We start from the raw sequence: 55,000 nt of genomic DNA, 5'->3' as shown, positions 1-55,000 counted from the left end.
ACTGAGCCTGGGCTCGGGGCTCAATTCCATTTAGCAAATCCACCGCAGCGCGTAGGACCGTTTCCCCAATGGGGAGACGGTCCTTCTCTTTGAGCAGGCTATGATGTACGTACCTCAAAAAGTGATTTACGTACCTCAGAACGTGCGCTAAGACTTCGGTCGGAGGAGACATGAAGCCGACAGTCCACGATATTGCCGCAGCCGCAGGCGTCAGCCTCGCCACCGTCGACCGGGTGCTCAACCGCCGGGCCGGTGTGAGCGCGCGCACCCGCGACAAGGTGGAGGGCGCCGTGGCCGCGCTCGGCTTCGTGCGCGACGTGGCGGCGGCCAATCTGGCCAAGGGCCGCGTCTATCCGCTGACCTTCGTCCTGCCGGCCAACGACAATTCCTTCATGCGCGAGCTGGAGGCGGCGATGCGCGATGCCGCGACACGTTCGCCTTCGGAGCGCACCGACATCCGCATCCTCAAGGTGCCGCCCTTCGATGCGGCGGCGCTTGTCGAAATGCTCGAGGCGCTCGTGGCCGACCGGCCGGCCGGCGTGGCGCTGGTCGCCGTCGATGCGCCGGAGGTGGCCGGTGCTGTCGACCGACTGGTCGATGCGGGCATCCCGGTCGTGACCCTGGTCTCCGATCTGCCGGCGTCGCCAAGGGTCCATTATGCCGGCATCGACAACCTGGCGGCCGGCCGCACCGCCGCGAGCCTGCTCGGCCGCTTCGTCGGCGACCGGCGCGGTTCGATCGCCGTCCTGGCCGGCTCCATGCTGGTGCGCGACCACCGCGAGCGTCTGGAGGGCTTTCGCTCGATCATGGCGAATGATTATCCGCATCTGGCCCTGCTCGACGAGATCGAGGGGCGGGACGATCCGGCGCTGGTCGAGCGCTTGCTTTCGGATTTGTTTCGCCAACGCGACGACATTCTCGGCATCTACAGCCTGGGCGCCGGCAATCGTGGTCTGGTCGCAGCGCTTCGCAAGGCCGAGCTCCGCCGCCGGCCTACCAACGACAATATCGTGGTCGAGTCGCTCGACAGCGACAACTGATCCTCTTTCCTCCGACCATTGGAACAAGCGACATGACGACTTTTTTTCCCCGCGAGATCGTATCCGAACTCGACCGCTTCATCATCGGACAGCATGAGGCGAAGCGTGCCGTGGCGATCGCGCTGCGCAACCGCTGGCGCCGCCAGCAGCTCGACGAAGACCTGCGCGACGAGGTGATGCCGAAGAACATCCTGATGATCGGCCCGACCGGCGTCGGCAAGACCGAGATCTCGCGCCGTCTTGCCAAGCTTGCCGGCGCCCCCTTCATCAAGGTCGAGGCGACGAAGTTCACCGAGGTCGGCTATGTCGGCCGCGACGTGGAACAGATCATCCGCGATCTCGTCGAGGTCGGCATCGGCCTGGTGCGCGAAAAGAAGCGCGCCGAGGTCCAGGCCAAGGCCCATGCCGGCGCCGAGGAACGCGTGCTCGATGCGCTGGTCGGATCGACGGCTTCCCCGGCCACCCGCGACAGCTTCCGCAGGAAGCTGAGGGCCGGCGAGATGGACGACAAGGAGATCGACATCGAGATCGCCGACAGCGGCAGCGGCATGCCCGGCTTCGAGGTTCCCGGAATGCCGGGCGCCAATGTCGGCATCCTCAACCTGTCGGAAATGTTCGGCAAGGCGATGGGAAACCGCACCAAGAAAGTGCGCACCACGGTCAAGGCCTCCTATGCGGATCTCATCCGCGACGAGTCCGACAAGCTGATCGACAATGAGGTAATCCAGCGCGAGGCGGTCCGCTCGGCCGAGAATGACGGCATCGTCTTCCTCGACGAGATCGACAAGATCGCCGCGCGGGAAGGTGGCATGGGGGCAGGCGTATCGCGCGAAGGCGTGCAGCGCGACCTGCTGCCGCTGGTCGAAGGCACCACCGTCTCGACCAAGTACGGGCCGGTGAAGACGGACCATATCCTCTTCATCGCCTCCGGCGCCTTCCATGTGTCGAAGCCTTCGGACCTGCTGCCGGAACTTCAGGGCCGCCTGCCGATCCGCGTCGAATTGAAGCCGCTTACCAAGGAGGACTTCCGCCGCATCCTGACCGAGACCGAAGCGAGCCTCATCCGCCAGTACAAGGCGCTGATGGCGACCGAGGAACTCGATCTCGACTTCACCGAGGACGCCATCGATGCGCTGGCCGATGTCGCGGTCAAGCTCAACACCTCGGTCGAAAACATCGGCGCGCGGCGACTGCAGACCGTGATGGAACGCGTCCTCGACGACATCTCGTTCAACGCGCCCGATCGGGGCGGTTCGAAGGTGATGATCGATCAGGCCTATGTCGCCGAGCATGTCGGCGAGATCGCCGCCGATGCGGATCTGTCGCGCTATATTCTTTAGCGCAGGCAAAATTAAGCGGCTCCGTCGAAGGAATGCCGTAAATGTGACGCAGGGCAAGGTCGACAAACACGGCCTTGCTTCTGTATGGGTGGCGCCGGAAAGCAATCTGCATTTTGAAAACTTGGGGTGAAGGTATCGTGGGTCGATTTACTCGGGCATTCTTCCTGGCGCTGCTTGTTCTTGCGCCGGCAGGTGTGAACGCAGGATCGCTCCGTGTCGTGCCCGAGGGCAACCGCCATGCCGAGCAGCCGCCGATCCCCGGGGCTTCGGTTCGGCGCACCCAGGCCGGCAAGACCACCTTCGACCTGAAATACGAGAAGGTGCGCGACCTCCTGGCGTCCGACGACCGGCTGCGCTCGAAGATCAGGAAGACCGCGGCGGCCTACGACATCGATCCGATCCACATGGTCGGCGCCATCGTCGGTGAGCATACCTTCAACGTCGATGCCTATGACAGCCTGCAGAGTTATTACGTCAAGGCGGCGGCCTATGCCGGCAACAGGGCGTCGACAAGGCCGCCGACCATGACAACAGCGAAGGCGCGGGCGACCAGGGCATCATGTTCGGCTATGCCTGCCGCGAAACGCCGGACCTCATGCCGGCGCCGATCTACTACGCCCACCGCATTCTCCAACTGCTCGCCGCCGCGCGCAAGAAGGGCGAGGGCGAGGCTGCCAAGCTCGGGCCCGACGCCAAGAGCCAGGTGACCGTGCGCTATGTCGACGGCAAGCCCTTCGAAGCGGTGTCGATCGTCCTGTCCACCCAGCATCTCGATGACAGCTGGGATTCGAACAAGGTCCGCTCGGTCGTCGAACCCTATATTCGCGAAGCGCTCGGCGACCTGAAGATCGCCGATGACTGCAAGTGGTACGTCAACCCGACCGGCAAGTTCGTCATCGGCGGCCCGGACGGCGACGCCGGCCTGACCGGCCGCAAGATCATCGTCGACACCTATGGGGGTGCTGCCCCCCATGGCGGCGGCGCCTTCTCCGGCAAGGACACCACCAAGGTCGACCGTTCGGCGGCCTACGCGGCGCGTTACCTCGCCAAGAACGTCGTGGCCGCCGGCCTCGCCGACCGCTGCACCATCCAGATCTCCTACGCGATCGGCATCGCCCAGCCGCTGTCGATCTATGTCGACCTGCATGGAACCGGCAAGGTCACCGAGGACGAGGTCGAGGCCGCGATCCGCAAGGTCATGGATCTCTCCCCGTCGGGCATCCGTCGCAATCTTGACCTGAACAAGCCGATCTATGCTAAGACGTCGGCTTACGGTCATTTCGGCCGCAAGGCAGGCCGTGACGGCTCCTTCTCCTGGGAGAAGCTCGATCTGGTCAAGCCGCTCAAGGATGCTCTCAAGGCTTGAACGAATGACGGAAGCGGAACGCAGGACACGGTCGACCGAAGCCTTCTTCGGTCGGCGAAAGGGAAAGCCGTTGCGCGACCAGCAGGTCGAGCGAATGGAAACCCTCCTGCCGGCGTTGAAGATCGACCTGGCTTCTCCGGCCCCGGTCGACATCAAGTCGCTCTTTCCGCTTGCCGTGGATAAGGTCCGCCTCGAAATCGGCTTTGGCGGCGGCGAGCATCTCGTTCATCGCGCCCGCACCAATCCCGAGACCGGATTCATCGGCGTCGAGCCCTTCGTCAACTCCATGGCCAAGCTTCTGGCCGTGGTCGAGGCCGAGGGATTGAAGAATATCCGCGTTCATGACGATGACGCCACGCAGCTGCTGGACTGGCTGCCGGACGGCTCGATCGACCAGATCGACCTGCTCTATCCCGACCCCTGGCCCAAGAAGAAGCATTGGAAACGGCGCTTCGTCTCGCAGGTCAATCTCGAGCGTTTCCATCGCGTGTTGAAGCCTGGCGGCCTGTTCTGCTTCGCCTCGGACATCGATACCTATCTGAACTGGACGCTGCAGCATTGCAGCCGACATGGCGGCTTCCAATGGACCGCGCGCAATGCGGCGGACTGGCGGACCCCGTTCTCCGGGTGGCCGGGCACGCGCTACGAAGCCAAGGCGAAGCGCGAAGGCCGCGCCTCTGCCTATCTCACATTCGTTAGGTCGTGACGTCGAAGGTCAGTGCAGGCTGACCGTCTTCAATTCGTCCTCGGCTGCCTTGTAGAAGGTGCTGGAGCGATTGTCGGTCAGGAGGATCGGCGTACCGTCGGCGCCGAACAGGGCCCAGAGATCGAGGCTGGGATCGATATCCGGCGCTTCCGGAAAGCAGCGGGACACCTCCTCGGAACGCATCTTGCGGATGTATCCCACTTCGCCGGCACCGAGATGGGCCAGTTCCGACTGGGTAAGACGCGCGTTTACTTCTCTCATCAACATTCCGGTCCTCCGCCACTTAAGGGAGCTACGGCACGATCATGCCGTTAACCCTACTGTGCAGCGGAAATGTTAATTTTTCGCACCACTTTCGCCTCAGCGCGGGCGTTGCAGAGCAGCACGCCGTAGAGCAGGCCCCATTTGATATTGGGCAGCGTCACGTACCAGAAGGTCTGCCAGCCGCTGGCGCCGAGCGACAGCGCCGCCTCCTCGTCGCCGGTGCCCTGTTCCTGCATCAGCGGGATCAGTTCGCGGGCGACGAAGGGGAAGGTGACGAAGACGGTGGCGAGCACGATACCGGGCACGGCAAAGAGGATCTCGATGCCGTAGCTCTTGAGGAAGGGCCCGAGCAGGCTCTGCGAGCCGAACAGCAGCACATAGACCAGGCCGGAAATGACCGGCGAGATGGAGAACGGCAGGTCGATCAGGGTGATCAGGAAGGTCTTGCCCTTGAACTCGAACTTGGCGATCGCCCAGGCGGCGGCCACGCCGAAGACCAGGTTGAGCGGTACGGCGATCGCCGCGACCGTCAGGGTCAACTGGATTGCCGAGAGCGTATCCGGATCGCCGAGCGCCTCGAAAAAGGCGGGAACGCCCTCGCGGAAGGCCTCGATGAAGACCAGGACGAGCGGCAGCAGCAGAACGAAGGCCATGAAGGCGAGTGCCACGGCCATCAGCGAGAAGCGGGCCAGCGGGCTTTCGGTCGAGGCGTCGCGGAAACGCGGCTTGGCCATGGAGGCGGACTCAGCGGACATTGGCATATCTCCTGCGGCTCCACATCTGCAGAAGGTTGATGAACAGCAGCATGGCAAAAGAGATCACCAGCATGATGCAGGCAATCGCGGTGGCGCCGGCATAGTTGAACTCCTCCAATCGGATGACGATCAGAAGCGGCGCGATCTCCGAGACGTAAGGGATGTTGCCGGCGATGAAGATGACCGAGCCGTATTCGCCGACGCCGCGGGCGAAGGCGAGCGCAAATCCGGTGAGGATCGCCGGCGTCAGCGCCGGAAGGACGACCATGCGCAGCGTCTGGAACCGGGTGGCGCCGAGCGTGGCCGAGGCCTCCTCGACCTCGCGGTCGAGCTCCTCCATCACCGGCTGGACGGTGCGCACGACAAAGGGCAGGCCGACGAAGACGAGCGCCACGACAATGCCGACCGGGGTAAAGGCGATCTTGATGCCGAGCGGCGCAAGCAGCGAGCCGACCCAACCGTTCGGCGCATAGAGGGCGGCGAGCGAGATGCCGGCGACGGCGGTCGGCAGGGCGAAGGGCAGGTCGACCACCGCATCGAGCAGGCGGCGGCCGGGGAAATCATAGCGCACCAGCACCCAGGCGACGATGACACCGAACACGGCATTGATGGCGCCGGCTGCCAGCGCCGAGCCGAAGCTTACCTTCAGCGCGAGCACGGTGCGCTCATCGGTGGCGATGGCGAAGAACTCCTCCCAGCCGAGCGAGGCGGAGCGCCAGACCAGGCCCACCAGCGGGATCAGGATGATCACCGTGAGATAGAAGATCGTGTAGCCGAGCGTAAGACCGAAGCCCGGCAGGATGCTCGGTTGGCGCCAGTTCTTCATGGTTCGTCCTGTCGTCATTCCCGTGTCCCGTTGTCCATAATGCCGCGAATTGCGCCTGCGACAAGCCCCGGCCTCATCGCGAGGTCGGGGCTTGTCCGGCGGATGGACGGTCGGCTATCGGGCCGGCTTGTAGATCTGGTCGAAGATGCCGCCATCAGCGAAGTGGGCGGGCTGCACCTTGGCCCAGCCGCCGAAGATCGGATCGTCGATCGTCACGAGATCGATCTTGGCGAATTTGGCGAGGTCTTCCGCAGCCACCAGTTCCGGCTTGGAGGGGCGGTAGAAGTGCTTCACCGCGATCCTCTGGCCCTCTTCCGAATAGAGGTACTGAAGATAGGCTTCTGCGACCTTGCGCGTGCCCTTGGCATCGACATTGCCGTCGACGACGGCGACCGGCGGTTCGGCGAGGATCGACTGCGGCGGCGCAACGATTTCGAAGGTGTCGGCGCCGAATTCGGCACCGGCCAGATAGGCCTCGTTTTCCCAGGCGAGCAGCACGTCGCCGATCTGGCGCTGGGCAAAGGTGGTACGACCTCCAGCAACTCGTCGGGGTCAAAGGCCGGATCTTCCGGCGCTTGCCACTGGACGCTTGTCGGCCTCTGACGATTGAGATTTGCGATGGCGCGGCGGGCAAGTGCCAGCGCATGGGCATCGTCCTCCGCCAGATAATCGGCCACACCTGAGAGCCGGGTGTGGACATCGCCGCCGCCCAGATCCTCGGCACTCACCACTTCGCCGGTCGCCGCCTTGACCAGTGGCGGGCCAGCCAGAAAGATGGTGCCCTGGTCCCGCACGATGATCGACACGTCCGACATGGCCGGCACGTAAGCACCGCCCGCCGTGCACGACCCCATGACGACGGCGACCTGGGCGATGCCCTTGGCGCTCATCTGCGCCTGGTTGAAGAAAATGCGGCCGAAATGGTCGCGGTCCGGGAAGACCTCGTCCTGGTTCGGCAGGTTGGCGCCGCCGCTATCGACCAGGTAGACACAGGGGAGGTGAGAAGCTTCGGCGATCTCCTGCGCGCGCAGATGCTTCTTCACCGTCATCGGATAATAGGTGCCACCCTTTACCGTCGCATCATTGGCGACGATCATGACTTCCTGACCCTCGACCCGGCCCACGCCGGCGATCAGACCCGCAGCCGGTGCCGCACCGTGATACATGCCGTGGGCAGCCGTCGCGCCGATTTCCAGGAAGGGCGAGCCGGCATCGAGAAGATTGGCGAGGCGCTCGCGGGGCAGCATCTTGCCACGCGCTGCGTGGCGTTTGCGCGCTTCCTCGCCGCCCCCCTCTGCGGCAAGTGCAGCAGCCGCGCGGATCTCCTCCAGAAGGCCAAGATGCGCGGCGCGGTTCTTCTTCGCGCTTTCGGATCCCGGAATATGGTCGGATTTCAGTTTCATCGGCCCTCCTGCCGTGAACGTGCCCTGCAGACAATGCAGAATCAGGCCATGGATGCCATCAGTTCGCGACCGATCAGCATGCGGCGGATTTCGGATGTGCCGGCACCGATTTCCATCAGCTTGGCATCGCGGAACAGCCGGCTTACCACGCTGTCTTGCAAGAAGCCGGCTCCCCCCAGCGCCTGCACGGCCTGATGGGCCTGCACCATGGCCTGCTCGCTGGCGTAAAGCACGGCACCCGCCGCATCCTGCCGCGTCACCTCGCCGCGATCACAGGCCTTGGCCACTTCATAGACATAGGCGCGAGCGGTATTGAGAGCGACATACATGTCGGCGATCTTGCCCTGCATCAGCTGGAAATTGCCGATGGGCTGGCCGAACTGCTCGCGCGTCGCCACATAGGGCATCACCTCGTCGAGACAGGCGGCCATGATGCCAAGTCCGATGCCGGCGAGCACCACACGCTCGAAATCCAGGCCCGACATCAGGACGCGCACGCCCCGGCCCTCTTCGCCAAGCACATTGTCGAAGGGCACTTCGACGTCATCGAAAATGAGCTCGGCGGTATTGGAACCACGCATGCCGAGCTTGTCGAAATGCGGGCTGGTGGAGAACCCCTTCATGCTCTTTTCAACGATGAAGGCTGTGATGCCCTTCGAGCCGGCGTCAGGATCGGTCTTGGCATAGACCACCAGAACATCGGCATCCGGCCCGTTGGTGATCCAGTACTTGTTGCCCTTCAGCACATAGGCGCTGTTGCGCTTTTCGGCCCTCAGCTTCATCGAAACGACGTCGGAACCGGCGCCGGGCTCGGACATGGCAAGCGCGCCCACATGCGCGCCGGAGACCAGGCCTGGCAGATAATTCCGCTTCTGCGCATCGCTGCCGTTCAGCTTGATCTGGTTGATGCACAGGTTGGAATGGGCGCCATAAGACAGGCTGATCGAAGCCGAGGCGCGGGCGATTTCTTCCACCGCCACGGTGTGAGCCAGATAGCCCATACCTGCGCCGCCATAATCCTCGCTCACCGTAATGCCATGCAGGCCGAGCTCCCCCATCTCCTTCCAGAGCGCATTGGGGAAACTGTTGGCTCGATCCACGTCGGCGGCGATAGGCTTCAGCCTGTCCTGCGCCCAGGCGTGCACGGTGTCGCGAAGGGCGCTGACGTCCTCTCCAAGATCGAAGCGCATAGTCTATACATAATGCCCCGATCAGGAAATTTCTATGGCCGCCCGCATCGACTCTCCCACCTCTCTCGGCCAGGCCGTGCGCCGCGCGCGCAAACAGCTGCAGCTCACCCAGCCCCAGCTCGCCCTGACGGCCGGGGTTGGCGTGCGCTTCATCGTCGAGCTGGAAGCCGGCAAACCCACCGTGCGCTTCGAAAGCGTGCTGCGCGTGCTGCACGCCCTGGGTGGCGAGCTGCAGGTCGATGGCCTGCCCACCCCGAGCGAGGGGGTCTGACATGGTCCGTCAACTCGATGTCTGGCTGACAGGCGCTCACCCGGGCACCCTCATCGGCACCCTCACCCAGGCCGAAGGGCGTCTCGCGTTCCGCTACCGGTCCGAATGGCTGGCCAGCGACCACGCCACGCCCCTGTCCCAATCGCTGCCGCTGCAGGCGGACGAATTCGACGACCGCGCCACGCGCCCTTTCTTCGCGGGCCTGCTGCCCGAGGGCGACAAGCGCCGGCTCGTGGCGCAGGCGCTGGGCGTCTCCCGTCAGAATGACTTTGCCCTGCTCGACGGCATCGGCGGTGAATGCGCGGGCGCTGTCACCCTGCTGGAGCCCGGGCAGGCGCCCGTCGACGCCACGGTTCCCAACGCTGTGCGTTGGCTGGACGATGCCGACCTGCTCAAGCTGCTGGGCGACATGCCGCGCAGGCCCATGCTGGCGGGCGACGGCGACCTGCGCCTGTCGCTGGCGGGTGCGCAAGACAAGCTGCCCGTGGTGGTGCAGGGCGACCGCATCGGTCTGCCCTTGTTCGGTTCTCCCAGCACCCACATCCTCAAGCCGACCATTCAGGGCATCGAGGGCAGCGTCTACAACGAGGGCTTTTGCATGGCGCTCGCGCGGGCCATCGGGCTCGATGCCGCGCCCACCGAGATCCGCCGCGTGCAGGACCAGCCATTTCTGCTCGTTCAACGCTACGACCGTCTGGCCGTCCAGCCGTCCAACGCCCAGCAAACGCCAGCAGCCACACAACGCCTGCACCAGGAAGACTTTTGCCAGGCCCTGGGCGTACCGCCCGAGCTGAAATACCAGAACGAGGGTGGCCCCGACTTGACCCAGGCCTTCGCCCTGGTGCGCAGCGCCACCCGCCCCAGCGCGCCCCAGCTCATCAAGCTGCTGGACTTCGTGCTGTTCAACGCCCTCATCGGCAACCACGACGCCCACGCCAAGAACTTCTCACTGCTCTACACCCCGCTTGGCGCAGTGCTGGCTCCTATGTACGACGCGCTCTGCACCGCAGCCTACCCTGATCTGTCCGACCGCATGGCCATGAAGATCGGCAGCAAGTACCGTTTTACCGAGCTCTACCCCCGACATTGGGCGCAGTTCGCCAGCGAAGCCGGGCTGTCACCCGCCCAGGTGAAAAAGGCCCTCAAGCGCGCCGCCGAGCGCCTGCCCGAACGGGCCTACCAGACCCAGGCCCAACTGGCCGGGCAGGGCCACCAGCACGCCGTCATTGCGCAGATCGGCAAGCTCATTGATGACCGCTGCGCCACCACCCTGCGCCGTCTGGCCATGCCCAGCACCGCAACCGATTCAGATTCCTGAGCCAGGGGTCACCGCGTCCTTTCCAGACGCCAAAGCGGCCTGCTCTGCCTCATCGCTCAGCTGGCCCGGGAAGTGGGCATCCGGGTGGTGGACATGGCGCTGAAGAACCTGTGCAACGCGACGGTGCTGATCACCCAGCGATCGGATCGGGACGCGGATGGCGGTCGAAAGCCCTACCTGTCCGCCCGAAGCCTGTTGCTCGCGGAAGAGGGCGAAGAACCGGACTGACTGGATCTGCTGGCGGTCATGAGGGCATGCAGCAAAAATTTCAAGGCAGACGCACGCCAGCTGTGGCTGCGCCTGGTGTTCATGCGACTGATCAACGCCCGTGTGTCGCTGGGAAAGTTCGGCTTTGTGTACCGGTCCCTTGTTCGCTGGGAGCTGGCACCCGCCACCGCACTGCGACCCGCCATGGAGCCCGAAAACCAATCGGCCCCGTCCACCAGCCTGGAGCCGGGCCTGCGATGGGATGTGGATCAGCTGCTCAGAAATTTCCGCAATTCTGAAAGATCAAATCAAAAACTTCGGCAAAGAGGCGGAAGTCTCCGAAGTTGGCCAGGTGCTCTCCGTCGGTGACGGTATTGCCCGCGTCTACGGCCTCGACAATGTCCAGGCCGGCGAAATGGTCGAGTTCCCCGGTGGCATCCGTGGCATGGCGCTGAACCTCGAAGCCGACAATGTCGGCGTCGTTATCTTCGGTTCGGACCGTGACATCAAGGAAGGCGACACCGTCAAGCGGACCGGCGCCATCGTCGACGTTCCGGTCGGTCCCGAACTGCTCGGCCGCGTCGTCGACGCGCTCGGCAATCCGATCGACGGCAAGGGCCCGATCAACGCTGCGAAGCGCTCGCGCGTCGACGTCAAGGCTCCGGGCATCATTCCGCGCAAGTCGGTTCATGAGCCGATGTCGACCGGCCTCAAGGCCATCGACGCTCTGATTCCGGTCGGCCGCGGCCAGCGCGAGCTGGTCATCGGTGACCGCCAGACCGGCAAGACCGCCATCATTCTCGACACGATCCTCAACCAGAAGGCCATTCACGACAATGGCCCGGACTCGGAAAAGCTCTATTGCGTCTACGTCGCAATCGGCCAGAAGCGTTCGACGGTTGCCCAGTTCGTCAAGGTTCTCGAAGAGCGCGGCGCGCTCAAGTACTCGATCATCGTTGCCGCAACGGCTTCCGATCCGGCTCCGATGCAGTACATCGCGCCGTTCGCTGGCTGCGCCATGGGCGAATACTTCCGTGACAACGGCCAGCACGCGCTGATCGGCTACGACGACCTTTCCAAGCAGGCCGTCGCTTACCGCCAGATGTCGCTGCTGCTGCGCCGCCCGCCGGGCCGCGAAGCTTATCCGGGCGACGTCTTCTACCTGCATTCGCGTCTGCTCGAGCGCGCTGCAAAGCTCTCCGACGAACGTGGCGCCGGTTCGCTGACCGCACTGCCGGTCATCGAAACCCAGGGTAACGACGTTTCGGCCTTCATTCCGACCAACGTGATCTCGATCACCGACGGCCAGATCTTCCTTGAAACCGACCTGTTCTATCAGGGCATTCGTCCGGCCGTTAACGTCGGTCTGTCGGTTTCGCGCGTTGGTTCGGCCGCTCAGGTCAAGGCGATGAAGCAGGTTGCCGGCTCGATCAAGGGCGAGCTTGCCCAGTATCGCGAAATGGCCGCCTTCGCCCAGTTCGGTTCCGACCTGGATGCGTCGACGCAGCGCCTGCTGAACCGCGGTGCACGCCTGACCGAACTCCTGAAGCAGCCGCAGTTCTCGCCGCTGAAGACGGAAGAACAGGTTGCCGTGATCTTCGCCGGCGTCAACGGTTACCTCGACAAGGTCGCCGTCAACCAGATCGGCAAGTTCGAGCAGGGTCTGCTTTCCTACCTTCGCTCGGAAGGCAAGGCCATTCTCGACGCCATCCGCACGGAGAAAGCCATCAGCGACGACACCAAGGGCAAGCTCAAGGCTGCTCTGGATCAGTTCGCCAAGTCTTTCGCGTAATCGGGCCTCAAGCCAAGGACGGATAACGGATGCCTTCACTTAAGGATCTGAAAAACCGGATCGCCTCCGTCAAGGCGACGCAGAAAATCACCAAGGCGATGAAAATGGTCGCCGCGGCGAAGCTGCGTCGTGCGCAGGAGGCGGCCGAGGCCGCTCGTCCCTATTCGCAGCGCATGGGTGCCGTCCTTGCCAATATCGCCCAGGCGGTCGGCAGCGACGACAGCGCACCCCGGCTGATGACCGGGACCGGCAAGGACGATGTGCACCTGCTCATCGTCTGCACTGCCGAGCGCGGCCTTTGCGGCGGTTTCAATTCGCAGATCGCCCGCTTCGCCCGTGACCATGCGCGCAAGCTTCTGGCCGCCGGCAAGACCGTCAAGATCTTCTGCGTCGGCAAGAAGGGCTATGACAGCCTGCGTCGCGAGTTCGCCGCCAACATTGTCGAGCGCACCGACCTTCGCGAAGTTAAGCGCGTCGCTTTCGAGAATGCCGACACGATCGGCCGCAAGGTCATCTCGATGTTCGACAAGGGCGAGTTCGACGTTGCGACCCTGTTCTATTCGGAATTCAAGTCCGTCAGACGAAACGGAATACGCCGATCGCGTAGACCACCGACAAGGCAAGAGCCCACCACAGGTTCGGACCTCCCAGCCCTAACCATGCGAGATGAATGAATGCGGATCCGAGCAGCGAGATGAACAAACGATCGCCTCGCGTCGTTTCGAACCGCAGCACGCCGATGCGGGGATTGCCGCCCGGCGAGAAGTACTCCCAGACCGCCATGCAGGCGATCAGCGTGAAGATGCCGATGAAGAACAGCGCCGTCGGCAGGGTCCATGCCATCCACGAGAAGTCCATCTTGAGCCTCCCTTTCCTTAGACGCGGCCCAGGGCAAAGCCCTTGGCGATGTAGTTGCGGACGAAATAGATGACGAGCGCACCCGGGATGATGGTGAGCACGCCGGCCGCCGCCAGCACGCCCCAGTCCATGCCCGAGGCCGAGACCGTGCGGGTCATGGTAGCGGCGATCGGCTTGGCGTCGGTCGTGGTCAGCGTGCGGGCGATCAGCAGTTCGACCCAGGAGAACATGAAGCAGAAGAAGGCGGCGACGCCGATTCCGCTGGCAATCAGCGGCATGAAGATCTTCACGAAGAAGCGCGGGAAGGAATAGCCGTCGATATAGGCCGTCTCGTCGATCTCCTTGGGCACGCCCGACATGAAGCCCTCGAGAATCCAGACCGCCAGCGGCACGTTGAAGAGGCAATGCGCCAGCGCCACGGCGATATGCGTGTCGATCAGGCCGAAGGCGGAATAGAGCTGGAAGAAGGGCAGCGCGAACACGGCCGGCGGCGCCATGCGGTTGGTGAGCAGCCAGAAGAACAGGTGCTTGTCGCCGAGGAAGCGGTAGCGCGAGAAGGCATAGGCCGCCGGCAAGGCCGCCGCGACCGAGATCACCGTGTTCATCACCACGTAGATGATCGAGTTGATATAGCCGTTGTACCAGGACGGGTCGGTGAAGATCACCATGTAGTTCCTGAGCGTCGGGTGCTGCGGAAATAGCGAGAATGCCCCGAGGATCTCGTTGTTTTCCTTGAAGCTCATGTTGACCAGCCAGTAGATCGGCAGCAGCAGGAAGACGATGTAGACCGTCGGAATGAGGAAGGAGAAGCGGCTCTTGTCGTGGTTCATCTTCTCATTCCCCCTCACTTGGCCTGGGCGTCGTGGCTGGTCATGACCGTGTAGAAGATCCACGACATGAGCAGGATGATCAGGAAGTAGATGATCGACATGGCAGCCGCCGGGCCAAGGTCGAACTGGCCGACCGCCATCTTGACCAGATCGATCGACAGGAAGGTCGTCGAGTTGCCCGGGCCGCCACCGGTGACGACGAAGGGCTCGGTATAGATCATGAAGCTATCCATGAAGCGCAGCAGCACGGCGATCAGAAGCACGCGCTTCATCTTCGGCAGCTGGATGTAGCGGAAAACCGAGAAGCGCGAGGCGCCGTCGATCTTGGCGGCCTGGTAATAGGCGTCCGGGATAGAGACGAGGCCGGCATAGCACAGCAGCACGACGAGGCTGGTCCAGTGCCAGACGTCCATGACGATGACCGTCACCCAGGCATCGACCGGATCCTGCGTATAGTTGTAGTCGATGCCGAGTACGGTCAGGTAGTGGCCAAGGAAACCGATGTCGACGCGACCGAAGACCTGCCAGATGGTGCCGACCACGTTCCACGGAATGAGCAGCGGCAGCGCCATCAACACGAGGCAGACGGGCACGCCCAGCCCCTTCTTCGGCATGTTGAGGGCGATCAGGATGCCGAGCGGCACCTCGATGGCGAGGATCACCATGGAGAAGATCAGGTTGCGGCCGAGCGCATTCCAGAAGCGGTCGGAAGACAGTATTTCCGTGAACCAGTCGGTGCCGGCCCAGAAGAACTTGTTGTCGCCGAAAGTGTCCTGCACCGAATAATTGACCACGGTCATCAGCGGGATGACGGCCGAAAAGGCCACCAGCAGCAGAACCGGAAGGACCAGGAACCAGGCCTTGTTGTTGAAGGTCTTTTCCATTCTCAGCCCTCCTGTCCGACGCGCCAGCTGTCGGCATAGATACCGATGGCTTGGGGATCGAAAGTGACACGTGCCTCGCTCGGGATTTCGGTGTCCTCGGGCGCGACGATCGACAGTGGATGGCCGCAGAACTGTTGGCGGTGCCGGCCGGTCCGCCGCCATCCTCGTCTTCGTCCTCGTCGACGGTGATCGCTTCCAGATATTGGGGCGAACCTTGGGTTTTCAAGTAGGCGACGATCTCTTCGACCTCGCTGTCGGAAACAAAGGGGCCGTGGACGCGCTGGATGCGGCCGCCGCCGGCCATGTAGAGCATGTCGCCCATGCCGAGCAGTTGTTCACCGCCCTGCTCGCCCAGGATCGTGCGGCTGTCGATCTTGGATGTCACCTGGAACGAGATGCGGGTCGGGAAGTTGGCCTTGATCGTGCCGGTGATGACGTCGACCGAGGGGCGCTGTGTGGCCATGATGACGTGGATGCCGGCGGCGCGCGCCATCTGGGCGAGCCGCTGGACCGCGCCTTCGATGTCCTTGCCGGCAACCATCATGAGGTCGGCCATTTCGTCGATGATGACGACGATATAGGGGATAGGCTGGAGATCGAATTCCTCGGTTTCGTAGATCGCCTCGCCGGTCTGGCGGTCGAAGCCGGTCTGCACCGTGCGGGTCAGGATCTCGCCCTTGGCGATCGCCTGTTCGACGCGGCTGTTGAAGCCGTCGATGTTGCGCACGCCGATCTTCGACATCTTCTTGTAGCGCTCTTCCATCTCGCGCACCGCCCATTTCAGCGCCACGACGGCCTTCTTCGGGTCGGTGACCACCGGCGAGAGCAGATGCGGAATGCCGTCATAGACCGACAGTTCGAGCATTTTCGGGTCGATCATGATCAGCCGGCATTTTTCCGGCGCGAGCCGGTAGACCAGCGACAGGATGAAGGTGTTGATGGCGACCGATTTACCGGAGCCGGTGGTACCGGCGACCAGAAGGTGGGGCATCTTGGCGAGGTCGACCACCACCGGCTCGCCGCCGATGGTCTTACCGAGCGCGATGGCGAGCTTGGCCTTGTTGCCATCGAAGTCCTGGCTGCCGATCAGTTCGCGCAGATAGACGGTCTCGCGCCTCTGGTTCGGCAATTCGATGCCGATGGCGTTGCGGCCGGGAACGACGGCGACGCGGGCGGCGATCGCGCTCATCGAACGGGCGATGTCGTCGGCCAGGCCGATGACGCGCGACGACTTGATGCCGGGTGCCGGTTCCAGTTCGTAGAGGGTGACGACCGGGCCGGGGCGGACCTGGATGATCTCGCCCTTGACGCCGAAATCCTCCAGCACGCCTTCGAGCATGCGGGCATTTTGCTCGAGCGCGTCGGCCGACAGCGTGGCGTCGCGGGCGACGGCCTTCGGCTCTGCCAGTAGATGGACGGAGGGCAGCTGGAAGCCATCGGGCCGCAGCAGCGAGCCCTGGGCATCGCGATCGACACGCGCGCCGGGCTTTGGCCGTGGCGCCGGCGCGACGACACGGGGCGTGTCCTGGCCGCCGGCGGCTGCGCGTGCGGCCGGTTTCGGCGTCCAGCCGTCGTCCGGCAGGATGCCGGCAGGGCGCGGCAGGTCGTCGATGTCCAGGTCCACGTCGTCGTCGAAGTTGTCGTCCAGATCGCCGCTGATCGGCGGTGGCGAAACGATGTGGCGCGACGGCGGGGCGACGCGGCCGGTGGCGAGCGGGGCGGGTTCGAGCGAGGGTTCGCGGCGCTCGAGCGGCGTCGGCGCCTTCGGCCGCACCGGCTCGTTCAGCGTGCCGAACTCGTCCTCGTTGAAATCATAGGGCTGCTCGAAACGCGAGGTGCGTTCCTTGGGCTTGAGGCCGAGCAGGCGGCGGCTGCGGGCGCGGATCGTATACCAGTTGTGGGCGATGACGCCGAGCGCAAGGGCGATGGGGCCTTCGCGGTCGTCTTCCTCCTCGTCGTCGACCGGTGCCGGCGCGGCCTTCTGGCGCTTGGCCGCAACGGTTTGCGCTGCGGGTTCGTCGATGCTTTCGCGGCCGATCAGGCCGGTGGCGAACAGCAGCAGCCAGGCGGCCGGAACGGCGAGAATGATTCCCAGCACCATGGAAAACGTGCCGGTCGGATAGGCGCCGATGAACAGGCCCGGAAAGCGCAGGATCATGTCGCCGAACACGCCGCCGATGCCATTGGGGATCGGCCAGGTGGCGGGCGGGGGGAAGCAGCCGACCACGGCGGAGGCGACGATCGAGCCGACGGCCCAGGCTCCGAGGCGCGCGGGAATGCGCGACAGCGGACGCCCGGTGATCAGCGCCAGCGACCAGGCGAGCACCGGAAGCAGGGCGTTACCAGGCAGGTGCTGCTGACGCGGCTGAACTCCTGCACGTAGCCGTCGAAGGCCACGGGCATGGGCATGAGGTGCTCGCGCTCGAGATCGAGCATCTCGGCCACGCTGAAGGCCTTGTGTTCGGGGTGACGCAGCTCGGACCACAGGGCCTTGCAGCGTTCGCCCAGCCAGGCGTTGAGTTCGTCCAGGGTGGCAAAGCGCTGCTCACGTGCGTCCAGCCAGATCCGCCGTCGGCTGAGCGCAGAGAGCAACTCGGTGCGGCTTGCGCCCGTGGTCAACGCGGGGATGAGCTTGCGCATCTCTTCGGCCAGCACCCACAGCGCGCGGTTCAGGCTCACGCTGCGGTCGATGCTGGCAACCGGGCGGGTGTGAAGGCGCCGCCCCTTTGCACCGCGTCCGGGCTGACCACCACGCAGGGCGTTTTCTTGCACCCGTTGGAAGGTGGTCCACAGGCTGTTGCCGAAGTCCTCCGGCCGGCGGGCTTCGATCAACTGCTCAGCGGTCACCGGGGCCGGTGGTTCGCCCTCCCCTCGTTCACCGTATCGCAGCGCCAGGGCGGCGGTGGCAAAGGCCTGCTGTTCCTCGCGCTGCAGCGGCAGGGCTTTCATGCTGTCGGTGGACGCGTCCACCAACTCGAAGTCGTCCAGCACCCGGAACGCGCCTTCGATCACCTCGTCCTGGATGTTGCCCTTGTGCGGGATGCGGATGTCGTTGGTCACGTCGCCGACCACCAAACCGTTGCAGCAGACAAACCTGAAAACGCCCGCGAGCATCTGGTATGCCACACAGCCGTGCGCCCTATTCCCAGTACCGCCATGATCTGGGCCTCTGGCACGCCCCTGTCCAGTGAGGCCAAAACATGAGCCCGATTGACCTCTCTCGCTTGGTGCGCCCCTTTGCTGCGAATCTCGTCCACCAGCGAGCGATCCTCGTCGGTCAAATGCAACTCCGTCTGCCTCATGACAACACCTCCAAGCATCAAGTAAATCGTCGGCCCTGATTTATTCAAATCCGATCCCAGACAGGGCGCTGTGCAGGTCGGGTGAGAGCTCGAGTGGACCAAGAGTCCAACGCGTGTTGCCATTTCAGTGACAAGCTCGCTACCGAGCACAGGCGCAAATAAAGGCTTTGCAAGAAGATGATGCCCTTGCGGGCGATCATGCGCAGCAGCCAGCGGATGTTGTAGCCCGCCGCACACAGCACCGAATGCAGCCGGTCGCCGGTTTCTCCCTTGAGGTGACAACGGTCCATGCGGTGATCGGCTTTGAGGTGGCCGATGATCGGCTCAATGGCCTGACGACGCCTGAGCTCGCGTCGCTCTTGCTCGCTGATCCGCTTGGCCTTGCCCCGGTGCACGATATGCACATCCGAGTTGTGCGTCCACACCCCGATAGCCCAGATCAACGAACGCCGTCGCTGGCTTTGACCGGCTGTCTTGCATCAGGATGCTCGCCTGCTCCAGTTGCTCGTTGAGGGTGTGGCCGTCGTAAGGGTTACCTTGGAAGGCTCGTGAGCCCACGATCAGGTTGCCCTGCAGCGTGCTGGCAATGCCCACCTTGACCCCGAACTCGTAGGGCGTTCGGGCCTTGCCCTTGCTGATGCAGTCCACCTCGGGCGCATGCCAGGCGTAGAGCTTGGGCTGTCCATCCACCGCTTTGCGCTGGCCGCTCTGGGCCACGATGCGATGGGCCTTGTTCAAGGTCTCGCCCAGTGCTTCGCGCACTGCCGCCCCGATGGCACTGGCCTTGCGGTCGATCTCGCGCTGCAGGCGAGCGACGATGGTTCTCTGGCGTTTGATGGTGCGGCGCATGCGCTTGAATTGCCGGGCATGGGCATAGCGCCCGGCCTAGCGGCTCAGGTCCCTGCCTTCCTTTGAAGTCCCCTCGAATTCCTGAGCCAGTCAGAAGTAGAGGTTGGGAAACAGTTTGACACGGTACTCGACCGGTGGGATTCGGCCGAGGGCTTCATGGGGACGCTGGTGGTTATATCGGTGCAGCCAGTCGGCCGTCATGTCACGCACTTCCTGCAGTGATTCGAAGACGTAGCAGTCCAGCACCTCGGTGCGGTAGGTCTTGTTGAATCGTTCGACATAGGCGTTCTGCGTCGGCTTTCCAGGCTGGATGTGATTGAGGGCGATGCCCCTGGATTTCGCCCATTCGGACAGAGCGTGAGCGATGAACTCCGGGCCGTTGTCCAGGCGAATCGACAGCGGCGCTCCGCGAAGCTTCTTGCGGAAGCTGTCGCGGGTGGCCGGGGACGCCGTCGAGCCGACCAGCGCGTCGAGGACGCGTTCCTCCGCGCCGGCATGGGCCTTGGCCTGAACTTCGGCGCGCTTCTTTTCACGTACCAGGCCGATGCCGACCTCGACGAGATCGCGGATGATCTGTTCCACGTCGCGGCCGACATAGCCGACTTCGGTGAACTTCGTCGCCTCGACCTTGATGAAGGGCGCGCCTGCAAGCTTGGCGAGGCGCCGCGAGATTTCCGTCTTGCCGACGCCGGTCGGGCCGATCATCAGGATGTTCTTCGGCATCACCTCGTCGCGCAGGTCCTCGTCGAGCTGCTGGCGGCGCCAGCGGTTGCGCAGCGCGATCGCCACGGCACGTTTCGCCTCGTGCTGTCCGATGATGAAGCGGTCGAGTTCAGATACGATCTCGCGGGGAGAAAAAGTCGTCATATCGCTTGTTCCAATGGTCGGAGGGAAGAGGATCAGTTGTCGCTGTCGAGCGACTCGACCACGATATTGTCGTTGGTATAGACGCAGATCTCGGCGGCGATCGCCATGGCCCGGCGAGCGATCTCTTCTGCCGACTTTTCGCTGTCCATCAGGGCGCGGGCAACCGCCAGTGCATAATTCCCACCGGAGCCGATCGCCATCGCGCCATGCTCGGGCTCGAGCACATCGCCATTGCCGGTGATGGCAAGAGTGATGGTCTTGTCGGCGACCAGCATCATGGCCTCGAGGTTGCGCAGATACTTGTCGGTCCGCCAGTCCTTGGCGAGCTCGACGGCGGCGCGCATCAGCTGGCCTGGATATTGCTCGAGCTTCTTCTCTAGCCGCTCCAGCAACGTAAAGGCATCGGCGGTCGCGCCGGCGAAACCGGAGATCACGTCGCCCTTGCCGATCCGGCGCACCTTGCGGGCATTGCCCTTCATTACGGTCTGGCCGAGGCTCACCTGGCCGTCGCCCGCCATGATGACCTTTCCGCCCTTCCGCACAGTAATAATCGTTGTCATCTACGCACCTGTTGGCCCGTCTGCCGGGCGTTCGATTGGGAACGTGAAATCGTTCGGTTGATACCTATGTAAGTTGACCTCGCGCGAATGCAATCTTGTGACGCATCGCGGAAAAGCACGGCCTGCTTTTGCTGGATATTTAACCGACCGCCTGATAAGGAACCCCTGACCAAGGCATGGAGCGGACCCTGATGGGCGAAACAATGATCCGTCGCACGGGAAGCATTTCCCGCAAGACCAACGAAACTTCCGTTTCGGTTTCCGTCAATCTCGACGGCACCGGCGCGGCGAAGATTTCCACGGGCGTCGGCTTCTTCGACCATATGCTGGCCCAGCTGTCGCGACATTCGCTCATCGACATGGAGATCGATGTGAAGGGCGACCTGCATATCGACGACCACCACACCGTCGAGGACACGGGCATCGCCATCGGCCAGGCCATCTCCAAGGCGCTCGGCGACCGGCGCGGCATCACCCGCTATGCGTCGATCGACCTTGCCATGGACGAGACGATGACCAAGGCGGCGATCGACGTGTCGGGCCGCCCCTTCCTGGTCTGGAATGTCGCCTTCAGCGCGCCGAAGGTCGGCACGTTCGACACCGAGCTGGTGCGCGAGTTCTTCCAGGCACTGGCCCAAAATGCCGGGATCACCCTGCATATCCTCAACCACTACGGCGCCAACAACCACCATATCGCCGAAACCTGCTTCAAGGCCGTGGCTAGGGCCCTGCGGACAGCCGTCGAAATCGATCCGCGCCAGGCCAGCCGCGTTCCCTCGACCAAGGGCACCCTCGTCTGAGGCCTGCCCGTCCGAAAACGGTGGAAAGCAGCTTGATCATCGCTTTGCGGCGTGCCGGGGCCTTGGCTCCACGGCGTCGCGTTTAGGAAAAGGACGTTCGACGATGCGCGTGGCGATCATCGATTATGGATCCGGAAATCTCCGTTCGGCAACGAAAGCCTTCGAACGGGCGGCGCGCGAAAACGGCGTCGACGCGGTCATCGAGCTGACCGACAAGGCCGACCGCGTGGCGACCGCCGACCGCATCGTGCTGCCGGGTGTGGGCGCCTATGCCGACTGCCGCCGGGGGCTCGACGCCGTTCCTGGCATGCACGAGGCGATCGTCGACATTGTCGAGAAGAAGGGCCGACCCTTCTTCGGCATCTGCGTCGGCATGCAGCTGATGTCGAGCCGCGGGCTGGAAAAGACGATCACCCCTGGCTTCGGCTGGATCAAGGGCGACGTGGTCGAGATGACGCCGAGCGATCCGACCCTGAAGATCCCGCAGATCGGCTGGAACACGCTCGACCTGCACCAGCCGCATCCACTGTTCGATGGAATAAAGACGGGGCCGGACGGCTTGCATGCTTATTTCGTCCACTCCTACCACCTCGCCGCGGAAAATCCGGATGACGTGATCCGGTGATGGCAATCACGGCGCCGACGGACAAATCGATCCCCTTGGTCGCGATCACCAGCGTCATGCCGACGGCGAGAAGTGCGACCGGCGCGCCGCGGTTCAAGACATCGATCAGGCTGCCATAGAACCGACCGTTCTGGATCTCGATGTGGAAGAAACCGGGAAAGGCGATGACATTGAGGGCAAGGATGACGCCAAGCGCAACCAGCTGGGGGGCAAGCCTGACCGCGAGCGGTTTCAGATGGCCGATCATGCGGGATTTCCTTCACTGGCTTGGCTGGCGATCGCCTCGACGATGTGGGCGGTCGTCATCGCCTCGCCGCTCAGTTCCGCGACGTGACGCCGGTCGCGCAGCACCACGACCCGGGCGCTATAGGCGAGCAGTTCCTCGAGCTCCGAGGAGATGACCAGCAGCGATAGCCCTTCGGCACAAAGCGCCTCGATCAGCTTGATGATCTCCGCATGTGCCCCGACATCGATGCCACGGGTAGGCTCGTCGAGGATCAGGAATTGCGGATCGGTGGCGAGCCAGCGGGCCAGGATGACCTTCTGCTGGTTGCCGCCGGAGAGCAGCCGGATCGGTTTCTCCCGATCCGTCGTGCGAATGTCGAGCGCCGCGATGTAGCGGTCCGCAAGCTCAGCCTGTTCCCTTGCCGATATCGGGCGCAACCAGCCGCGGCGTGCCTGGAGGGCCAAGGCGATATTCTCGCGGATAGACAGATCGCCGACGATCCCGTCGATCTTGCGGTCCTCGGGGCAGAATCCGAAGCCGTGACGGATCGCCTCGCGCGGGCTGCCGATCTTAGCCGGCCTTCCGTCTATCTGGGCCGAACCACTGTCGGACGGATGAATGCCGAACAGCGTCTCGGCCGTCTCCGTTCGCCCCGAACCGAGCAGCCCGGCCATCCCGACCACTTCGCCGGCCCTGACCTCGAGGTCGAACGGATGAATGCGCCCTCGCCGGCCATAACCGTCGAACCGGAAGCGGACTTCGCCCTCGGAGCGCGCTGCACCGCCATGGCTATTCTCCACCGCCTCGAGCTCGCGGCCCAGCATCATCGAAATCAGCGCCTTGCGGTCCAGCGATGCGATGTCGCGCGTGCCGATGAGGCAGCCATTGCGCAGGACGGTGACACGATCGGCAACCTCGTAGACCTGTCCGAGAAAATGCGTGATGAAGACGATGCCGAGGCCCTTCGCCTTCAGCTCGCGCATGATGCGGAAGAGCATGGCCACTTCCTGCGCGTCGAGACTGGCGGTCGGCTCGTCGAGGATCAGCACCTTGCCGGAGAGATCGACCGCACGCGCGATCGCCACCACCTGCTGGATCGCGACGGAGTAGACGGAAAGTTCCTGCCTGACGTCGATGTCGATCCCATAGCCGAGCAGCAGTTCGCGGGCGTCCGCATTCATGCGCCGGCTATCGACCAGCCCGAACCTGCGCGGCTGGCGGCCGAGATAGAGGTTCTCCGCCACAGTGAGGTTCCCGAGCAGGTTGACCTCCTGGTAGACCGTGCCGATGCCGAGCGACTGCGCAGCGCGCGTGTCTCTCGGGTCGATCTCCCGTCCGTCGAGCGTGATTGCACCGGCGTCGCGGCGGTAGGCGCCCGTCAGGCACTTTACCAGCGTCGACTTACCCGCGCCGTTCTCGCCCAAGAGCGCTAGGATCTCCCCCCGCCGCAAGTCAAAATCGACATTGTCGAGTGCGGTTGCCCCAGGGAAATACTTGCAGATCCCGGTTGCCGTCAGAATGGAATTGGAATGCTCGGTCATTTGCGGCCCCAGATCATCGCAACGGTCCCGCCGGAGGCGCCGGGCGCCTGCCGGTGGGAGTGTCGGACCCGACCGCGTTCCGTTCACATGCGAAGGGAGCGTGGCCGGGACATCAAAGCGGCAATCAGTAGCCGAGGCCCTTCTTCTCTTCGTAGACCTTCTGCGGATCGTCAGCCTGGGTGTAAAGCTTCGATTCGGTCTGGATCCACTTCGGCGGCATGGTGCCGTCCTTCTTGTAGGCTTCCAGCGCATCGAAGGCCGGACCCGCCATGTTCGGCGTCAGTTCCACGGTCGCATTGGCTTCACCGGCGGCCATGGCGAGGAAGATGTCCGGCACGGCATCGATCGAGACGACCAGAATGTCGGTGCCCGGCTTCAGGCCCGCCTCCTTGATTGCCTGGATCGCGCCGACCGCCATGTCGTCATTGTGGGCGTAGAGCGCGCAGATGTTCTTGCCGCCGTCCTCGGCCTTGAGGAAGCTCTCCATGACTTCCTTGCCCTTGGTGCGGGTGAAGTCGCCGGTCTGGCTGCGGATGATCTTGAGGTTCGCCTTGCCGGCGATGCCTTCCTCAAAACCCTTCTTGCGATCGATGGCCGGCGAGGAACCGGTCGTGCCCTGGAGTTCGACGATGTTGCAGGGCTTGTCGCCGACGGTCTTGGCCAGCCATTCGCCGGCAACCTTGCCCTCGTGCACGAGGTCGGAGGTCACCGCCGTCATATAGAGTTCCTTGTCGGCATCGACGGTACGGTCGAGCAGGATCACCGGGATCTCGGCTTCCTTGGCCTCTTCGAGCACTCAATGTTCGGCATCGCGGCGCAGCGCTCCATTTGCGGCATCAGCCAGTGCCGGTGCTTCGTATCTGAACAGTATTTTGGCTAGATCCCACATTCCTGAGCTTCGACATTCGCCACGAATGCCAAAACATCCAAGCGCCTGTGCTGGCTATTCAAGGAGCCAGCGACGAGTACGGCACCCTCCAGCAGGTACGGGACATACAACCCAAGAACGCTGCAGCCCGCACCCTGGTGCTGGAAGCTTGCGGGCACAGCCCGCATCGGGACCAACCCGACGCGGTGCTCGCTGCCATTGGGGAGTTTCTGTCCGAACTCCCGTGAATCCCCCGTTTGTGGGATGGCAGCACACCTCCAGCGCCGGCAAAATGCCCGGTTGGCCGCTCGGAAACCGGCATGAAACGCGCGCTCACGACCGTGGGCTTTGGTCGGCGAGTGGCTCCAATCCCCCAAGGAAATCACGCAAACGACGTGTCAAATTGCGACAAAACTGCCCGTTTGCGCGATCATCCAACTACATTTGGTCACACTCCGTCACTGAAACTTGCATGATCGCCTGGAACAACCCTTGGCTGCTTTCCGTGCTGGTACCCGCTCTGCTGGTGACCGGCGCTTGGATGTATCGCCTCTGGGAGAGTCGCAAAGCCCGGGCCCAGCGCAGGATTCCCAAGCGGTGGCCACTGGATACCCGGGTGATCGCGAACTCAGAAGAGCTGCAGGTGTGGCACTGGCTGTCCCGGGCCTTCTACGATCACCACGTGATGATCAAGCTGCCGGTCACCCGCTTCACCCTGCCCCGGGAGAAGCAGCAAGGAATGGACTGGTACCGGCTGCTTGGGGGCGTCTACTGCACGTTCACCATCTGCAAGTCCGACGGGCGGGTGGTCGGCTGTCTGGACGTGCCTGGACGGGCGGGCATCCCGAGGAGCACGCGCCAGCTCAAACACTCCCTTCTCACGCAATGCGGACTCCCCTACTGGGTGGTTCGTTCGTCCAGCCTGCCCACGGTTTCCGAAGTCCGCAGCGAGTTTCTCGGCGAGACCCCCACCGCGCAGAGCATGCGTGAGCACGAGCAGGAAGAACGGGCCATCATCGCTGCACAGGCCAATCTGCGCTCTGCACTGAACCGCCAGCGCAGCACCCGTCACAGTGACTTCAGTCCCCTGTCGACCTGGCCCGGCAGCACCACAGGTGATTCACGCGTCAGTGATCTGGGCTCCCAATGGCAGGACAATTCGTTCCTGATGCCGCTCGACAGCCGCAAAGGCGACCTGCTCTGACCGGGTCGCCCCGTCAAGGGGCTCATTGTTTGCGGCTCAGGTCAGCCACTTCGTCGGCCGTCAGCCACCGCCAATGTCCGACTGGCAGCTCATCGGTCAGTTCAATGCTCCCGATCCGGGACCTGTGAAGCCCCTCCACCCTGTTCCCGACAGCGGCCACCATGCGCTTGACCTGGTGGTACTTGCCCTCCGTCAGCGTCAACTCCAGGTGGTTCGGCCCCAGAGCCCGGCACGCCGCTGCACGCACTGGCTTCGGATCGTCATCCAGCACGACGCCATCCATCAGGCGGACTGTCTGACGCTCATCGAGCGGATGTTTCACCTGCACCTGGTACACCTTGGGCACATGGTGCTTGGGCGACGTCATCCGGTGAATGAATTTGCCATCGTCGGACAGCAGCAGCAGGCCCGTGGTGTCCTGATCCAGCCGACCCACCGCCTGCACCCCGGCGGCGGCACCACCTCCCCGCTGGCGCAGTGGGGCCGGTAGCAGCGTGTACACACCTGGATGAGCCCCAGGCTTCTGGGAGCACTCGAAGCCAGCCGGTTTGTGCAGCATCAGGTAGGCGTACTCCTGGTAAGTCCAGCGCACACCCTGCACCCAGAACACCAGGCCGTCCTCATCCAGCATGATTCCAGGGTCCGTGCAGGGGTTCCGCGCCTCGCCCAGATCGACGAAACCCTGCTGGACCAGTCCGCAGCAGACGCGACGGGTTCCGAAGCCCTGACTGAAAAGGATGTCCTGCAACGCGAGCATGACAAAACAACAATGAAAAACCCCAGCCGGTGACGGCTGGGGTTGGATGAATGGTGGGCTGGGGACACCCGAACGATGCCCCAACCTGTTGATTTATATGGATACCGGATTGCGGATTTGCACCCTGTACCCCCACTTGTACCCCCACAGCACGGGAGCCACGCGGGGACACGTACCCCCAAAAAGTTCAGGAATCGTAGCTGATTTGCTTCCCCCCTTGCCATTTTCTACCGGGGCAATAGGGGCAACCGGGGCACTGTTCTGTAAGTCCTTGTCGCCATTGAAAAAAGAATGCCCCGGGGTGACCGGGGCATTCACTCAGTGTGCCGGGGCAACCGGGGCAAACTTCACCACTCCATCGGCCTGCCAGTCCATGATTGCCCCGTGTACAGTCATTCGGTTTTACAAGCAACTGGAGGGGGCATTGTTCGGACAGCTGAGAAGAAAGATCCTCCGCCGTGCAAGGGCCCGCGGCAATCACGTCTACATTGCCTCAGTTATCGGCCCGCGACTGGCGATCTTTGCCGCAGCAGTTGTGGCGCTTTTTTGGCTACCGCTTCAGGCGAACATGCCTCAGTGGCTTGCTTGTTGATTCATCATCACAACTGAGCCAGTGATCACGTCGAATACTGAGCCACTGGGTTGATGGATGTTCTGGCTACTTTCTCCGCCTTCGGCTGGTCCTTCATGAACCTCGTCATCTGGCCCGTGACCATCGTCTGCCTGATCCTGGTCGTTCTGCAGATGCGCGCCGCTGCCCGCAAGGACCAAGCCTGATCCCTCGTCCCCGCGACGCCACCGGGGCTTGACGTTAGGGAATCCGCAACGCAATCTCGCGCCAAGTCCGGAGACCTCTGGAGGAGGGGCCAAGCCGGACGTCATCGCCCGCGGGGAGTGAGGCGCGGGCAATACGGGAGGTATTGCGAATGACAGTGCTTTTAGGCGTCATATTTTGCGGTCTGCTTTCGGTGGTCTATGCGGTCTGGGCGACGCGCTCGGTGCTGGCCGCCGATCAGGGCAATGCCCGCATGCAGGAAATTGCCGGTTATATTCGTGAAGGTGCCCAGGCCTATCTCGCCCGCCAATACCTCACCATTGCCATTGTCGGCGTCGTGGTCTTCATCGGGACCTGGCTGTTGCTTTCCGCAACGGCGGCGATCGGTTTCCTGATCGGCGCAGTTCTGTCCGGTGCTGCCGGCTTCATTGGCATGCACGTCTCCGTCCGCGCCAATGTCCGCACGGCCCAGGCCTCGTCGCAGAGCCTGGCCGCCGGTCTCGACATTGCCTTCAAGTCCGGCGCCATCACCGGCATGCTGGTGGCAGGTCTCGCCCTGCTCGGCGTTTCCATCTACTTCTACATTCTGACCGTGGTGCTCGGCCATGAGAGCGGTTCGCGCGAGGTGATCGACTCGCTCGTCGCGCTCGGCTTCGGCGCTTCGCTGATTTCGATCTTCGCGCGTCTTGGCGGCGGCATCTTCACCAAGGGTGCGGACGTCGGCGGCGACCTCGTCGGCAAGGTCGAGGCCGGCATTCCTGAGGACGACCCGCGCAACCCGGCGACCATCGCCGACAACGTCGGCGACAATGTCGGTGACTGCGCCGGCATGGCCGCCGACCTGTTCGAGACCTATGCGGTCTCGGTGGTTGCCACCATGGTTCTCGCTGCGATCTTCTTTGCCGCGACGCCATCGCTTGAAATTGCGATGATCTATCCGCTTGCCATCTGCGGCGCCTGCATCATCACCTCGATCATCGGCACCTTCTTCGTCAAGCTCGGCACGAACGGCTCGATCATGGGCGCGCTTTACAAGGGCCTCATCGTCACCGGAGCGCTGTCCATCCTCGGTCTTGGCGCCGCGACCTCGCTGACCATCGGCTGGGGCTCCATCGGCACGGTCGCCGGCATGGACATCACCGGCTGGAACCTGTTCATCTGCGGCATCCTCGGCCTCGTGGTCACCGCGCTGATCGTCGTCATCACCGAATACTACACCGGCACCAACAAACGGCCGGTCAACTCGATCGCCCAGGCCTCGGTTACCGGTCATGGCACCAACGTCATCCAGGGGCTTGCCGTCTCGCTGGAATCGACCGCACTCCCGGCGATCGTCATCGTCGGCGGCATCATCTCGACCTACCAGCTTGCCGGCCTTTTCGGCACGGCGATCGCGGTGACCACGATGCTTGGCCTCGCCGGCATGATCGTCGCGCTCGACGCATTCGGCCCGGTTACCGACAATGCCGGCGGCATTGCCGAAATGGCCGGCCTGCCGTCGGAAGTCCGCAAGTCGACCGATGCGCTCGATGCGGTCGGCAACACGACCAAGGCGGTCACCAAGGGCTATGCCATCGGCTCGGCCGGTCTCGGCGCGTTGGTGCTGTTCGCCGCCTATTCGAACGACCTGCAGTTCTTTGCCGCCAACAGCGACAAGTACCCTTATTTCGCCGACATGGGCGACATCTCGTTCAGCCTGTCCAACCCTTACGTCGTTGCCGGTCTGATCTTCGGCGGCCTCATTCCCTATCTTTTCGGCGGCATCGCCATGACGGCCGTCGGCCGGGCAGCGGGTTCGATCGTCGAGGAGGTCCGGCGGCAGTTCCGGGAGAACCCGGGCATCATGCTGGGAACGGTCAAGCCGGACTACGGCCGCGCCGTCGACATGCTGACCAAGGCGGCGATCCGGGAAATGATCATTCCCTCGCTTCTGCCGGTTCTCGCTCCGCTCGTCGTTTATTTCGGCGTGCTCGCGATCTCGGGCTCCAAGGCATCGGCCTTCGCGGCGCTCGGCGCCTCGCTGCTCGGCGTGATCGTCAACGGCCTGTTCGTGGCGATCTCGATGACCTCGGGCGGTGGTGCCTGGGACAACGCCAAGAAGAGCTTCGAGGATGGCTTTGTCGACAAGGATGGCGTCAAGCACCTCAAGGGCTCGGATGCGCACAAGGCCTCGGTGACCGGTGATACCGTCGGCGATCCCTACAAGGACACCGCCGGCCCGGCCGTCAACCCGGCGATCAAGATCACCAATATCGTCGCGCTTTTGCTGCTTGCCGTTCTGGCTGGGTAAGCCTCGGGCGCAAGCGTAGGAAAAGAAAAAACCGCGGAAGCTGGCTTCCGCGGTTTTTTCAATGGAGCGAGGGAAATACCGATCCGGTATTCCCAGGCGGTTGTCAGATGCCGCCGAGCAAGTTCTTGACGCTGTTGGCGGCGCCGCCGCCACCCGACAGGATCTGCTGCAGGAAGGTGAGGTCCTTGCCGCCCGTCGGCGTGGTGCGCGAGATCATGTCGAAGACCTTGCCGTCCTGCATGGTGTAGTTGGCGCGCTGCGAAACCACGCCGTCCTTGTCGAAGTAGATCGCCAGGATCTGGTATGCGTCCGGCCAACCCATCTTGCGCATGATAGGAGTTGATGGTCAGCACGCCAGCGGTGCGTGCGCGCTGCCATAGACTCCCGGTGAACAGCCGCCGTCAAGCGGTGGAGGTGCGCACCGAAGATGAATTCCAAGCAGACGATTCTGGACCGCGAGTTGTTCACCCAAGCCCTGCGCCACATGGGCGAAGAAGACCTGCTGTACCTCAACCGGATGGTGGTCGAACGCTTGAACCTGCTGGCTCAGGCCAGGAGCACGGTGGAGCTGGCGCAGTTCGCCGAAGGCGACCGTGTTCAGTTCACGGCCAGCGATGGCAGCGTCAAGAGCGGCATCGTGCTGCGCCTGAACAAGAAAACCGCCAGCGTGCACACCGACGAAGGCCAGAACTGGAAGGTCTCACCAGGGCTGCTGCGCAAGATAGCCACCCGATGAACAAGGCCCCTGGCGTCGATGGCCAGGATCAGTCAGCCGGCTGCCAGCGGTGCGGCAACAGCTCGTTGATCCGACTGGCCTTGTGCGTGGGCAGCCGGGTGAGCACATCCTTGAGGTAAGCATACGGGTCGTGCCCGTTCATGCGCGCCGACTGGATCAGGCTCATGACGGCCGCTGCCCGCTGGCCCGCGCGCAGGCTGCCGGCAAACAACCAGTTGTTGCGTCCAATGGCAATCGGCCGGATCCGGTTCTCGATCCAGTTGTTGTCCGCCGGCAGTTGCGGGTCATCAATGAATCGTGTGAGCGCCGCCCAGCGCTTGAGGCTGTAGTCCAGCGCCTTGGCCGTGGCCGAGTTGCCCGCCACCTGCTGGCGCTGCAGCACCATCCACTGGTGCAAGGCATCCAGTATCGGCTGGCTGTGCTGCTGGCGAGTCTGTAGCCGCTGGGGTGCCGGGGTGTCCTGGACGTCCCGTTCGATCTCGTAGACCCGCGCGAACTGCGCCAGTGCGAACTCGGCAATCTGGCTCTTGTTGGCCGCGTGCAGGTCGAAGAACTTGCGCCGGGCGTGCGCCAGGCACCCAGCTTCTGTCACGCCCTGGCTGAAGCTGGCCTTGTAGCCGGCGTAGTCGTCACAGATCAGACTGCCCCGCCAGTCGCCCAGGAAGGTTCTGGCGTGTTCACCGGCGCGCGACTCGCAGAAGTCGTAGACCACCGCCTTCATGTCTTCAAACGCCCCCGGGGCATAGGCCCACAGGTAGGCCCGGTGTGTCTTGCCGTTGCCTGGCTTGAGCATGGCCACCGGGGTTTCATCGCCGTGCAGCACCCGGTGCCCGAGCACCTCAGTCTTGAGGGCATCGACCAGCGGCTGCAGCTGCGCGCCGCAGGTGCCCACCCATTGCGCCAAGGTCGATCTTGGAATGGCCAGACCGGCGCGGCCGAAGATGTTCTCCTGGCGGTACAGCGGCTGGTGGTCGGCGTACTTGGCCACCAGCACCTGCGCCAGCAGGCCGGCGGTAGGGATGCCTTTGTCAATGACATGGGCGGCCACCGGTGCCTGTGTGAGGGTCTGGCACTTCGCACAGGCCCACTTGCCCCGGATGTGACGCTCCACGGTGAAGACGCCGGGCACGTAGTCCAGCTTCTCGGCCACATCCTCGCCGATGCGCTTCAACTGGCAGCCGCACTGGCATGTGGTGGATGTGGGCTCGTGGCGAATCTCGCGCCGTGGCAGGCTCGCCGGCAGCGGCGCTCGCCTGGGTTGCTGCTTCTCGGGCGCAGCTGATGCCGGTCGCAGTTGCTCGATCTCATGCTCGACGGCCGCCAGATCGCCATCGAGTTCTTCTTCCAGCAGGTTGCGCTGCTCGGCGCTGTGGCGTTCGGATTTGGCGGCGAACTTCAGCCGCTTGAGCAGCGCGCATTCGTAGGCGAGCTTCTCGTTCAGAGCGCGCTGGTGGCGCAGTTCGGCCAGCAGGCGCTGGCTGACTTCACGCAGTTGCTCTGCGTCCAGTTCGCCCAGGGCCTGTTCGTCGATCACCATGAAGCGCAGTGTGCCCGTGCGCAATGGGCAAGACCATTGGCGCATCTCCCGATTGCCAGTGGCCAACCCGCACATCGAAGATTCAGACCACAGTGATGGCGCCTTGTGAGCCCATGCGCCGCCAGGGCAGGCCCAGCACCAGCGCATTGAGCTGGGCGTGCTCCAGCGCCACGTTCGGGCTGCCCGGCGGCGCCCAGACGAACTTGCCCTGGTGCAGCCGGCGCGCGGCCAGCCACAGACCCACGCCGTCGTGCACCAGAATCTTCATGCGGGTGGCACGCTGGTTGGCAAAGACGTAGGCGTGGTGTGGTTGGGCGGCGCCGAAGGTGGCTATCACCCGCGCCAGGGCGGTGTCGGTGCCAGCGCGCATGTCCAGCGGGGCCGTGGCCAGCCAGGCCGCATCGATACGGATCACTGCAACAACTCGCGCAGCATCTGGGCGCACTGCGCCGCCGCTGTCACCGGCCAGTCCATCGTGACGGTGGTGCCGTGGCGCTGGACTTCAATGTGGATGGCTTCGCATATGCCACTCACCGGTGCCGGCGCAGGGGTCACAGGCAGTGCAACGCGTTCCTGTGAAACCACCGACTGAACCGGCAGCGGCACGAAGGCGGGCGTGCCTGGCAAGGCCTTCTCCCGCAGCAGGCGCTGCTCGCGCAACCAGCGATGCACCATGTTCGGATGCAGGCCATGACTCAAGGCAACACCGGAGACCGACGCGCCACGCTCCCGGGTCTGCCGCAGAACCAGCGCTTTGAAATCGGCGCTGTACTCGCGCCGCAACCGGCGCTCTCCATCGATCAATCGTTCCATCGTCTCCACGATCTCCTTCGTGGGGACGATCCTCGATTACCGCCTTCGCTTCAAGATGGGTTTAGTTACCAGGCAGGTGCTGCTGACGCGGCTGAACTCCTGCACGTAGCCGTCGAAGGCCACGGGCATGGGCATGAGGTGTGGTCCGCCAGTGGGCGGTTGAAGCAGACATATGCTGCTCGCTTCCCGTGGACGACGGCTTGCTGCAGCAGGCCAAGTGCCAGCTGGGTTTTACCGGAGCCAGCCGTTCCTTGGATCCGAACGATGTGACTCGGCGCCTGGATGCGCGGCACCCACAGAGTCAGACCTTCAGAAAGAAACCGTGTCCAGCTTTGCAGATTGCCTGCCAGCGTGGTCACTTCAACCTTGCACCGCAGACGGTTGATGAGGAACGCATGAACCCGCTCCCTCACTGCATTGGGTTGTCCGGATCCCAAGCGGCTGAGGATCACGCCGCCCAGGGCTTGGCAATCGGTGCTGTCGAGAAGCCTTTCGCGAGGAAAGCCGATGGTGCCTGCTTCGCTCGATACGGTGGCGTCGGGCAGCACCAAAAAATGCATCAGCCTCACACTGCGTATTCCACGCGATGGCGGACACGACTCCATGCTGATGGCGGACAGTGTTCCAGCGTGATGGCGGACGCTGTTCCACGCTGAAGGCGGACAGCATTCCAAACTGATGTCGGGCACCTGCGGGGTGTTCCGAGTGACCCGAACGCGGCATACGCTGCCCGGTTTTTTTGACCGGAACCAGCGATGCCCACACCCAGGGTCACCATGAGCAAACTACGACACACACTGCAACTGCTGAACGGCGGGGCCTTGAGCACCCGTCAAATCGCTGCCGCCCTCGGCATCTCCAAATCCACTGTCAGCGAGATAGCCAGCTACGCTGCCTCTAGCATTTGTTTTCAGTGTTCCTGGCGCCGTGGAGCTGAGAGAGAAAAAACCTGTGGCCGGCGATACAGGCATGAATCTCACCCTTGCACTCAGATTTCTGGTGTCGAAAGAACCCAACCTGTTCCCTTCCACAGATAGGTATGGGTATCGAATCTCCAATGCGTTCGACCAACCGATGGCTACAAGCTTAAATAGCGGCGCATCGGAGGCAAAGGCGTCTCAGATTCTCGAACCGGGGAATGTGAAGCGCGTAGTCGAAGAACTGGAGGGCTGCGGCCTTGTGGTGTTGTGTGGCCGCAAGGCGCAACTTCTCACCAAGGAAATCGAACGTGCTGGCATGACGGTTGTGCATGCTTGGCATACCGGCAATCGGGCCCTCATTGCCAAGTACCAAGGGGAAGACGTAGCAAGAGCTTCTACAGCACTTGCACGCCAAGAACTGCGTGTTCAAAAGTGGGCCAAAGATTTGCTGGTGGCCATCCGCGCAGTGCGTGCAGCCTGACCCTTTGTTTTTCGGCTCCCTCGTTCTGCAGCGACATCGGAGGCATCACTGATCGTAAGTCGGTCAGAAGATGAAGTTCTCTGCTCGATATTTGTGCACCTTGCTCTGATCCCAGCAACGGCGCGGGTCTGGCCCATCCGTTCACGAGATATCCACAGGTTTCTCCAGCCCCGGTGGGGACAAGCCTCAGGTCGCTTGTTCGAATCTGGATGTCTATGCGCTGCAAGCGCTCAGATCTGAAGGCCTGCCTGCCATGACCGGGGCGGGGCACTGGACTGGAGCAGGGCGCTGTGCTGGCCAACAGGCCGCGGTCCGGTTGGGACAGGTTTACATCGGATCGTTCAAATATGAGCGCTTATCAGGATTGGGCGCTCTGATCTGATCCCCGCTCGTTGGCAGAAAACCAACAGCCGCCTCTTGCAGGGTGTCGTGACAGTCGAATCGAGGCAGTTCCATCACTGAGGACCTGCCATGAAAAGCTCCCTTTTCCCGTCCCATGAACGCGCGCTCAAGCGCCTGGGCTCCAACATCTCGCTGGCCCGACGACGGCGCTACTGGAGCCAGCAAGCGATGGCCGAGCAGATCGGTGTCTCGGTCAGCACCGTGCGGCGCCTGGAGGCTGGCGATGCGGGGGTTGCCATCCAGCACCTGCTCGGCGCTTTGGCGGCTTTCGGAATGATCGACCGGTTCAATGCCCTGCTGGACACCCCACAAGACACCATCGGCCTGCAGGTGCAAGACGCCGCATTGCCCGAGCGCATCCGGGGCCGCGCAGAAGGCGAGGCCGTCGAATGAGTGCAACCACCACGACTCCAACAGCCGGTGGTGCGATTCGGCCGGCAAGGCCAGTCCCTACGCTCGCCTACGGCCCGCGCAGGGACGAGATCCTCGGCATCACCATGGGGCAGTCCGAACAGCCTCTGGGGGTGCTGCACCATGTCAAGGACGGGCCCACCGAGTGCTCGCAGTTCCGCTTCGATCGGCGGTGGCTGGACAGGGAACATCCCTTCAGCCCGTCGCCCGATCTGCGCTGCCACCCCCACGGTCAGTGGAGAACCCGTCCGCAGGGCCAGGGAAGCCCGTTCTTTGCGGCCTTGGCGGACACACAACCCGACGGGTTTGCACAAGCCATCCTTGAGCGGGCACTGGGCGAGGCCACCCTCACCACCCATCCCCTCGCAGGTCTGGAGTCCCGCACACTGACGTCCCTCTGCGCGACCCACGACCTCTGCCGGCTCGGTGCACTGCGGATCCGGCCCAGGAACCCGGCACTGGCCGTGTCCGGCCGGCGCATCGACCTGCCTATCGGCGCAGAACTGGACACCATGGCCCGGGCAATTGCAGCCTTTGAGCGAGGGGAAGCCGACGAGCGCCAGATCCAGCTCCTGCTCTTCAGTGCCACCTCCCTGGGCGGCTCCCGTCCCAAGGTCTGCTTTGTTCAGGACGCACAGAAGCAGAATGGAGGAACGCTGGCGGTGGCCCGGCTGCCCAGCGTGTTCGATCGCTATCCGGTGGCCAAAGCGGAAATGCTCCTCGGACAGCTGGCCCGGGAAGCGGGCATCCGGGTGGTGGACATGGCGCTGAAGAACCTGTGCGAGGGATCGGTGCTGATCACCCAGCGATTGGATCGGGACATGGATGGCGGTCGAAAGCCCTACCTGTCCGCCCGAAGTCTGTTGCTCGCGGAAGAGGGCGAAAAACCGGACTGGCTCGATCTGCTGGCGGTCATGAGGACATGCAGCAAAGTTTTTGGGGCAGACGCCCGCCAGCTGTGGCTGCGCCTGGTGTTCATGCGGCTGATCAACGCCCGTGTGTCGCCGGGAAAGTTCGGCTTTGTGTACCGGTCCCTTGCTCGCTGGGAGCTGGCACCCGCCACCGCACTGCGCCCCGCCATGGAGCCCGAATGCCAACCGGCCCAGTCCCACATCCCGGGGCCGGGCCTGCGATGGGATGTGGATCAGCTGCTCAGGCGTTCGGCGGCATTCGGGATACCTCAGAACGAGGCACGCACGCTGCTCCAGAGGATGGTCGAGGTGGTCAGCCGATGGAAGGTGAAGGCCGAGCAGTACCCGGTGCGCATGACGAACACCGACATCGCATCACTTGAAGCGGCCATGGAGAACGCGCAGCTTCCGATGGCCCGGGAGTTGGTGGGCGGCCGGCGGCCATGAGCTCCAAGCCGAATGAGGCCGGGCCTGGCAGGTCGGGCAGGAGGGTGGGGGCTTGCAGGGTCCGAAGGCGGAATCCTTTTTTTTGCGCGCGTGTGTTTCTTGAACGGTTGGCGTGTATGCGTTCAGATTTGAACGTGCGTATTCCACACAGTGATTGCCCTCAACGCTGCTGAGTTTACCGATCGGTGCATCTGGTCAGGCTCGGCGTTGGTTTGTTCATAAATTTCCCTATCGGGGTATTTTCTTGCTAAGCGCACTGAGTCTATACATAATGCCCCGATCAGGAAATTTCTATGGCCGCCCGCATCGACTCTCCCACCTCTCTCGGCCAGGCCGGAGGTGTAGTTGAAGCTGATATTGCCCCAGGTATCGAGGGCGGCTTCGAGCGGCTTGCACCACTTGGCGGCGGCCCTCAGAATTTCCGGACCCTCATTGGCGATGTCGCGGCCCTCGTTGCGGGCGAGCACCATGGCTTCGAGTGCGACCCGGTTGGCGGCCGCACCGGCCTGGATGCCCATCGGGTGACCGATCGTGCCGCCGCCGAACTGCAGCACCACGTCGTCGCCGAACAGGTCGAGCAACTGGTGCATCTGGCCGGCATGGATGCCGCCGGAGGCGACGGGCATGACCTTCTTGATGTCGCCCCAGTCCTGCTCGAAGAAGAGGCCTCGTTGCAGGTCCACTTCGTTCTTCGTTTCGCGCAACACATTGTAGTAGCCCTGTACCGTCATCGGATCGCCTTCCAGCTTGCCGACGGCGGTGCCGGCATGCAGGTGGTCGACGCCGGCCAGACGCAGCCACTTGGCGATGACGCGGAACGAGATGCCGTGGTTCTTCTGGCGCGTATAGGTGCCGTGGCCGGCGCGGTGCATGTGCAGGATCATGTCGTTCTGCCGGCACCATTCCGAGATCGACTGGATTGCCGTCCAGCCGACGATCAGGTCGACCATGACGATGACCGAGCCAAGCTCCTTGGCGAATTCGGCGCGGCGGTACATTTCCTCCATCGTGCCGGCGGTGATGTTGAGGTAATGGCCCTTCACCTCGCCGGTCACGGCGGCGGCGTGGTTCACCGCCTCCATGCAGTAGAGGAAGCGGTCGCGCCAATGCATGAAGGGTTGCGAGTTGATGTTCTCGTCGTCCTTCATGAAGTCGAGGCCGCCCTTCAAGCCTTCGTAGACGACGCGGCCGTAGTTCTTGCCGGACAGGCCGAGCTTCGGCTTGGTGGTGGCGCCGAGCAGCGGTTTGCCGAACTTGTCGAGCCGTTCGCGCTCGACGACGATGCCGGTCGGCGGTCCCTTGAAGGTCTTCACATAGGCGACGGGGAAGCGCATGTCCTCGAGCCGTGCGGCCTTCAGCGGCTTGAACGAGAAGACGTTGCCGATGATCGAGGCCGTCAGGTTGGCGATCGAGCCTTCCTCGAACAGGATCAGGTCATAGGCGACGTAGCAGAAGTACTGCCCGGGCGTTCCCGGCACCGGATCAACCCGGTAGGCCTTGGCGCGGTACTGGTCGCAGGCGGTGAGGCGGTCGGTCCACACGACCGTCCAGGTGGCGGTCGAGCTCTCGCCGGCGACGGCGGCCGCCGCTTCGATCGGATCGACGCCGTCCTGCGGCGTGATGCGGAAGAGAGCGATCAAGTCGGTGTCCTTCGGCTCGTAGTGGCCGTCCCAGTAGCCCATCTGGGCATATTTCAGGACGCCCGCCCTGTAGCGTTCCTTGCCCTTGATCTCGGTTTTCGCATCGGCGTTCATGGCACTGTCCTTTCCTTGGTCGGATGGGAGTTCAGGCGGCTTCAGACCGCGCGTTTGAGGGTTTCAGGCTGCCGCTCGCATAGCGTTTGGCCATGTCGCTCATCGGGATGACCTTGATGCGCGACGCATTGCCCGCCGTGCCGAAGGCCTCGAAGCGGGCCTTGCAGACGGAGGCCATGGCATCCATGGCGGGCTTGAGGAACTTGCGCGGATCGAATTCGTCGCGGCGAGTATCGGCGACGCGGCGGAATTCGGCGGCGGCGGCCAGGCGCAGGTCGGTATCGATATTGACCTTGCGCACGCCGAACCGAATACCCCGGACGATCTCCTCGACCGGCACGCCATAGGTCTCGCGCATCTCGCCGCCATGGGCGTTGAAGATCTCCTGCCATTCCTCAGGGACCGAGGAGGAGCCGTGCATGACGATATGGGTGTCGGGAAGCCGGCGGTGGATCTTCTCGATCACGTCCATTGCGAGCACTTCGCCGGTCGGCTTGCGGGTAAACTTGTAGGCGCCGTGCGAGGTGCCGATCGCGACCGCCAACGCATCGACGCCGGTCTCGGCGACGAAGCGGGCGGCTTCGTCGGGATCGGTCAGCAATTGCGAGCGGTCGAGCGCGCCTTCGAAACCATGGCCGTCCTCGGCCTCGCCATGGCCGGTCTCGAGCGAACCCAGGCAGCCGAGTTCGCCTTCGACCGAGACGCCGACCATATGGGCCAGACGCGCCACTTCGGCGGTGATGCCGGCATTGTAGGCATAGTCGGCAGGCGTCTTGGCGTCCTCTTTCAGCGAGCCGTCCATCATCACCGAGGTGAAGCCGTGCTGGATCGCGGACAGGCAGGTGGAGACCCGGTCGCCATGATCCTGGTGGATGCAGAGCGGAATGTCCGGATACATCAGTTCCAGCGCTTCCATCATCTTGGCCAGCATGATGTCGTTGGCATAGGTGCGGGCGCCGCGCGAGGCCTGCAGGATGACCGGCGCATCGCAGGCCTTGGCCGCCTGCATGATGGCGAGGCCCTGTTCCATGTTGTTGATGTTGAAGGCAGGCACGCCGTAGCCGCGTTCGGCGGCATGGTCGAGCAATTGACGAAGCGTGATGCGGGCCATGGTCAGGCGTCCTCTCTGTGTGCGGGGGTGGGATTGGAGGTTCTTGTCATCGGCCGCGCCCGCCCTTGTTGTGGCCGATGAGCCGTAGCGCTTCCGCGACGACATGCTCGGCGGTGATGCCGAAATGCTTGTAGAGTTCGCCAGCCGGGGCCGAAGCGCCAAAGCCCTGCATGCCGATGAAGCTGCCGCGCGATCCCATCCAGCGGTCCCAGCCGAGCCGGCCGGCGGCCTCGATGGCGATGCGTGGTGCGCTGCCGAGGGTCTTGTTCTGGTAGGCCTCGTCCTGCGCCTCGAACTTCTCCCAGCTTGGCATCGAGACGACGGCCGCCTCTATGCCTTTTTCGGAGCGGAGCTTGTCGGCCGCAGCGACAGCGATCTCGACCTCGGAGCCGGTGGCGAGAAGCGTCACGTCGCGTGGCCCCTTGGCTTCCCGCAAGACATAGGCGCCGCGGGCGGAGAGGTTCTCGTCGCCGGGGACGGTGCGCAGCATGGGCAGGGCCTGGCGGGAGAGTGCCAGCACGCTCGGCGTCGCCTTTTCGGTGAGCGCAATCTCCCAGCATTCGGCCGTCTCGATGATGTCGGCCGGGCGGAAGACGTTGAGGTTCGGCGTGGCGCGCAGCATGGCGAGATGCTCGACCGGCTGGTGGGTCGGTCCGTCTTCGCCAAGGCCGATGGAATCATGGGTCAGCACGTAGACGACCGGCAGGCCCATCAGCGCCGAGAGCCGCATCCCGCCCCGGGCATAGTCGGAGAACACGAGAAAGGTGCCGCCATAGGGGATGAAGCCGCCATGCAGCGCGATGCCGTTCATCGCGGCTGCCATGCCGTGCTCGCGGATGCCATAGTGCAGGTAGCGACCCTTGAAGTTGCCGGCGGCGATCGGGGCCGTCTGCGAGGTCATGGTGAGGTTGGAACCGGTGAGATCCGCCGAGCCGCCGATCGTCAGGTCTGTCGCGCCGTTGATCACTTCCAGCGCCATTTGCGAAGCCTGGCGTGTTGCGACCTTGGTGGATTTCGCCTGGTGCTCTGCGCGGAACTTCGCCAGCCGACGCCCGACCTCGGCGCCGAGATCGCGGCCGATGGTCTGCTCATAGCGCTTGCGCGAGCGGGATGTCTCCCTGCGAATTTCCCAGGCTGTTCGGACAGCCTTGCCCCGGATGGCCACGCCTTCCCACGCCGACTTGATGTCGGACGGGATGAAGAAGGGCGGATGGGGCCAGCCGAGCTTTTCCCGCGTGGCGGCGATTTCCTTGTCGCCGAGGGCGGCGCCATGGGTCTTGTGCGATCCCTCCATGCTGGCGGCCCCCTTGCCGATCCTCGTGCGGCAGGCGATCAGCGATGGCTTGCGGCTCTTGCGGGCACGCTCGATCGCCTTGGCGACCGCTTCCGGATCATGGCCGTCCACGGCTTGTGCGTCCCAGCCGGCGGCACGGAAGCGGGCGAGTTGGTCCATGGAGGTGGAAAGCTCGGTCGCGCCGTCGATGGAGATTTGGTTGTCGTCCCACAGCACGACGAGTTTGCGCAACTTCAGGTGTCCGGCCAGATCGATCGCCTCGTGGCTGATCCCCTCCTGGAGGCAGCCGTCGCCGGCGACGACATAGGTGAAGTGATCTGAGAGCGACGAACCGAAGCGGGCGGCCATCATCTGTTCATCATCTGCGAAAAGTGCGGCGTCGAAGTCACACTGTCGCGCGTTCGCCGCGAGCGCATGGGCCATATCGAGCTCGCCGCTCCCGTTGCCCACATCTGGTTCCTGAAGTCGCTTCCCTCGCGCATCTCGACGCTGCTCGACATGACGCTGAAGGATGTCGAACGCGTTCTCTATTTCGAGAACTATATCGTCACCGAGCCGGGCCTGACCGCCCTCAAGGAGCACCAGCTCCTCTCGGAAGAGGAATACATGCTGGCCGTGGATGAATATGGTGAAGACCAGTTCACCGCGATGATCGGCGCCGAAGCCATCTATGAAATGCTGGCCTCGATGAACCTCGAGAAGATCGCCGGCGACCTGCGTGCCGAACTGGCTGAGACCACTTCGGATCTCAAGCAGAAGAAGCTGATGAAGCGCCTGAAGATCGTCGAGAACTTCATGGAGAGCGGCAACCGTCCGGAATGGATGATCATGAAGGTCGTCCCGGTCATCCCGCCGGACCTGCGCCCGCTGGTGCCGCTCGATGGCGGTCGTTTCGCGACGTCCGACCTCAACGATCTCTATCGCCGCGTCATCAACCGTAACAACCGTCTGAAGCGCCTGATCGAACTGCGCGCGCCTGGCATCATCATCCGCAACGAAAAGCGCATGCTGCAGGAATCCGTGGACGCGCTGTTTGACAACGGCCGTCGCGGCCGCGTCATCACCGGCGCCAACAAGCGTCCGCTGAAGTCGCTGTCCGATATGCTCAAGGGCAAGCAGGGCCGCTTCCGCCAGAACCTGCTCGGCAAGCGCGTCGACTATTCCGGCCGTTCGGTCATCGTGACCGGCCCGGAACTGAAGCTGCACCAGTGCGGCCTGCCGAAGAAGATGGCGCTCGAACTGTTCAAGCCGTTCATCTATGCCCGCCTCGACGCCAAGGGTTATTCCTCGACCGTCAAGCAGGCCAAGAAGCTGGTCGAAAAGGAAAAGCCGGAAGTCTGGGATATCCTCGACGAGGTCATCCGCGAGCATCCGGTTCTCCTGAACCGCGCACCGACGCTGCACCGCCTGGGCATCCAGGCCTTCGAACCGATCCTGGTCGAAGGCAAGGCCATCCAGTTGCACCCGCTCGTCTGCACGGCCTTCAACGCCGACTTCGACGGCGACCAGATGGCCGTTCACGTGCCGCTGTCGCTCGAAGCCCAGCTTGAAGCCCGCGTGTTGATGATGTCGACGAACAACATCCTGCACCCGGCCAATGGCGCACCGATCATCGTTCCGTCGCAGGACATGGTTCTCGGCCTCTACTACCTGTCGATCCAGAACCAGAACGAGCCGGGCGAGGGCATGGCCTTCTCCGACATGGGCGAGCTGCAGCACGCCCTGGAAAACAAGGTCGTTACCCTGCACTCCAAGGTGAAGGGCCGCTTCAAGACGGTTGACGCCGAAGGCAAGCCGGTTTCGAAGATCTATGAAACGACCCCGGGTCGCATGATCATCGGCGAACTTCTGCCGAAGAACGTCAACGTGCCGTTCGACATCTGCAACCAGGAAATGACCAAGAAGAACATCTCCAAGATGATCGACACGGTCTATCGCCACTGCGGCCAGAAGGACACGGTCATTTTCTGCGACCGCATCATGCAGCTGGGCTTCAGCCACGCCTGCCGCGCCGGCATTTCGTTCGGCAAGGACGACATGGTCATTCCGGAAACCAAGGCGAAGATCGTTGGCGACACCGAGTCCTTGGTCAAGGAATACGAACAGCAGTACAATGACGGTCTGATCACCCAGGGTGAGAAGTACAACAAGGTCGTCGACGCCTGGGGCAAGGCAACCGAAAAGGTCGCCGAGGACATGATGGCCCGCATTAAGGCCGTCGAGTTCGATCCGGAAACGGGTCGCCAGAAGCCGATGAACGCCATCTACATGATGTCGCACTCGGGTGCTCGTGGTTCTCCGAACCAGATGCGCCAGCTGGGCGGCATGCGCGGCCTGATGGCCAAGCCGTCGGGCGAAATCATCGAGACGCCGATCATCTCGAACTTCAAGGAAGGCCTGACCGTTAACGAGTACTTCAACTCGACCCACGGTGCCCGTAAGGGTCTGGCCGACACCGCCTTGAAGACCGCGAACTCCGGCTACCTGACCCGTCGTCTCGTCGACGTGGCGCAGGATTGCATCGTCAACCTCGTGGATTGCGGCACCGACAAGGGCCTGACCATGACGGCGATCGTCGACGCCGGTCAGGTCGTTGCATCGATCGGCGCGCGCGTTCTCGGCCGTACGGCGCTCGACAACATCGACCATCCGGTCACCGGCGAGCGTATCGTCGATGCCGGCCGCATGATCCTCGAGGCCGATGTCGTCGAGATCGAAAAGGCCGGTATCCAGTCGATCCGCATCCGTTCCGCTCTGACCTGCGAAGTGCAGACGGGCGTCTGCTCGATCTGCTACGGTCGAGATCTGGCCCGCGGCACGCCGGTCAACATGGGCGAAGCCGTCGGCGTCATCGCGGCACAGTCGATCGGCGAGCCGGGCACCCAGCTCACCATGCGTACCTTCCACCTGGGCGGTACCGCGACCGTGGTCGACCAGTCGTTCCTGGAAGCCTCGTACGAAGGTACGGTGCAGATCAAGAACCGCAACATGCTGCGCAATTCCGAAGGCAATCTCATTGCCATGGGCCGCAGCATGGCCGTGACGCTCCTCGACGAGCGTGGCGTCGAGCGCTCCTCGCAGCGCGTGGCTTACGGTTCGAAGGTCTTCGTCGATGATGGCGACAAGGTGAAGCGCGGCCAGCGTCTGGCCGAGTGGGACCCCTATACCCGCCCGATGATGACGGAAGTCGAAGGCATCGTGCATTTCGAGGACGTGGTCGACGGTCTCTCGGTGCTCGAGGCGACCGACGAATCGACCGGCATCACCAAGCGTCAGGTCATCGATTGGCGTTCGACCCCGCGCGGTTCGGACCTCAAGCCGGCGATCGTCATCAAGGACGCCTCCGGTAACGTGCTGAAGCTGTCGCGTGGTGGCGAAGCCCGCTTCCAGCTCTCGGTCGACGCGATTCTCTCGGTCGAACCGGGCCAGAAGGTCTCCCAGGGTGACGTTCTCGCGCGTTCGCCGCTGGAAAGCGCCAAGACCAAGGACATCACCGGCGGTCTGCCGCGTGTTGCCGAACTGTTCGAGGCCCGTCGTCCGAAGGACCACGCCATCATCGCCGAAATCGATGGTACGATCCGGCTGGGCCGCGACTACAAGAACAAGCGTCGCGTCATCATCGAGCCGGCGGAAGACGGCGTCGAGCCGGTCGAGTACCTGATCCCGAAGGGCAAGCCCTTCCATCTTCAGGACGGCGACTATATCGAAAAGGGTGACTACATCCTCGACGGTAACCCGGCACCGCATGACATCCTGGCGATCAAGGGCGTCGAGGCACTCGCCTCGTACCTCGTCAACGAGATTCAGGAAGTCTATCGCCTGCAGGGCGTCGTGATCAACGACAAGCACATCGAGGTGATTGTTCGCCAGATGCTGCAGAAGGTCGAGATCACCGATGCTGGCGACAGCCAGTACATCGTCGGCGACAATGTCGACCGGATCGAACTGGACGACAACAACGAGCGTCTGATCGAGGAAGGCAAGAAGCCGGCTTACGGCGAACCGGTCCTTCTCGGCATCACCAAGGCTTCGTTGCAGACCCCGTCGTTCATCTCGGCCGCATCCTTCCAGGAGACCACCAAGGTTCTCACGGAAGCTGCGATCGCCGGCAAGACCGACACCCTGCAGGGCCTCAAGGAGAACGTCATCGTCGGCCGCCTGATCCCGGCTGGTACCGGCGGCACCATGACGCAGATCCGCCGCATCGCTTCCTCGCGCGACGAACTGATCCTCGAGGAACGCCGCAAGGGCACGGGCGCCGATCTGGCCACCCCGATGCTGCAGGATTTGGCCTCGGCCGAAGAGGCTCCGGCCGCCGAATAAGGGCCGCCGACCTGCGGGCGATTATGTCGCATCGCAAGTTTGACGAATGACAGGCGCCCGGGGCTTCCGGGCGCCTTTTTTGTTTGCACCCTCCAAGCCCTGGCTCTATTCATTGATCTAGAACAAGGCTGCACATTATAATCATTCTAAAATGATCTTCGTTCACAACCGAACGGAGGCTATAATGAAAAGCTTATTTACTTCGGCCGCAGTCCTGGTCCTGGCAACGACGGCATTTGCTGCCGATCCTGCCCCGGCAGATTTGCGGGCGTCAGCCCTGGAAATTTTCAAGCCCCTGCCGTCAACCACGCCGGCAGTGACCAACAACCCGATCACTCCTGACAAGATCGCGCTCGGAAAGGCGCTGTTCTTCGATCCGCGGATTTCGGCTTCGGGCGTTTTCTCGTGCAATTCGTGCCACAATCTCGGCACCGGTGGCGACGACAATCTCGAGACCTCGATCGGCCACGGCTGGCAAAAGGGTCCACGCAACTCGCCGACGGTGTTCAACGCCGTCTTCAACAGCGCCCAGTTCTGGGACGGCCGGGCAGACGACCTGGCGGCACAGGCCAAGGGCCCGGTCCAGGCCGGTGTTGAAATGGCCAACACGCCCGATCAGGTCGTTGCCACGCTGAAATCCATGCCGGACTATGTCACCTGGTTCAAGGCGTCCTTCCCCGGCGCGACTGGATCATCCGCAACGCCCCCGTGCCGATCGGCACCGTGCCGCTCTACCAGGCGCTGGAAAAGGTCGGCGGTATCGCCGAGGACCTCAGCTGGGAGATCTATCGCGACACGCTGATCGAACAGGCCGAACAGGGCGTCGACTATTTCACCATCCATGCCGGCGTGCGGCTCCATTACATTCCGCTCACCGTCAACCGCGTCACCGGCATCGTCAGCCGCGGCGGCTCGATCATGGCCAAGTGGTGTCTGCATCATCACAAGGAGAGCTTTCTCTACGAGCATTTCGAGGAGATCTGCGACATAGCCCGCGCTTACGACGTCTCCTTTTCGCTCGGCGACGGCCTGCGCCCTGGCTCGATCGCCGATGCCAACGACGCCGCGCAGTTCGCCGAGCTGGAAACGCTCGGTGAACTCACGCAGATCGCCTGGGCAAAGGATTGCCAGGTGATGATCGAAGGCCCCGGCCATGTGCCGATGCACAAGATCAAGGAGAACATGGACAAGCAGCTGAAGGTCTGCGGCGAGGCGCCGTTCTATACGCTCGGGCCGCTGACCACGGATATCGCGCCGGGCTATGACCACATCACCTCCGGCATCGGCGCCGCCATGATCGGCTGGTTCGGCACGGCCATGCTCTGCTACGTCACGCCGAAGGAGCACTTGGGACTGCCGGACCGCAACGACGTCAAGACCGGGGTCATCACCTACAAGATCGCCGCCCACGGCGCCGATCTCGCCAAGGGTCACCCCGCCGCGCAGGTTCGCGACGATGCGCTGTCGCGCGCCCGCTTCGAGTTCCGCTGGGAAGACCAGTTCAACCTGTCGCTCGACCCGGAGACCGCCCGCTCCATGCACGACGAGACCTTGCCGAAGGAAGCGCACAAGGTCGCCCATTTCTGTTCGATGTGCGGGCCGAAATTCTGCTCCATGCGCATTTCCCACGATTTGAGGGCGGAGGCGCAGAAGGAAGGGCTGGAAGCGATGGCCGCGAAATACCGCAAGGGCGGCGACCTCTACATGCCGGTCGCGGACGCAGCCGAAGCGCAGCCGGGAGAGTGAGATGACGGTTCTGATCAAGGGGGCCGGAGTCGCCGGCCTCACCGCAGCCTTCGAACTTTCCCGCCGCGGCATCGCCGTCGAGGTGATGGACGCCGCCGACAGGGTCGGTACGGGTGCCTCCACCTATGCCGGCGGGATGCTCTCACCCTACTGCGAACGCGAGGCGGCTGAGGAAGCGGCGCTCACGCTCGGGCTTCCCTCTGCCGACTGGTGGGCGCAGGCCGTCCCCGGCGAAGTGTTCCGCAAGGGGACGCTGGTCATCGCCGCCAGCCGCGACAGCGTCGAGCTCGACCGCTTCGCCTCCCGCACACGCGGATACGAATGGGTGGGCGGAAATACGATCGGCGAACTCGAGCCGGATCTCGCCGGCCGCTTCGACCGCGCGCTGTTCTTCCCCGAAGAGGCCCATCTAGACCCGCGCAAGGTGATGACCGGGCTCTACGAGGCGCTGGTCGAAAAAGGCGTGCGCTTTCACCTCGGCTGCATCGAAGCGCCGGAAACGGTCTATTCGGCGGTCGTCGAATGCACCGGCGCGGCGGCGATCGCCTCGACGCCAGGATTGCGCGGTGTGCGCGGTGAGATGCTCTTCCTCGCAACCGCGGAGATCACCCTTTCGCGGCCCGTCCGCCTGCTTCATCCCCGCCATCCGCTCTACATCGTGCCGCGCGAGGACCATCGCTTCATGGTCGGGGCGACGATGATCGAGACGGACGACGACGGTCCCATCACGGCGCGTTCTGTAATGGAGCTCCTGAACGCCGCCTACGCAGTGCATCCCGCCTTCGGCGAGGCCCGACTCGTCGAGACCGGCGTCGGCGTCCGCCCCGCCTTCGCCGACAACCTGCCGCGCGTGCTCGAGCAGGAGGACGGCTTTTCGATCGCCGGCATGCACCGCCACGGCTTCCTGCTCGCCCCCGCAATGGCGGGGCAGTTGGCCGACAGGCTCTGTGCCGCCGACCATGACCCCTTCCAGGCCCAGGGAGCGCTGCAATGACCTACATCGTGAACGGTGAAACCGTCGAAAGCGCCGCCGTGACGCTTGCCGACCTCCTCATCGTCCTCGAATACGAGGGCGAATGGCTGGCGACCGCGGTCAATGGCGAGCTCGTTCACCGCGAGGACCGTACCGCCTGCCGGCTCACAAACGGCGACCGGATCGAGATCCTCTCGCCGATGCAGGGAGGCTGAGATGCTGCAACTCTATGGGACGCAGATCACCTCCCGCCTCCTCCTCGGCACGGCGCGCTACCCCTCACCTGCGATCCTCGCTGAAGCTGCACGCCGCTCCGGCACCGAGATCGTCACCGTCTCCTTGCGGCGGGAGACCGCCGGCGGCAGGACCGGCAGCGCCTTCTTCGACTTCGTCCGCGGCTTCGGCGTACGGGTACTGCCCAACACCGCTGGCTGCCACAGCATCTCGGAAGCCGTGCTGACGGCGAAGATGGCGCGCGATCTCTTCGGCACCAACTGGGATCAAGCTCGAACTGATCGGCCACCACGACACTCTTCAGCCGGACCTGTTCCAACTGGTCGAGGCGGCACGCATCCTCTCCGCCGAAGGCTTTGAGGTCTTTCCCTATACGACCGACGACCTGGTGGCAGGCGAGCGGCTGCTTGCCGCGGGCTGCAAGGTTCTAATGCCATGGTGCGCACCGATCGGCACTGCCGCCGGGCCCCAGAACGTTTCGGGACTTCGTGCGATGCGGGCGGAATTCGCGGACATTCCGCTCATCGTCGATGCCGGGATCGGCCGTCCGTCCCATGCCGCTGCGGTGATGGAACTCGGCTTCGATGCTGTCCTCCTCAATACCGCGGTCGCCGGAGCCGGCGATCCCCCGGCGATGGCCGAAGCCTTCGCGGAAGCCATCGCCGCCGGCCGAAGAGCCCATCGCGCCGGCCTTCTTCCACCGCGCGACATGGCCGTTCCTTCCACGCCCGTCATCGGCAAGGGAGTTTTTGCATGAGGCTCGATCCGTTCTACCTGATCGTCGACAGCGCCGCATGGCTCGAGCGCCTCATACCCCTCGGGGTCAGGCTCGTGCAATTGCGTATCAAGGACATGCCGCACGCAGCGCTCCGCGAAGAAATCCGCCGTTCGCGCATCCTCTGCGCGGGGGCGGGTTGCCAGCTGATCATCAATGACTACTGGCAGATCGCCATCGACGAGGGATGCGATTTCGTTCACCTCGGTCAGGAAGACCTCGCCGAAGCCGACGTGGCGGCGATCCGCGCCGCTGGCATGAAGCTCGGCATCAGCACCCATGACGAGGCGGAACTTGAAACGGCCCTTGCGGCGGAGCCGGACTACGTGGCGCTCGGGCCGGTCTATCCGACAATCCTTAAGCAGATGAAATGGGCGCCCCAAGGCCTGAACAAGCTTTCCGTCTGGCGACGGAGGATCGGTACGCTGCCGTTGGTTGCGATCGGCGGCCTCACCCTAGACCGGCTTGACGGCGTCTTTTTCCATGGAGCCGACAGCGCGGCCGTCGTCACGGATATATCCTTGAACGCCAGGCCGGAGGACAGGACTCGAAAGTGGATCGAGAAAACGGCTAAGCGGCGCGGCGATCCGGCTTAAGGCGGCGCCGTTATGATCTAACGAACACGCAGCCCGTGTTCCTGCCTGGAGACGAATTTTTTGAAATGGTTAGTCTTTCCGCCGGATGTGTCGTCCTGATAAAGAAGGACAGCTTCGACTTTTTGAAGATCGCGAAGAATTCGTCCCACTCAATCTCGCTGAAGCCTTCTTCCAGCTCGCCCGAAGTCGATGCGGAGAATCCCGTTGCCACCGCCAGCAGCAACACCCTTGGCAGGCCGTCCTTTGGCACTTTTCGACCCAACCCTTGATTGTTCAGTGCATATTCGTCGTCTTCGCATCGCTCATTCGAATATCTGTTTGATGACCATGTCTGTGGTTTGCCGGCGGTTCAGGGGCGGAGATTCCCGCTGGAGCCGGACCCGCCCCGGTGACGAAAGCTCCTTGGAAGTCCACTCGCAGGCGAACGTTACTGCGGCGCCTTGACTGGCCGATCCCCGGTCTTCATCGCATCAGTCACGGTCTTTTTGCGGGGGTCCTGCAGATTCTCGCCCACTGCATCGCGGTCGATATCGGGATCGTCCTTTGCCGGAAGATAGCCTCGCGGCCTATTCTCCTTGGGACCTTCCCAACGCGGGGACTGGCTGGTCGTGCCAGGGATGCCGTCACGCGGTTCGTTGATGGCCATTTTACTTCTCCTTGATGTTAGCTTTTCTCTTTCGCCCTGCGGGCTTCGGCCAAGGTATTGACCCTTCCGTCGATCACCCCCCGATCGCAGGCCCCCGTTTGATCCACGTCTCCTTCGAGAATGACGGTGTAGAGCTTTTCATTCAGGAAGGCGGAGCTTCGAGTGGTGGAAATCCCCTCGGCCGGCTTCGCCGCAAGATCCGGGAAATCCCCTTCCGCCTCGGCTGCCACAAGTCGGGCATCGCCGGGCGAAATGGCTCTCACGACGACCTCGCCCTGCATCAGACTGTTCTGCCAGTTGTGACCTGAGCCCCTGAACTTCCTCCAGATTTTGGTAGGGTCCGTCACATCAAGGAGACGGACGAATGAAGCGTTCACCCGACGCCACCCTTCTGGTTCGCAATGGTGATGATCCGATTTTTCTCGAGAGTCATTCCGCACCTGCCGCTGGTTGACTAAGGCGCCGGATTTTCGCCAGCTCCAGAATGACGGAGTCAGGCTCGATGGCACTCTGGTGTACTATCAGATCGAAGCCCCACCGACCACGGGCTTTCTCGATTTCCTGCTGGTAATCCCGACCTTTGTGGAAGTAGCAGCGGAGCAAAGGATTACGGACCGTCCATGGTTCCGCAAGCGCGATCAAATGGTCGAGTTCAGCCAGCGCTCTGGCGGAAATGGCGTCGCAGTCTGGCAGTTTCGTTTGCGCATCCTCGATTCGTATGGCGTGAATGGCACCCCGAGCACCAGTTTCGGTGATCGCCATGCGAAGGAAACTGGCCTTCTTATGGTTGCTCTCCACCATGTCGACCCAACCAGCACCTCGTTCCGCCAGCAGTATTGCGGTGATGACGCCGGGGAAGCCGCCGCCGCTTCCGAGGTCGATCCAATGTTTCGGTCCCGGAGCAATCTTGAAGATCTGCGCGCTGTCGGCAATGTGTCGTTCCCAGAGATTATCCTTGGTGGACGGCGCAACGAGGTTGATCGTTCGCGCCCACCTCTGAAAAAGACTCGTAAAACGATCGAAGCGTTCGAGCGTTTCACGTGAAACGTTTACACCAAGGACCTCCATGAAATTCTTCTCTTTCATCATCCCGCCCTGCGCATCGGCTCAGCTTTCCGCAGGCAAGCGATCAACAACGAAACCGCGGCCGGCGTCATCCCATTGATCTTCTTCGCCTGAGCGACCGACCACGGGCGGGTGGCAGTCAATTTCTGCTTGAGCTCGTTCGACAGCCCGGGCAGTTCCGAATATTCAAAATCCGCAGGAATACGACGGTCTTCCTCGCTCATCACGTCACTAATATCGGCGGTTTGTCGAATGATGTAGTTCGAATAGAGAGCATCGATCGAAACGCCCGCTGCGATCTGGTCCGGGACATCGCTGAGATGCGGCCATATGCGGCATAGGTCGGACCAGCCAAGGTCCGGATAGGAGAGTAGTTCACGCGCTGTGCGCCGCTTGCCATCCTGATTCACGGAAATGCCGGCACTCATCGCCTCGACCGGCGTAACGGTCAGCTCCTCGAGTTCCGCATACTTCGATATCCGATGCGAAGCATAGGTGCTGAAACGCGACGCTCGTGCGCTTCCCACGCAACCAAGTTCCATGCCGAGGGGAGTCAGGCGCATATCCGCATTGTCGGCACGCAGGGAAAGCCTATATTCGGCCCTCGACGTAAACATGCGATAGGGCTCGGTCACCCCCGCACTCGTCAGATCATCGATCATCACGCCGATATACGACTGTGTTCTGCTGAACACGACCCCGTCGTTACCACCAGCGAGCCGAGCGGCATTGATCCCCGCAACCAGGCCCTGAGCTGCGGCCTCTTCATAGCCCGTGGTGCCATTGATCTGGCCAGCCAGGAAGAGCCCCGGGATCTTCTTCACTTCGAGCGTGGGCTGAAGCTCTCGAGGATCGACATAGTCATACTCGATCGCGTAACCGAATTGCAGGATCTGCACATCCTCCAATCCGGGTATGGAACGAATATACGCCTCCTGGACCTCTTCAGGAAGAGAAGTGGAAATTCCGTTGGGATAAACAGTATCGTCATCCAATCCCTCGGGCTCAAGAAAGATTTGATGCCCATCCCTATCGCCGAAACGCATGATCTTATCTTCGATAGAAGGACAGTAGCGCGGTCCTATACCTTCGATCTGACCGGAATACATGGCCGAAAGGTGAATATTATCCCGGATAATCTTGTGCGTTTCTTCTGTCGTCCGGGTTATACCACAGCTGATCTGCGGGGTATCAATCCGATCGGTCATGAAGGAAAATGGTATCGGATCCGAATCGGCTTCTTGCCGCTCAAGGCTATCCCAGTGGATCGTCTTGCCATCCAGCCGAGCCGGCGTACCGGTCTTCAGTCGCCCCATTCTCAGTTGAGCCGCCTCAAGTCCAGCACTGAGACCAAGCGACGGAGCTTCCCCGATTCGACCAGCCGGGATCTTCCGATCACCGATGTGAATAAGGCCACGCAAGAAAGTGCCGCTGGTCAGAACCGCCGCGCGACAGGCAAATTCCCGTCCATCTGCCAGGGTCAAGGCACACACGGCGCCGCTCTTGTCGACAGAGAAGGATGCGACATCGCCCTCGATGATCTGGAGGTTGTCCAACTCCGCCAGAGCCGCCTGAACGGCCAGACGATAGAGCTTGCGATCGGCTTGCGTGCGAGGACCCCAGACTGCCGGACCCTTGCGCCGGTTCAGCATGCGGAACTGGATGCCGCCGAGATCCGCGCACCGACCCATGATGCCATCCAGTGCATCGATCTCCCGCACCAGATGGCCCTTGCCCAGGCCACCGATCGCCGGATTGCACGACATGGCACCGATCGTATCCGCGCGATGCGTCAGCAAGGCAACATTCGCGCCCATGCGGGCAGCAGCAGCGGCAGCCTCCGTACCGGCATGGCCACCGCCAATGACGAGCACATCAAAGCTCTTGTCTGTCATCTCAGTCCTCAACCGTTAATCAAGACTTCCAACGCGCCCAGCGCATTGGTCCTGTTTCACGTGAATCACTTGCCGACGCAGAATTCGGAAAAGATCTTTCCGAGCAACATTTCCACATCAATGCGACCGGTTATTCGCGCCAGGGCGTCTGACGCCCGCCGAAGATGCTCGGCGCGCATCTCAAGGCCCAGATGGGTATCGGCAATCGCCCGACGGACCTCATGAAGCGCTTCGTTAAGCTGCTGTCCATGCCTTAGGCGACTGGGAATCGCAAGGGAAAACGCCCCCACCCTCGCCTCGACGTGGGAAAGGACCTTCTCCTTAAGGTTGTCAATCCCCAACCCCGACGCGCTGGAAACCAGAATATCGCCAGTTGGTTTCATATCCGAATCAATCGGCAGATCACATTTGGTGAGAACCCGGATCACCGGCAATCCGGCGGGCACTTCGACGAAATCAACAGGCTCCGAACCATCTCTCAACGAGAGCACAAGATCCGCTTCCTCCATCTTGGCCAAGGCGCGACGGATTCCCTCACGTTCTACCGGCTCGGCAGTCTCGCGAAGACCGGCCGTGTCATAGAAGTGAACCGCAAACCCGCCTATATCGAGCTCGATATGCAGGATATCGCGCGTTGTCCCTTCATACTCCGTCACGATAGCCACATCGCGTCCAGCCAAAGCATTGAGAAGGCTGGATTTTCCGGCGTTCGGGCGTCCCGCGATCACCACCTTGAAGCCGTCGCGGATAATCTCTCCGGTCTTCAGGTTCGCCAGCGCCCGCTCGAGTTCCGCGGCAAAGTCGTGCATATCGGCCCACACGCGTTCCGACACCGAACCTGGAATATCCCCTTCGTCGGAGAAATCCAGTTCCGCCTCGATCATCGCACGGGCCTCGACGAGCTTCGCCCGCCATGTCTCATACACCGCAGACAGGCCGCCGCTGCTTTGTTCGACGGCAAGACGCCGTTGCATCTCCGTATCGGCTGCCAGAAGGTCTGAGAGGCCTTCGATCTCGACGAGATCCAGTTTGCCGTGCTCGAAGGCGCGTCGGGAAAATTCTCCGGCCTCGGCCATCCGACAATTGTCAAAGGAACCCAGTTCCTCGAGCACGATACGGATCAGCGCACGACCACCGTGAAGATGAAACTCGAGGCAATCCTCGCCGGTAAACGAATGCGGGGCTGGAAACCACAGCACCAGCGCTTGGTCGAGCATGAGACCGTTGCGGGAACGAATCGAACGAAGGGCGGCCTGGCGAGGCTCAGGAAGTTTGCCCGCCAGTTCCTGACATATCGCGCCGGCCATTGACCCACTGATGCGCACGATCGCCACGCCCGAGGGCAGGGCGCCGGACGACAGAGCAAAGATTGTTTCGCGGACAGTCATGCGCATGACGATCGACCTCATATCCCATCGCGGAGTTCGATACGGAAGCGAATCGAGCGGCAGTGTGAACCGCCGCTCGCCGAATACTCATCAATAGCCCGACGGAGTGCCGACTCAGGTGTTCATCGAGTCGAAGAAGTCGCCATTGTTCTTGGTCTGCTTGAGCTTGTCGATGAGGAACTCGATCGCATCGGTCGTGCCCATGGGAGCCAGGATGCGACGCAGTACAAAGATCTTTTGCAGATCCTGACGCGGTACGAGCAGGTCTTCCTTGCGGGTACCGGATTTCAGAATATCCATCGCCGGGAAGATGCGCTTGTCGGCGACCTTGCGGTCGAGCACGATTTCCGAGTTGCCGGTACCCTTGAACTCTTCGAAGATGACTTCGTCCATGCGGCTGCCGGTATCGATCAGCGCCGTCGCGATGATCGTCAGCGAGCCGCCTTCCTCGATGTTACGAGCTGCACCGAAGAAGCGCTTGGGGCGCTGCAGGGCGTTGGCGTCGACACCGCCGGTGAGGACCTTGCCGGACGACGGCACGACCGTGTTGTAGGCGCGACCGAGGCGCGTGATCGAGTCGAGCAGGATGACCACGTCGCGACCGTGTTCGACCAGGCGCTTGGCCTTCTCGATCACCATCTCGGCCACCTGCACGTGGCGCACGGCAGGCTCGTCGAAGGTCGAGGACACGACTTCACCGCGCACCGAGCGCTGCATGTCGGTCACTTCTTCCGGCCGCTCGTCGATCAGCAAGACGATGAGATAACATTCCGGATGGTTGGCCGTGATGGAATGGGCGATGTTCTGCAGGAGAACGGTCTTACCGGT

General features: G+C 62.9%; 46 protein-coding genes and 16 pseudogenes (2 of these 62 only partly in view). 27 read left to right on the top strand and 35 right to left on the bottom strand.

Annotated features, from left to right (window positions below; translation table 11 throughout):
• From DD542_RS23060 to hslU, 3 genes are all read left to right on the top strand, one after another.
• On the top strand, positions 1 to 5 hold the 3' portion of the coding sequence (locus tag DD542_RS23060; protein ID WP_206610715.1) for an MFS transporter. It extends 631 nt beyond the left edge of the window; the window shows 5 of its 636 coding nt (coding positions 632-636); its start codon lies off the left edge, out of view; the stop codon is at positions 3 to 5.
• Between the two features lie 165 nt (positions 6 to 170).
• Positions 171 to 1,040 (top strand): LacI family DNA-binding transcriptional regulator, encoded by an 870-nt coding sequence (locus DD542_RS23055; RefSeq protein ID WP_127807200.1) that lies wholly within the window; start codon positions 171 to 173, stop codon positions 1,038 to 1,040.
• 32 nt (positions 1,041 to 1,072) lie between these two features.
• A complete protein-coding gene (gene hslU / locus DD542_RS23050; RefSeq protein ID WP_127807199.1) occupies positions 1,073 to 2,380 on the top strand; it encodes an ATP-dependent protease ATPase subunit HslU in 1,308 nt (435 codons plus the stop codon).
• 11 nt (positions 2,381 to 2,391) lie between these two features.
• Here hslU and DD542_RS23755 read toward each other — a convergent pair whose 3' ends face one another.
• On the bottom strand, positions 2,392 to 2,811 hold the full coding sequence (locus DD542_RS23755; RefSeq protein ID WP_206610845.1) for a hypothetical protein: 420 nt from the start codon (positions 2,809 to 2,811) through the stop codon (positions 2,392 to 2,394).
• 80 nt (positions 2,812 to 2,891) lie between these two features.
• On the opposite strand from DD542_RS23755, the pseudogene metK reads away from it, so the two are divergent.
• Together metK and trmB are read left to right on the top strand one after the other, a co-directional pair.
• Positions 2,892 to 3,746: pseudogene (metK, locus tag DD542_RS23040) on the top strand (methionine adenosyltransferase); the annotation flags it as partial.
• A gap of 4 nt (positions 3,747 to 3,750) precedes the next feature.
• A complete protein-coding gene (trmB, locus tag DD542_RS23035) occupies positions 3,751 to 4,452 on the top strand; it encodes a tRNA (guanosine(46)-N7)-methyltransferase TrmB (protein WP_127807198.1) in 702 nt (233 codons plus the stop codon).
• Positions 4,453 to 4,461: 9 nt separating this feature from the next.
• On the opposite strand, the gene DD542_RS23030 is transcribed toward trmB, so the two are convergent.
• The 6 genes and pseudogenes from DD542_RS23030 to DD542_RS23005 form a co-directional block, all read right to left on the bottom strand.
• Positions 4,462 to 4,719: a DUF1150 family protein gene (locus tag DD542_RS23030; RefSeq protein ID WP_115668636.1), complete on the bottom strand. Its 258-nt coding sequence runs from the start codon at positions 4,717 to 4,719 to the stop codon at positions 4,462 to 4,464.
• Between the two features lie 95 nt (positions 4,720 to 4,814).
• Positions 4,815 to 5,471 (bottom strand): annotated as a pseudogene (locus tag DD542_RS23025) (sulfate ABC transporter permease subunit); the annotation flags it as partial.
• Positions 5,461 to 6,297 carry a sulfate ABC transporter permease subunit CysT gene (gene cysT, locus DD542_RS23020; protein WP_347232062.1) on the bottom strand — a complete coding sequence of 279 codons (837 nt, stop codon included), beginning with the start codon at positions 6,295 to 6,297 and terminating at the stop codon, positions 5,461 to 5,463. The gene cysT and the pseudogene DD542_RS23025, both read right to left, overlap by 11 nt.
• 114 nt (positions 6,298 to 6,411) lie before the next feature.
• Positions 6,412 to 6,825, bottom strand: a pseudogene (locus DD542_RS23015) (sulfate ABC transporter substrate-binding protein); the annotation flags it as partial.
• Positions 6,822 to 7,700, bottom strand: a pseudogene (locus DD542_RS23010) (carboxyl transferase domain-containing protein); the annotation flags it as partial. The pseudogenes DD542_RS23015 and DD542_RS23010, both read right to left, overlap by 4 nt.
• Before the next feature lie 41 nt (positions 7,701 to 7,741).
• A complete protein-coding gene (locus tag DD542_RS23005; protein ID WP_127807195.1) occupies positions 7,742 to 8,890 on the bottom strand; it encodes an isovaleryl-CoA dehydrogenase in 1,149 nt (382 codons plus the stop codon).
• A gap of 34 nt (positions 8,891 to 8,924) precedes the next feature.
• Between DD542_RS23005 and DD542_RS23000 the strand changes: the two genes are divergently transcribed.
• From DD542_RS23000 to DD542_RS22985, 5 genes are all read left to right on the top strand, one after another.
• Complete coding sequence (locus DD542_RS23000; RefSeq protein ID WP_127807194.1) at positions 8,925 to 9,161, top strand: helix-turn-helix transcriptional regulator; 237 nt, start codon at positions 8,925 to 8,927, stop codon at positions 9,159 to 9,161.
• Between the two features lies 1 nt (position 9,162).
• The gene (locus DD542_RS22995; RefSeq protein ID WP_127807193.1) at positions 9,163 to 10,479 is read left to right on the top strand and encodes a type II toxin-antitoxin system HipA family toxin; all 1,317 of its coding nucleotides are present in this window, start codon (positions 9,163 to 9,165) and stop codon (positions 10,477 to 10,479) included.
• 93 nt (positions 10,480 to 10,572) lie between these two features.
• Complete coding sequence (locus DD542_RS24250; RefSeq protein ID WP_277750660.1) at positions 10,573 to 10,707, top strand: hypothetical protein; 135 nt, start codon at positions 10,573 to 10,575, stop codon at positions 10,705 to 10,707.
• Positions 10,708 to 10,948: 241 nt separating this feature from the next.
• Positions 10,949 to 12,478 carry a F0F1 ATP synthase subunit alpha gene (atpA, locus tag DD542_RS22990; protein WP_127807192.1) on the top strand — a complete coding sequence of 510 codons (1,530 nt, stop codon included), beginning with the start codon at positions 10,949 to 10,951 and terminating at the stop codon, positions 12,476 to 12,478.
• A 29-nt stretch (positions 12,479 to 12,507) separates the two neighbouring features.
• A complete protein-coding gene (locus DD542_RS22985; RefSeq protein ID WP_241559630.1) occupies positions 12,508 to 13,152 on the top strand; it encodes a F0F1 ATP synthase subunit gamma in 645 nt (214 codons plus the stop codon).
• On the opposite strand, the gene DD542_RS22980 is transcribed toward DD542_RS22985, so the two are convergent.
• The 11 genes and pseudogenes from DD542_RS22980 to hslV form a co-directional block, all read right to left on the bottom strand.
• Positions 13,055 to 13,336 (bottom strand): DUF2160 domain-containing protein, encoded by a 282-nt coding sequence (locus tag DD542_RS22980; RefSeq protein ID WP_115668935.1) that lies wholly within the window; start codon positions 13,334 to 13,336, stop codon positions 13,055 to 13,057. The genes DD542_RS22985 and DD542_RS22980 overlap by 98 nt on opposite strands.
• Before the next feature lie 17 nt (positions 13,337 to 13,353).
• A complete protein-coding gene (locus DD542_RS22975; protein ID WP_115668936.1) occupies positions 13,354 to 14,166 on the bottom strand; it encodes a carbohydrate ABC transporter permease in 813 nt (270 codons plus the stop codon).
• Between the two features lie 14 nt (positions 14,167 to 14,180).
• On the bottom strand, positions 14,181 to 15,050 hold the full coding sequence (locus DD542_RS24085; protein ID WP_127807485.1) for a sugar ABC transporter permease: 870 nt from the start codon (positions 15,048 to 15,050) through the stop codon (positions 14,181 to 14,183).
• A gap of 451 nt (positions 15,051 to 15,501) precedes the next feature.
• Positions 15,502 to 17,151: pseudogene (locus DD542_RS24080) on the bottom strand (DNA translocase FtsK); the annotation flags it as partial.
• Positions 17,152 to 17,387: 236 nt separating this feature from the next.
• Positions 17,388 to 17,627, bottom strand: a pseudogene (locus DD542_RS22955) (IS21 family transposase); the annotation flags it as partial.
• Between the two features lie 51 nt (positions 17,628 to 17,678).
• Positions 17,679 to 18,173 (bottom strand): annotated as a pseudogene (locus tag DD542_RS22950) (DUF932 domain-containing protein); the annotation flags it as partial.
• 223 nt (positions 18,174 to 18,396) lie between these two features.
• Positions 18,397 to 18,747 (bottom strand): transposase, encoded by a 351-nt coding sequence (locus DD542_RS23745; protein ID WP_241559831.1) that lies wholly within the window; start codon positions 18,745 to 18,747, stop codon positions 18,397 to 18,399.
• The gene (locus DD542_RS22940) at positions 18,677 to 19,201 is read right to left on the bottom strand and encodes a hypothetical protein (RefSeq protein ID WP_206610712.1); all 525 of its coding nucleotides are present in this window, start codon (positions 19,199 to 19,201) and stop codon (positions 18,677 to 18,679) included. The genes DD542_RS23745 and DD542_RS22940 overlap by 71 nt, the downstream gene beginning before the upstream one ends.
• A 90-nt stretch (positions 19,202 to 19,291) precedes the next feature.
• Positions 19,292 to 19,519: pseudogene (locus DD542_RS24075) on the bottom strand (transposase); the annotation flags it as partial.
• 141 nt (positions 19,520 to 19,660) lie between these two features.
• Positions 19,661 to 20,068, bottom strand: a pseudogene (locus DD542_RS24070) (AAA family ATPase); the annotation flags it as partial.
• Between the two features lie 32 nt (positions 20,069 to 20,100).
• Positions 20,101 to 20,628: an ATP-dependent protease subunit HslV gene (gene hslV, locus DD542_RS22930; protein WP_127807190.1), complete on the bottom strand. Its 528-nt coding sequence runs from the start codon at positions 20,626 to 20,628 to the stop codon at positions 20,101 to 20,103.
• A gap of 176 nt (positions 20,629 to 20,804) precedes the next feature.
• Between hslV and hisB the strand changes: the two genes are divergently transcribed.
• The gene (gene hisB / locus DD542_RS22925) at positions 20,805 to 21,428 is read left to right on the top strand and encodes an imidazoleglycerol-phosphate dehydratase HisB (RefSeq protein WP_206610711.1); all 624 of its coding nucleotides are present in this window, start codon (positions 20,805 to 20,807) and stop codon (positions 21,426 to 21,428) included.
• A 103-nt stretch (positions 21,429 to 21,531) separates the two neighbouring features.
• On the top strand, positions 21,532 to 22,053 hold the full coding sequence (gene hisH / locus DD542_RS22920) for an imidazole glycerol phosphate synthase subunit HisH (protein ID WP_127807189.1): 522 nt from the start codon (positions 21,532 to 21,534) through the stop codon (positions 22,051 to 22,053).
• A 243-nt stretch (positions 22,054 to 22,296) separates the two neighbouring features.
• Here hisH and ytfR read toward each other — a convergent pair whose 3' ends face one another.
• Positions 22,297 to 23,820 carry a galactofuranose ABC transporter, ATP-binding protein YtfR gene (gene ytfR, locus DD542_RS22910; RefSeq protein WP_127807188.1) on the bottom strand — a complete coding sequence of 508 codons (1,524 nt, stop codon included), beginning with the start codon at positions 23,818 to 23,820 and terminating at the stop codon, positions 22,297 to 22,299.
• Positions 23,821 to 23,944: 124 nt separating this feature from the next.
• Positions 23,945 to 24,616: pseudogene (locus DD542_RS22905) on the bottom strand (ABC transporter substrate-binding protein); the annotation flags it as partial.
• Positions 24,617 to 25,160: 544 nt separating this feature from the next.
• Between DD542_RS22905 and DD542_RS22900 the strand changes: the two are divergent.
• Positions 25,161 to 25,892, top strand: coding sequence for a DUF2726 domain-containing protein (locus tag DD542_RS22900; RefSeq protein WP_066155863.1), 732 nt, complete (start codon positions 25,161 to 25,163; stop codon positions 25,890 to 25,892).
• A 22-nt stretch (positions 25,893 to 25,914) separates the two neighbouring features.
• Here DD542_RS22900 and DD542_RS22895 read toward each other — a convergent pair whose 3' ends face one another.
• Positions 25,915 to 26,649, bottom strand: a complete 735-nt coding sequence (locus DD542_RS22895) for a 16S rRNA pseudouridine(516) synthase (protein ID WP_066155861.1) — start codon at positions 26,647 to 26,649, stop codon at positions 25,915 to 25,917.
• A gap of 645 nt (positions 26,650 to 27,294) precedes the next feature.
• On the opposite strand from DD542_RS22895, the gene DD542_RS24245 reads away from it, so the two are divergent.
• Both DD542_RS24245 and DD542_RS22890 read left to right on the top strand, forming a co-directional pair.
• A complete protein-coding gene (locus DD542_RS24245) occupies positions 27,295 to 27,426 on the top strand; it encodes a hypothetical protein (RefSeq protein WP_277750659.1) in 132 nt (43 codons plus the stop codon).
• Positions 27,427 to 27,575: 149 nt separating this feature from the next.
• The gene (locus tag DD542_RS22890; RefSeq protein ID WP_127807187.1) at positions 27,576 to 29,714 is read left to right on the top strand and encodes a sodium-translocating pyrophosphatase; all 2,139 of its coding nucleotides are present in this window, start codon (positions 27,576 to 27,578) and stop codon (positions 29,712 to 29,714) included.
• A gap of 103 nt (positions 29,715 to 29,817) precedes the next feature.
• Here the strand turns inward: DD542_RS22890 and DD542_RS22885 are convergent, their stop codons facing one another.
• Positions 29,818 to 30,045: a hypothetical protein gene (locus DD542_RS22885; RefSeq protein ID WP_241559629.1), complete on the bottom strand. Its 228-nt coding sequence runs from the start codon at positions 30,043 to 30,045 to the stop codon at positions 29,818 to 29,820.
• A 96-nt stretch (positions 30,046 to 30,141) separates the two neighbouring features.
• Between DD542_RS22885 and DD542_RS22880 the strand changes: the two genes are divergently transcribed.
• Positions 30,142 to 30,450: a hypothetical protein gene (locus DD542_RS22880; RefSeq protein WP_127807186.1), complete on the top strand. Its 309-nt coding sequence runs from the start codon at positions 30,142 to 30,144 to the stop codon at positions 30,448 to 30,450.
• A gap of 28 nt (positions 30,451 to 30,478) precedes the next feature.
• On the opposite strand, the gene DD542_RS22875 is transcribed toward DD542_RS22880, so the two are convergent.
• The 4 genes from DD542_RS22875 to DD542_RS23640 form a co-directional block, all read right to left on the bottom strand.
• On the bottom strand, positions 30,479 to 31,987 hold the full coding sequence (locus DD542_RS22875) for an IS66 family transposase (RefSeq protein ID WP_127807185.1): 1,509 nt from the start codon (positions 31,985 to 31,987) through the stop codon (positions 30,479 to 30,481).
• An 82-nt stretch (positions 31,988 to 32,069) separates the two neighbouring features.
• Positions 32,070 to 32,402 (bottom strand): IS66 family insertion sequence element accessory protein TnpB, encoded by a 333-nt coding sequence (gene tnpB, locus DD542_RS22870; RefSeq protein WP_127807184.1) that lies wholly within the window; start codon positions 32,400 to 32,402, stop codon positions 32,070 to 32,072.
• Positions 32,399 to 32,800 carry a transposase gene (locus DD542_RS22865; RefSeq protein WP_127807183.1) on the bottom strand — a complete coding sequence of 134 codons (402 nt, stop codon included), beginning with the start codon at positions 32,798 to 32,800 and terminating at the stop codon, positions 32,399 to 32,401. Before DD542_RS22865 ends, tnpB begins: the two co-directional genes overlap by 4 nt.
• 65 nt (positions 32,801 to 32,865) lie before the next feature.
• Positions 32,866 to 33,360, bottom strand: a complete 495-nt coding sequence (locus DD542_RS23640; protein WP_164868461.1) for a DNA/RNA helicase domain-containing protein — start codon at positions 33,358 to 33,360, stop codon at positions 32,866 to 32,868.
• A 409-nt stretch (positions 33,361 to 33,769) separates the two neighbouring features.
• On the opposite strand from DD542_RS23640, the gene DD542_RS22850 reads away from it, so the two are divergent.
• The 3 genes from DD542_RS22850 (at position 33,770) to DD542_RS22840 (ending at position 36,372) form a co-directional block, all read left to right on the top strand.
• Entirely contained in the window at positions 33,770 to 34,201 is a 432-nt protein-coding gene (locus DD542_RS22850) for a hypothetical protein (RefSeq protein WP_164868460.1), read from the top strand.
• Between the two features lie 471 nt (positions 34,202 to 34,672).
• Complete coding sequence (locus tag DD542_RS22845; protein WP_127807180.1) at positions 34,673 to 34,996, top strand: helix-turn-helix transcriptional regulator; 324 nt, start codon at positions 34,673 to 34,675, stop codon at positions 34,994 to 34,996.
• Positions 34,993 to 36,372: a HipA domain-containing protein gene (locus DD542_RS22840; protein ID WP_127807179.1), complete on the top strand. Its 1,380-nt coding sequence runs from the start codon at positions 34,993 to 34,995 to the stop codon at positions 36,370 to 36,372. The genes DD542_RS22845 and DD542_RS22840 overlap by 4 nt, the downstream gene beginning before the upstream one ends.
• A 341-nt stretch (positions 36,373 to 36,713) precedes the next feature.
• Here the strand turns inward: DD542_RS22840 and DD542_RS22835 are convergent.
• The 3 genes and pseudogenes from DD542_RS22835 to DD542_RS22825 all read right to left on the bottom strand — a co-directional run.
• Positions 36,714 to 38,126, bottom strand: a pseudogene (locus DD542_RS22835) (form I ribulose bisphosphate carboxylase large subunit); the annotation flags it as partial.
• A 31-nt stretch (positions 38,127 to 38,157) separates the two neighbouring features.
• On the bottom strand, positions 38,158 to 39,237 hold the full coding sequence (gene fba / locus DD542_RS22830) for a class II fructose-bisphosphate aldolase (RefSeq protein WP_127807178.1): 1,080 nt from the start codon (positions 39,235 to 39,237) through the stop codon (positions 38,158 to 38,160).
• A gap of 46 nt (positions 39,238 to 39,283) precedes the next feature.
• Positions 39,284 to 40,879, bottom strand: coding sequence for a transketolase (locus tag DD542_RS22825; protein ID WP_241559829.1), 1,596 nt, complete (start codon positions 40,877 to 40,879; stop codon positions 39,284 to 39,286).
• 9 nt (positions 40,880 to 40,888) lie between these two features.
• Here DD542_RS22825 and rpoC point away from each other — a divergent pair.
• The 8 genes and pseudogenes from rpoC to DD542_RS23740 all read left to right on the top strand — a co-directional run.
• Positions 40,889 to 44,710: pseudogene (gene rpoC / locus DD542_RS22820) on the top strand (DNA-directed RNA polymerase subunit beta'); the annotation flags it as partial.
• A 295-nt stretch (positions 44,711 to 45,005) separates the two neighbouring features.
• A pseudogene (locus tag DD542_RS24300) lies at positions 45,006 to 45,488 on the top strand (cytochrome-c peroxidase); the annotation flags it as partial.
• A 47-nt stretch (positions 45,489 to 45,535) separates the two neighbouring features.
• Positions 45,536 to 46,600, top strand: a pseudogene (gene thiC / locus DD542_RS22810) (phosphomethylpyrimidine synthase ThiC); the annotation flags it as partial.
• 1 nt (position 46,601) lies between these two features.
• Positions 46,602 to 47,594 (top strand): glycine oxidase ThiO, encoded by a 993-nt coding sequence (gene thiO, locus DD542_RS22805; RefSeq protein WP_127807177.1) that lies wholly within the window; start codon positions 46,602 to 46,604, stop codon positions 47,592 to 47,594.
• On the top strand, positions 47,591 to 47,788 hold the full coding sequence (gene thiS / locus DD542_RS22800) for a sulfur carrier protein ThiS (RefSeq protein WP_127807176.1): 198 nt from the start codon (positions 47,591 to 47,593) through the stop codon (positions 47,786 to 47,788). The genes thiO and thiS overlap by 4 nt, the downstream gene beginning before the upstream one ends.
• A gap of 1 nt (position 47,789) precedes the next feature.
• A pseudogene (locus tag DD542_RS22795) lies at positions 47,790 to 48,564 on the top strand (thiazole synthase).
• Positions 48,561 to 49,178 carry a thiamine phosphate synthase gene (locus DD542_RS22790; RefSeq protein WP_127807175.1) on the top strand — a complete coding sequence of 206 codons (618 nt, stop codon included), beginning with the start codon at positions 48,561 to 48,563 and terminating at the stop codon, positions 49,176 to 49,178. The pseudogene DD542_RS22795 and the gene DD542_RS22790 overlap by 4 nt, the downstream one beginning before the upstream one ends.
• A 35-nt stretch (positions 49,179 to 49,213) precedes the next feature.
• On the top strand, positions 49,214 to 49,447 hold the full coding sequence (locus DD542_RS23740) for a hypothetical protein (RefSeq protein ID WP_206610707.1): 234 nt from the start codon (positions 49,214 to 49,216) through the stop codon (positions 49,445 to 49,447).
• A gap of 158 nt (positions 49,448 to 49,605) precedes the next feature.
• Here the strand turns inward: DD542_RS23740 and DD542_RS22780 are convergent, their stop codons facing one another.
• The 6 genes and pseudogenes from DD542_RS22780 to rho all read right to left on the bottom strand — a co-directional run.
• Entirely contained in the window at positions 49,606 to 49,824 is a 219-nt protein-coding gene (locus DD542_RS22780) for a hypothetical protein (protein WP_206610706.1), read from the bottom strand.
• 17 nt (positions 49,825 to 49,841) lie between these two features.
• Positions 49,842 to 50,105: a hypothetical protein gene (locus tag DD542_RS22775; protein ID WP_127807174.1), complete on the bottom strand. Its 264-nt coding sequence runs from the start codon at positions 50,103 to 50,105 to the stop codon at positions 49,842 to 49,844.
• Between the two features lie 148 nt (positions 50,106 to 50,253).
• A complete protein-coding gene (gene rsmG, locus DD542_RS22770; protein ID WP_206610705.1) occupies positions 50,254 to 50,913 on the bottom strand; it encodes a 16S rRNA (guanine(527)-N(7))-methyltransferase RsmG in 660 nt (219 codons plus the stop codon).
• Positions 50,910 to 52,784: a tRNA uridine-5-carboxymethylaminomethyl(34) synthesis enzyme MnmG gene (gene mnmG / locus DD542_RS22765; RefSeq protein WP_127807173.1), complete on the bottom strand. Its 1,875-nt coding sequence runs from the start codon at positions 52,782 to 52,784 to the stop codon at positions 50,910 to 50,912. Before mnmG ends, rsmG begins: the two co-directional genes overlap by 4 nt.
• A 65-nt stretch (positions 52,785 to 52,849) precedes the next feature.
• Positions 52,850 to 54,178 carry a tRNA uridine-5-carboxymethylaminomethyl(34) synthesis GTPase MnmE gene (gene mnmE / locus DD542_RS22760; protein ID WP_164868459.1) on the bottom strand — a complete coding sequence of 443 codons (1,329 nt, stop codon included), beginning with the start codon at positions 54,176 to 54,178 and terminating at the stop codon, positions 52,850 to 52,852.
• 108 nt (positions 54,179 to 54,286) lie between these two features.
• Positions 54,287 to 55,000: pseudogene (gene rho, locus DD542_RS22755) on the bottom strand (transcription termination factor Rho) (its annotated part continues 378 nt past the right edge of the window); the annotation flags it as partial.

Origin of the sequence: Hydrogenophaga sp. NH-16, assembly GCF_004006415.1 — a bacterium.
Classification (GTDB): Bacteria; Pseudomonadota; Gammaproteobacteria; order Burkholderiales; family Burkholderiaceae_C; genus Hydrogenophaga; species Hydrogenophaga pseudoflava.
This window is presented reverse-complemented; position numbering and strand designations above follow the sequence as displayed.

Coding starts and splice junctions, on each gene's coding strand:
- DD542_RS22775 (WP_127807174.1), bottom strand. CDS start 50,105: ATGCAGGGCGAGGTCGTCGTGAGAGCCATTTCGCCCGGCGATGCCCGA.
- hslV (WP_127807190.1), bottom strand. CDS start 20,628: ATGACAACGATTATTACTGTGCGGAAGGGCGGAAAGGTCATCATGGCG.
- DD542_RS23055 (WP_127807200.1), top strand. CDS start 171: ATGAAGCCGACAGTCCACGATATTGCCGCAGCCGCAGGCGTCAGCCTC.
- DD542_RS22840 (WP_127807179.1), top strand. CDS start 34,993: ATGAGTGCAACCACCACGACTCCAACAGCCGGTGGTGCGATTCGGCCG.
- DD542_RS22885 (WP_241559629.1), bottom strand. CDS start 30,045: ATGCGCAAGATGGGTTGGCCGGACGCATACCAGATCCTGGCGATCTAC.
- DD542_RS23000 (WP_127807194.1), top strand. CDS start 8,925: ATGGCCGCCCGCATCGACTCTCCCACCTCTCTCGGCCAGGCCGTGCGC.
- rsmG (WP_206610705.1), bottom strand. CDS start 50,913: ATGATGAAAGAGAAGAATTTCATGGAGGTCCTTGGTGTAAACGTTTCA.
- DD542_RS23005 (WP_127807195.1), bottom strand. CDS start 8,890: ATGCGCTTCGATCTTGGAGAGGACGTCAGCGCCCTTCGCGACACCGTG.
- DD542_RS23640 (WP_164868461.1), bottom strand. CDS start 33,360: ATGCATTTTTTGGTGCTGCCCGACGCCACCGTATCGAGCGAAGCAGGC.
- DD542_RS24085 (WP_127807485.1), bottom strand. CDS start 15,050: ATGGAAAAGACCTTCAACAACAAGGCCTGGTTCCTGGTCCTTCCGGTT.
- DD542_RS22780 (WP_206610706.1), bottom strand. CDS start 49,824: ATGGCCATCAACGAACCGCGTGACGGCATCCCTGGCACGACCAGCCAG.
- DD542_RS24250 (WP_277750660.1), top strand. CDS start 10,573: ATGGCGCTGAAGAACCTGTGCAACGCGACGGTGCTGATCACCCAGCGA.
- thiS (WP_127807176.1), top strand. CDS start 47,591: ATGACCTACATCGTGAACGGTGAAACCGTCGAAAGCGCCGCCGTGACG.
- DD542_RS22845 (WP_127807180.1), top strand. CDS start 34,673: ATGAAAAGCTCCCTTTTCCCGTCCCATGAACGCGCGCTCAAGCGCCTG.
- DD542_RS22900 (WP_066155863.1), top strand. CDS start 25,161: ATGATCGCCTGGAACAACCCTTGGCTGCTTTCCGTGCTGGTACCCGCT.
- hslU (WP_127807199.1), top strand. CDS start 1,073: ATGACGACTTTTTTTCCCCGCGAGATCGTATCCGAACTCGACCGCTTC.
- mnmG (WP_127807173.1), bottom strand. CDS start 52,784: ATGACAGACAAGAGCTTTGATGTGCTCGTCATTGGCGGTGGCCATGCC.
- DD542_RS22995 (WP_127807193.1), top strand. CDS start 9,163: ATGGTCCGTCAACTCGATGTCTGGCTGACAGGCGCTCACCCGGGCACC.
- hisH (WP_127807189.1), top strand. CDS start 21,532: ATGCGCGTGGCGATCATCGATTATGGATCCGGAAATCTCCGTTCGGCA.
- DD542_RS22895 (WP_066155861.1), bottom strand. CDS start 26,649: ATGCTCGCGTTGCAGGACATCCTTTTCAGTCAGGGCTTCGGAACCCGT.
- mnmE (WP_164868459.1), bottom strand. CDS start 54,178: ATGCGCATGACTGTCCGCGAAACAATCTTTGCTCTGTCGTCCGGCGCC.
- DD542_RS22985 (WP_241559630.1), top strand. CDS start 12,508: ATGCCTTCACTTAAGGATCTGAAAAACCGGATCGCCTCCGTCAAGGCG.
- DD542_RS22790 (WP_127807175.1), top strand. CDS start 48,561: ATGAGGCTCGATCCGTTCTACCTGATCGTCGACAGCGCCGCATGGCTC.
- DD542_RS24245 (WP_277750659.1), top strand. CDS start 27,295: ATGGATGTTCTGGCTACTTTCTCCGCCTTCGGCTGGTCCTTCATGAAC.
- DD542_RS22940 (WP_206610712.1), bottom strand. CDS start 19,201: ATGCGCCGCACCATCAAACGCCAGAGAACCATCGTCGCTCGCCTGCAG.
- DD542_RS22975 (WP_115668936.1), bottom strand. CDS start 14,166: ATGAACCACGACAAGAGCCGCTTCTCCTTCCTCATTCCGACGGTCTAC.
- DD542_RS22825 (WP_241559829.1), bottom strand. CDS start 40,879: ATGGCCGCCCGCTTCGGTTCGTCGCTCTCAGATCACTTCACCTATGTC.
- ytfR (WP_127807188.1), bottom strand. CDS start 23,820: ATGACCGAGCATTCCAATTCCATTCTGACGGCAACCGGGATCTGCAAG.
- DD542_RS22875 (WP_127807185.1), bottom strand. CDS start 31,987: ATGGTGATCGACGAACAGGCCCTGGGCGAACTGGACGCAGAGCAACTG.
- thiO (WP_127807177.1), top strand. CDS start 46,602: ATGACGGTTCTGATCAAGGGGGCCGGAGTCGCCGGCCTCACCGCAGCC.
- trmB (WP_127807198.1), top strand. CDS start 3,751: ATGACGGAAGCGGAACGCAGGACACGGTCGACCGAAGCCTTCTTCGGT.
- DD542_RS23755 (WP_206610845.1), bottom strand. CDS start 2,811: ATGCTCACCGACGATGGCGCCGACCATGTGGATCGGATCGATGTCGTA.
- DD542_RS22880 (WP_127807186.1), top strand. CDS start 30,142: ATGAATTCCAAGCAGACGATTCTGGACCGCGAGTTGTTCACCCAAGCC.
- DD542_RS22890 (WP_127807187.1), top strand. CDS start 27,576: ATGACAGTGCTTTTAGGCGTCATATTTTGCGGTCTGCTTTCGGTGGTC.
- DD542_RS22980 (WP_115668935.1), bottom strand. CDS start 13,336: ATGGACTTCTCGTGGATGGCATGGACCCTGCCGACGGCGCTGTTCTTC.
- atpA (WP_127807192.1), top strand. CDS start 10,949: ATGTGGATCAGCTGCTCAGAAATTTCCGCAATTCTGAAAGATCAAATC.
- hisB (WP_206610711.1), top strand. CDS start 20,805: ATGGAGCGGACCCTGATGGGCGAAACAATGATCCGTCGCACGGGAAGC.
- DD542_RS23030 (WP_115668636.1), bottom strand. CDS start 4,719: ATGTTGATGAGAGAAGTAAACGCGCGTCTTACCCAGTCGGAACTGGCC.
- DD542_RS22865 (WP_127807183.1), bottom strand. CDS start 32,800: ATGGAACGATTGATCGATGGAGAGCGCCGGTTGCGGCGCGAGTACAGC.
- fba (WP_127807178.1), bottom strand. CDS start 39,237: ATGGCCCGCATCACGCTTCGTCAATTGCTCGACCATGCCGCCGAACGC.
- DD542_RS22850 (WP_164868460.1), top strand. CDS start 33,770: ATGAATCTCACCCTTGCACTCAGATTTCTGGTGTCGAAAGAACCCAAC.
- cysT (WP_347232062.1), bottom strand. CDS start 6,297: ATGAAGAACTGGCGCCAACCGAGCATCCTGCCGGGCTTCGGTCTTACG.